Raw genomic sequence first — 57,671 nt, forward strand, 5'->3', positions numbered from 1 at the left:
GAATTCGTTTTTTGGGGTTTCAATAACAAATTTTGGGAGTCTGATTTCTCGTGCTTGTTTTGCTACGTTTTCACGCATTTTGTATTGTTTCACTTTTATTCCCACTTCTGTATATGTTTGTAAGGCGAAATCACTGTTTTCTTGATTTTTAATTTGTTGTTGAAATTCTTCGTTTTGGGCAATTGCTATTTCTTCAATCTCAAAAACGGTGGAGTTTGTGGCACTTATATCTTCTGGGTTGAATAGTATTTTTTTAGTGTCAAATCCGTTTTCGAAGGCGGTTGTTTCATTGTTTTGCTCTGGAAAAAGGAAACTGTCTAACGTTTTTTGTTCTACCTCTTCTTTTGCTAGTTGGGGCATTACATCTTTATCTCGGTAATCTTTTTCACTAAATCCAGATTGCTGTAGTCCCTTTATAATATTTTGTAGCGTATTTTGAAATTTGGCAGAAGCAGTGATTACATAAGATAGGTTTAACATCGTACTATCATGTTTCATTACATACGGCTGACGCAAAACACGACCCAATATTTGTGTCACATCAACCTCTGATGATTTGTCTGCTAATGATGCTAGGATATAAGCAAAAGGACAATCCCAACCTTCTTTCAAGGCGTTGATGGTAATGATATAGCGCACAGGACAATCGGGACTCATCAAATCAATACCTTTCAATTCATCTTTGTTTGCCGTTTTTATTTTGATATGATCATCAGGAATTCCAATAGAGATTAACTGTGCTTTTAGTCTGTCATAAGTAGTGTTGTCTTCCTTTCCTTTTGATTGTGCTTGAAACAAAACTATAGGACGAATGTATTTTCCGCCTTTACTTTCTAATATTTTAGCCTCGTTTTCTAGTTTGTGCTGCAAGTGCAATGCACTTTCAATTACGCTTTCTATATTTTGATGGTTGTACACAATCACAGGCAATTTGACCATGTGCTCTTTTTTGAGTTCAATGGCTGAAACCAAACTTACGATATTTGCATTTTGCTTGGGTGTGGCGGTCAAATCTAGAATGAAACTAGGATTGAGGTTGTTAAGCATTTCGACACTTAAATCACTTTCAGCATTATGGCTTTCGTCAACAACCAAAATAGGATTCAAACTTCGAATGACATTAATTAAAGCTTCTTTTTCAGTACCTTCAAGAATGTCTCTCTCGTCAATTTGAAAGTTTGCTAGGTTTGAGTTTTGTTCATTTATTTTACGGTCTTCCTTGTTTTTGGCTCGTATCGAAGCAAAATTCATAACCATAATGCTCAATTGTTCTTGGACTGACGATGGATTAAAACCTGCTCCTTGTAGTAGATCTCTTTTTTCAAAAATTTGCACTCTGTTGTTGAATAATGAATTCAACTTTTGGCAATAAGGATGGTCAGGATTAGACAAATTACGAACTGTTTGATCTAGCAGGTTGCTCCAAGGTACAAGCCAAACCACAGCTCTAGTTTTGTTATCGGGCATGGCGTCAAAAATAGTTTTGAGCGCATTACAAGCAATAAATGTTTTTCCTCCTGCTGTGGGAACTTTTATGCTCAAATGGACAGCGCCTGGAACAGTGTTTTGGTACGGTCTCATTCCCTCGCTGGTTAATGGATTGTAGTATCCTACTTTGTCCTGCCAAAAAGAATTAAAAGCGGTAGCTGCTTTTTTGTGATTTTGTAAGTACTCAAAATAGTTTGCTAAATCGTCAATGACTTGTTTTTGATAGCCTTTTAATTCCATGATTTTATTTGTTCTAAAAAAAATACTTTAAGAAGATTTTTTTACTCTTAAATTTTATATTTACTCTATTTAACTTAGATAAATTAACATTATGATTGAAAACGATATTTCATTTAAAATACGTGGGGCGATTTTTAGAGTTTATAATGTTTTAGGTCCGGGACTATTAGAGAGCGTATATGAAATTGCTTTAGCCCATGTTTTAACCGAAATGGGATTAGATGTTAAACGCCAAGTTGAGCTCCCTGTAATTTTTGAGGGAATCAAATTAGATAGCGCATTCAGAATAGATTTGCTAGTTAATGATTTGGTTATCATTGAACTTAAATCTGTTGAAGATTTGAGATCAGTGCACCATAAACAATTAATAACATATTTAAAACTTTCTAAACTAAAACTTGGCATACTTGTTAATTTTAATACTAATACTATTTTAGATTCAATTTTTAGGAAAGTAAATGGGTTGTAAATTTGTCCCGCAGATTCCGTAAATTTTGCAGATTGTAAATGCAACAATAAAAATCTGCTAAATCTGTTAGATCTGCGGGAAGCTTTCCTATCATCTAAAACCTTGTTATGTCTCTTGGTATTTTTTTGAATTCTATATTTTTTTCTCTTAAAAATGTTTCAGGCAATAGACAGTTGTCTGCATAGATGATGTATCGTTCTGCTTTTTGTTGTACATATGTGGCTAGGGAATCAAAGTCCAAAGTTGTTAGATTATCTTTGTCATAAATGAAATAATAACCAGTGTCGTTGTAGTTGCCTAGAAATACTTCTTTATCTTTTAGTAAACTTTCTGAAGAAGTTGAATAGGTTGTGCGTGTTTCTGTGTACCATACGTATTCTCGGATTTTATCAATAGCAATATTTTCATTTAGATTATTATTGTCGTCAAATAAGGGTTCGCCCAAAGTGTAATAATCGAAATTTCCTCCCGTGCCTTCGACTGCTTTTGAGTCTTCACCATAGCCTTTTATCACTCTTTTGACACGTTCAGCAGTGATGGTTTCGGCATAGTCCTCCATTTCAATCAAAATGAATTTTCTGTTACCGCCGTCTTGTTTGTTTAAATTCAAAACAGCATGCGCTGTTGTGCCTGAGCCAGCAAAGCTGTCTAGGATTATGGAGTTTTTATCCGTCGAAAGCTTTAAAACCTTGTCAATTAGTCTAGGTGGTTTAGGAGTGTCAAATGGAAACTCTGCATCCGAAAAGATGTTTTTCAGAATTTGTCGTGCTTCTTGATTGTCCCCGACTTCATCTCTAAGCCAAATTGTAACTGGAACTGTACCGTTTTGTACTTCTGTCAGGAATCTTTTTATGGAAGGAACGTTATTGCCCTTTTCACCAAACCAAATTCTGTTTTCTTTTAGTAAATCTGTGAAATTTTGTTTTGAAGTTCGCCAACATCTACCTTGTGGCGGTTTTACTAATCTACCCGACGGAGTAGTTATTTCATAATCATATTCTTTTGAATATGTTTTAACTGAAAAATCGCTAGATTTCCATGGACCTCGTATGTCATTGTCTAAGTTTTTATACCTACTATTTGCTTCATTACTTCTTGGAAGTAAATTCCTTACCCATCCTACTTCTTCATTATTGTTTTTGTTTTTTGCAAAACAGATTATAAAATCATGCATATCTGAAAAAAATCGTGCATCATTTTGAGGACTATATTTTTTTTGCCAAATAATATTTGCGACAAAATTACCTGCTCCAAAAATCTCATCCATCATTAATTTTAAATTGGCTTGTTCATTGTCATCGATCGAAATAAAAATTGCACCATCTTTCGCTAAAAGCTTGTGCAGCAGTTTTAATCTTGGGTACATCATACACAACCATTTGTCGTGGCGTGTTAAATCCTCACTTTCTTTACCAACAATTTTACCTAACCATTTCTTGATTTGTGGAGAGTTTACATTGTCATTGTAGACCCAGCTTTCATTTCCTGTGTTGTAAGGCGGATCAATGTAAATACAGTTCACTTTTCCTTCATATTTAGGCAATAATGATTTTAAAGCTTCGAGATTGTCACCATTGATAATGAGGTTGCCTGCATCGATTACAGTTTCGGTTTTTCCATTTTCTGAAAAACCATATTCATGATTCAGCACTTTGTATGGAACTTCTTGATGGTGATTGATGATTTTGTCTTTACCGATCCAGTGTAGTGTTGGCATTTTATGATTGATTTTTTCCAAATATAAATCTTTCGGACAAAACTCCGAACACTAAAATGAAATATTTTATTTGTGTTGGGTTTATTTGTTACGTGCAAAGCGAATTAGATAAAATAAAGGAAATCCTTACCGAAAGAATTCGTGTTCTCTTTATGGAACAACATAATGGGAATAAGCTTCAGTTTGCCAAAAAAGTTGGGTGTGATGAGAAAACTTTACGATTAATTTTTGATAGAAATCAAGGAATGACTATGAATTTGTTTTTTAAAATAGCTCATGCTCTCGATGTAGAACCCTCCGAACTCATTAAAGGATTAAAAATTGATTTAGAAAATGATATTTGATTTTTAGAAGTAGAAAATACTAAAAACCCAGACTTTGCTCTGGGTTTTTTTACTTGTGATTGAAATGTGATTATAATTTAACCTGGTGAGAGAGTTGTTCAAAACTATACTTTATTGTGAATAAGTTTGACTTTTTATTCTTGTAAAAAAAACACAAACTTTGTAAAAAAAGAAAATGGCAGGTATAGCAACCAATGTTGATAATCAGGTTTTAAAGCTTCAAGAACGTGGAATGATTTTCGACTTAGAAATTGAAAAAGTAAAAGAAATTTTACTCGATATTGGGTATTATAGGTTAGGATTTTATTGGAATCCATTTGAAATAAATTCAGACCATCAATTTCAAGAAGGCACATTGTTTTCTAACGCTGTTACTTTATATTATTTGGATGTGGATTTAAGAAATCTACTTCTTAAATATTTAAATAGAATTGAAATTAATTTTAGAACCAAACTGGTTTATTATGTATCTAATAAATACAAGTCTTCGCCTACTTGGTTTATAAATCCTAGAATAATAGATGTTCGGTACATTAATACGATTGGGAAGTATTATAATGAAGATTTTAAAAGAACAAACAAGACAATTAAATTGCATCATTTGAATAATATCAATGATTTATACGCTCCAGCATGGAAAACATTAGAATTTTTTACTTTTGGTGCTGTACTTAAAACTTTTAAATCTTTAAATGATACTGAGTTAAAGATGAGTATAGCAAATTTGTATGGTGTTTTAAATTTGTCAAAGTTTATTAATCTATTTGATACAATTGTGTATGTAAGGAATACTTGTGCACATGGTGGTGTCTTGTTTGATTTTAAAACCCCTAAAGGGATTGCTTCTTTACCAAATATTTGCTTTAATAATAACAATAGGCACTCTTTGGATTCTTCTATAAAAATAATTTCTTTCATTTTGAAATCGATATCTAATGAAAGGGCAAATGATTTGGATAGAGATTTGAATCAGTTATTTATGAAACATTCAGAAAATGAGATAATTAAAGATATTATTGCAAATAAAATTGGATTTAATTTTTGAATTAGTCATCTGATCTCCTTTCTTATGTTTTTACTTTAAAAAGTAAACTTTTCTTCGTATCTTTGTATGATAATAAGTGCCCTGCTTTTCTTTGCATTAGTGCTGCACTCTAAAAAAATAATATAAACCCAGACTTGCTCTGGGTTTTTTTGTTTAAAAGCTGTTTCTATTCTAGTCCTATGTATTTTTCTCTACAATTTTTAGTACCAGTTTGTCACGCTGAAAGCGTCTCAGTAAAGTTACTTAGCTATCTTGGTACTCTTTGAGTGTGACAAGTTGGAGGTTCTTGGATTGTGTGACGCTTTCAGCGTGACAAACTGTGAGGAACTGGTGTTGTTGTTTATACTAATCGTTTGGCTAATACGAATCCGCATGAGGGATAGAAGCAAGCTACCGAAGTAGCGCGGATAGCCCGACGGCAGTAGTAAAAGGGGCGACTACCAAGCTGCTGAGTTTAGCCCCTTTTTCTACTGGCGGCATGCCCAAATAAAGCAAAAATCCCGTTTCAACTTAATGAAACGGGATTTTCTATAAATAAACCTTTAGTAAACTAAGATGGATTACTCTTGTTTTGCCTCGCGAGGAGGTCTAGCGATAAGTGCTTTTCTTGACACTTTCTCTTTTCTAGTTTTAGGGTCAACACCTAAGTATTTTACTTGGAATACATCTCCCATGTTCACTACATCGGTTACGTTTTCAGTACGTTCCCAAGCCAATTCAGATACGTGTAATAAAACTTCGTTTCCTGGGGCTTCAGTATATTCTACTACTGCACCAAAATCTAACATTTTGATTACTTTCACTTCGTAAGCTTCTCCCATTTGTGGTTTGAAAGTGATTGACTTAATTTTAGCCAATACCGCTTCGATTCCAGCAGGATCCGTTCCTAAGATTTCGATAACCCCTTGCTCGTCTACTTCGTTGATTACGATGGTAGTACCGGTAGCTTTTTGTAATTCTTGAATTACTTTACCTCCAGGACCGATTAACGCTCCAATGAAGTTTCCAGGAATAGTTCTTGTAATGATTTTTGGAGAGTGTGCTTTAACATCAACTCTTGGAGTAGCAATAGTTTCAGTCAATTTACCTAAAATGTGTAAACGTCCCTCACGAGCTTGACTCAAGGCTTGTTCCATAATGTCATAACGCAATCCATCAATTTTGATGTCCATTTGACAAGCTGTAATTCCGTCGGCAGTTCCAGTTACTTTGAAGTCCATGTCTCCTAAATGATCTTCGTCTCCTAAGATATCTGAAAGTACAGCGAATTTTTCACCGTCAGTAATTAATCCCATAGCAATACCAGAAACTGGTTTTGTCATTTGAACTCCCGCATCCATCAAAGCCATAGTTCCTGCGCAAACAGTTGCCATAGATGAAGATCCGTTAGATTCTAATACTTCAGAAACAATTCTGATAGTGTAAGGACAATCAGCAGGAATCATATTTTTTAACGCTCTTTGCGCTAAGTTTCCGTGACCTACTTCTCTTCTTGAAGTTCCTCTAAGAGGTCTAGCTTCACCAGTTGAGAAAGGAGGGAAGTTGTAGTGTAAATAGAATTTCTCTTCACCTTGTTCAGATGGAGAGTCAATTTGGTTAGCTTCTCTAGAAGTTCCTAAAGTTACTGTTGCCAATGCTTGTGTTTCTCCACGTGTAAATAATGAAGATCCGTGTACAGATGGTAAATAATCTGTTTCACACCAAATTGGTCTGATTTCAGTTGTTTTTCTACCGTCCAAACGGATTCCTTGTTCAAGAATTACGTTACGAACCGCTTCTTTATTTGTTTTGTAGAAATATTTCCCTACTAATCCAGCTAAATCTGCATTTTCAGCATATTCTTCTTCTGTAAACAAAGCTTTTACTTCTTCTTTTACAGCAGCAAATTTTTCACTTCTTTCGCTTTTTCCAGATGCTTCGGCTGCAATAGCGTAACATTTGTCATAAGCAGCAGCTTTTACTTTTGCATAAACCGCTTCGTCTTCTACTTCGCCATCATACGTTCTGTATTCAGGAGAACCAACAGCCGCTCTTAAACGTTGTTGTGCTGCAATTTGTACTTTGATAGCCTCGTGAGCAAATTTAATTGCTTCAATCATTTCAGCTTCTGAGATTTCTTTCATCTCACCTTCAACCATGGCAACTGAGTCCATAGAAGCACCAATCATCATGTCAAGGTCAGACTTAGCTAACTCTTCTCTACTTGGATTGATTACTAATTTTCCGTCGATACGCGCTACACGTACTTCAGAAATTAAGTTGTAAAAAGGAATGTCAGAAACCGCAAGGGCTGCAGAGGCTGCTAAACCTGCTAATGCATCAGGCATTACTTCTTCGTCATGAGACATTAACTGAATCATAACTTGTGTTTCAGCGTGGTAATCGTCTGGGAAAAGTGGACGCAATACACGGTCTACTAAACGCATAGTCAATACTTCGCTATCGCTTGGACGCGCTTCTCTTTTGAAGAAACCTCCTGGGAAACGTCCTGCAGCTGCAAATTTTTCACGGTAATCTACCGTTAAAGGTAAAAAGTCAATACCAGGATTTGCTGTTCTTGCTGATACCGCAGTAGCTAGTATCATACAGTTTCCTAAACGCACCACTACAGATCCGTCAGCTTGTTTGGCTAATTTACCAGTCTCGATTGAGATGCTTCTTCCATCTCCTAAATCGATAATTTCTTGTTTTACTTGTGGAATCATAAAATTTTTCCTTTTTTGGTTAATAAAATGGGTAACTAGTTGTGTTGTAGTTGCTGCGCGTAGTTAATGCGTAAAACCCAATGAAAAACCAAAACTTTTTATATTACTGTTTCCCTTTTGAGAAAAGGGACTTAAAAAACAAAAAGAGGTACTTGCGCACCTCTTTTATATATTGATTATTTTCTGATATTCAATACTTTGATAATTTCACGATATCTGTTGATATCTTTCTTTTTCAAGTAGTCAAGTAAAGATCTTCTTTTACCTACTAATAATACTAATGAACGCTCTGTATTATAATCGTGACGATTTTTTTTCAAGTGCTCTGTTAAATGTGCAATTCTGTGAGTGAATAATGCAATTTGTCCTTCTGCTGAACCAGTGTTTGTTGCAGCTCCTCCGTGTTTAGCGAAGATCTCTTCTTTTACTTCTTTAGTTAAGTACATGCTAATATTAATTAATGATTATTATGTATGTCTATACAGTTGTTGTACGACGGGTGCAAAAGTAAAAAAAAAATATGAGTTATAAGATATAAGTTGTGAGTTATTTTATGGATTAGAATAATTTTGAAACTTCAACCGTTAATTCTTCTAGAAAACGTTCATCATCAGTAGTAAATGCATCGATTGTGTGGCTGTCAATATCGATTTGTCCAATGTTGATACCGTTGACAAATATGGGGATCACGATTTCAGATTTTACAGTGATGCTACAAGCAATGTAATTCTTTTGACTGCTAACATCTGGTACTATAAAATTAGTATTAGAGACGGCTACTTGTCCGCAAATTCCTTTCCCAAAGGGAATGATAGTGTGATCTGTTTCAGCTCCTACATATGGGCCTAGGTGTAGCGTTTGGGTTTGATGATTGGCAAAGTAAAATCCAACCCAATTGTAATGCGGAACGTTTTTATGTAATAACTGGCAAACGGCCAAAAGTTTTTCGTCTCGATTTGAAACTGAATTTGTTAGTATTTCCTGGGTTTGTGATTTTAAATCTTGAAAATTCATCTTTTTTAAATTAGTTTTACACAAAAGTAGCAACTGTTCTTTTGAAATTAATTGATTTGGAATCTAAAGTTTTATTTTGAAAAAATATTTTACCCTATACAAACCCTTTTTAATTTTTTTAGCCAAGTTTTTTTTGACGTATATTAGTATGACTTTTGTTTATCAAAGTTATTTGGGGAGTTTTGAGGAAGGTAATTTAGATTCGATAACCAAATTAGTGGCCCGAAATACAGAACAGTTTTTGAATATGTTTCAGGTTAATTTTCAAACTGAACTGGGAGATACGGGATTGTACATTAAGTTGATTTATAATCAAAAGTATGTCGCTCGAATGGTAGAGGGATGCAATGCCATCAGTATTATTATTTTGTTTGCTGCTTTTGTAGTTTCATTTTCTAAGAAACTATTGGTAACTTCACTATATGTATTTTTTGGTTCTATTGCAATATTTGTTTTGAATGTGGTACGTGTTGCTGTTTTATGTGGTTTGTTGTATTTTTTTCCAAACCAAGAAATCATTTTACATCGAGTGTTTTTTCCGCTATTTATATATGGTTTTGTCTTTTTGCTCTGGTTGATATGGATTAATAATTTCTTTTTGAATGCTAAAAAAACTACTGAAACATAAATTAAGAATAGTAATAGGAGGAATCTTTGTTTTTCTACTGGTTTTGGTTCGTGTTTTTGAAAGCGATTTATTTTACGACCCATTCCTGAGTTATTTTGAAGGGGACTTTATTAATGCGCCGTTGCCAGATTATAATGCTTTTTATCTGTTCTTGGGCTTGCTCTTTCGTTATTCCTTAAATACTATTATCTCGCTTGGACTTATCTTTGTTTTGTTTAGGAAAATAGAATTCGTAAAGTTTGCTTTTTTTCTGTATGTGTTGTTTTTTGTTTTGTTGGTTAGTTGTTTATTTGGACTAATCTATTTTTATGGAGCCAGTCACAATTGGTTGCTTTTTTATATACGCAGATTCTTGATTCAGCCCTTATTTGTATTGTTGTTTATTCCGGGCTTCTATTACCAACGAATTGTGAAGTAATTTTTAAATTATATCGAAAAAATCTGCCCTTTAAGAACCATCTCAAAATTAGAGTGATTTTTAAAAGAGCAGATTTATATTGGATGAACTTCAATTAGTTTTTAGCGGTCCAAAAATGCCTTAAATCTAAAGTATAAGGGTATTCAGGGTTGATGAGCTCTATAGGAGTATCGTGTTTTAAATCTGATTTGGATTCTACTAAAAATCGGGATGTTGCGGTGCTATTTGTAGCAGTTTCTGTTTCTGTTTCTTTTTCTTCTATTGTTGTTATAGGTGTGTGTCCAAAATCCCAAAAACGACTCATTTTTCTAGATTCGGCTTCAAAGCTATTTACAGGGTAAGTGTCAAAACTACGTCCTCCAGGATGGGTTACAAAATAAGTACAGCCTCCAATAACCTTGTTGTTCCAAGTGTCTACCAAGTCGAAAACGAGAGGAACGTCAATACCAATATTAGGATGTAAAGCAGATGGCGGATTCCATGATTTGTATCGAATACCAGCTACATATTCTCCTTTTATTCCGGTATTTCGTAACGGAATTCTACAGCCTTTGCAGAGTAAAATATGTCTTTCTGGAACAATTCCAGAAACTTTGACTTGTAAACGTTCTAATGAAGAATCTACAAATCGAGAAGTTCCTGAGCTTGTTAATTCTTCACCAAGTACATGCCAAGGTTCAATACCTAATCTGATTTCCAGCTGGATATTGTCTATTGTTACTGTTCCATGATGTGGGTATCTGAATTCAAAGAAGGGGTCAAACCATGAAATATCAAAGTTATATCCTGCGTCCTTTAAATCATTCACAACATCTATCATGTCTAGATAAGCAAAATGTGGTAATAAGAACTTGTCATGCAGTTCTGTTCCCCAACGAATGAGTTTTTTCTCGTAAGGATTTTTCCAAAATTTAGCAACCAAGGCACGAACCAATAAATTTTGAACCAAGTTCATGTGTTTGTGTGGAGGCATGTCAAAGGCACGAAGTTCTAAAATTCCTAGTCTTCCTGTGGAGGAGTCTGGTGAATAAAGTTTGTCGATGCAAAATTCGGTTCGATGAGTGTTTCCTGTAATATCCGTCAAAAGATTTCTGAAAATCCGATCCACCATCCAATACGGAACTTCTTTGTCTTTTGGAATTTGTTCAAATGCAATTTCCATTTCGTACAATTTCTCATCTCTTCCTTCGTCAATACGCGGGGCTTGGCTGGTTGGGCCTATAAATGGACCTGCAAATAGGTAACTCAATACAGGGTGGTGTTGCCAATATGTAATTAAACTACGCAGTAAGTCGGGTCTTCTTAATAACGGACTGTCTTCGGGTCTTTCGGCACCAAGAGTTACGTGATTTCCTCCGCCAGTTCCTGTGTGACGGCCGTCTACCATGAATTTGTCAGTGCCTAGTCGAGAAAGGAAAGCTTCTTCATACAAAGCTGTTGTATTGTCTACAATTTCTTGCCACGATTTGGCAGGATGCACGTTGACCTCAATTACGCCTGGGTCAGGAGTGACCATCATTTTTTCCATGCGATAGTCTGATTTAGGCTGGTAGCCTTCAATTCGAACAGGCATTTGTAATTTTTCAGCCGTATTTTCGATGGATGTTACTAAATCAACATAATCCTCTAAATAATCAGTAGGCGGAAGAAAGACGTAAATGATACCATCACGTTCCTCAATACACATAGCTGTGATGAAGGTGTCTACATCAAACAGCAATGGGTTTTTCTCTTTTTCTTTAGCTTCTTTTTTGGTTAAGATTCGTTTGGCAGCTTGGAAAATTTTCGATATTGTGCCGTAACGTTTTTGAACTTTTTCATTGTAATCGCCCAATGGAGGTAAGTCTTCAAAGGGGCTTCTATCAACTACCGTTTCTCTTTTGTTTTTGGATGTTTTTGGCAAAGAGTCTAGTGGTAAACGCAAGCCGATAGGAGAGTTTCCGGGAATTAGAAAGCAATTTCCTCTTCTGAATTCCCAAGCACAACTTTCCCAATTGTCTTCGGAATAGTTTTTTCGCAAGGGTAAAACAAAACCTGAAGGATTGTTTAAGCCTTTTTCAAGTGTTTTAGCCAAATTATGGCGTTGGATGGAATCTTTTAAATCTACAGCTAAGGGATCTAGATTGACTGGGAGTTTTCCTTCTTCTAATGCCCAATAAATGGGGTCTTCATAGGTTGGAGTAATATTTTGAGTGTCGATGCCGAGATACTTGGTGAGTTCTGTTGCAAATTTTTCGGCATCGTGAAAAGTAAAGTTTGTTTCGCCTTCTTTGGCTACTAAAGCGTCATTTTTCCATAAAGGCAGTCCATCTTTTCTCCAATATAATCCGTATTGCCAGCGTGGAAATAATTCTCCAGGATACCATTTTCCTTGACCAAAATGTAGTAAGCCCCCGTGAGCAAAGCGTTGTTTTAGTCGAAGCGCTAAATCGTAAGCTAATTTTCTTTTTAGTGGTCCGTCAGCTGTAGTGTTCCATTCAGCAGATTCATAATCGTCAATGGAGACAAATGTGGGTTCACCTCCCATAGTCAAACGTACGTCTCCAGCAATCAAATCTTGTTCGACAACATTCCCCACTTCCATGATGTTGTTCCATTGTTTTTCAGAATAGGGTTTGGTAACCCTTGGGTCTTCATGGATGCGAGTGACTTTGTTTTCAAAATCAAAACTTACCTCACATTTTCCAGTAGCACCAGTGACAGGAGCGGCACTTTCATAATGTGGTGTACAGCATAATGGAATATGTCCTTCACTTGCAAAAAGCCCGGATGTAGGGTCAAGTCCTATCCATCCTGCGCCAGGGAGATACACTTCTACCCAAGCATGTAAATCGGTAAAATCATTTTCTGGTCCCGATGGTCCGTCAAGAGATTTGATATCTGGAGCTAATTGTACAATGTATCCTGATACAAATCGAGCTGCCAGACCAAAATGGCGCAAAACATGAATGAGCAACCAAGCAAAATCTCTACAAGAACCACTTTTGATTCGTAATGTTTCTTCGGGTGTTTGCACACCAGCTTCCATGCGTACATTGTATTTGAGTGCTTTGTAGATAGATTGGTTGAGGTAAACTAAAAAATCATTGGTTTTTGTGCTCTTATTGAGTTTGATGTTTTCGATAAACTTCAAGAATATAGGGCTTTCTTCGCTTATTTTTAAGTAAGGGATTAATTCTTGTTCAAGGGTTTTGTCATATTTGAATGGGAATTCCTCTGCATATTCTTCAACAAAAAAATCAAATGGATTGATGACTTGTAGTTTGGCAATTACTTCTACCTCTACTTTAAGTTCTTGAATATTTTCAGGGAAGACTATTCGAGCTTGGTAATTTCCAAAGGGGTCTTGTTGCCAATTAATGAAATGATTGTCGGGGCTAATTTTAAAAGAATAACCCTCTATGGCGGTTCTAGAATGTGCGGCAGGGCGAAGTCTAAAAACGTGAGGGAATAATTTGACACTACGGTCAAATTTATAGGTTGTCTTGTGTGAAATGGCAACTTTAACAGACATAAATATCGAGTTTTTAGTTTCTAAAATTTTACTAAAAATACGAGATTAATATTGTTAACGTATAAAAAAAAGATGACTAAATTGATAAATGTCAGAATGATAATTTAGGTGCTGTAAAGTTGTAGATAATGTAAATTTAGCTAATTATAAATAGGAAATAAAAAATGTCTCGGAAGGAAAAGATTCGCTGTTTTCCTCATTTAGTAGCTCGCATTCTATATTCATTTGGGTACAAAAGGCATTTCCAAAGATGGTTGCTACTGCAATTTCGGAGCCGTCTTTACCGTCAGCAATTTTAACCAATTGATTTAAAGAGGCTAAACGAGTAGGGTCAAAAACAATCCAATTGTTGCCAAGATAAACTTCAAAACAGGCATGAATATCTGGCGGATAAATGTTGCTAGCATAGCAGGTAAAATAACGCGCTGGAATATTCAAGGCTCTACATAAAGCGATGCCTAAATGTGCAAAATCTTTGCAAACCCCTTCACGTTTATTAAGTGTGTCAAAGGCTGTGGTGTTGGCATCAGTCGACCCACTTACATATTGAATGTTGTTGAAAATCCATTCATTGATGGCTAAGGTTTTTTCTAAATCTGTTTGAATGTAGCCAAAAAGATTAAAGGCAAAATCCATTAGTTTATCTGAAGGACAATGTCTAGTAGGCGTGAGATAAGGGATTATTTCATTTTTCAGATCGAAAATAGGAGTGTTTGTTAAAAGTTTCTTTTTTGCAATCAACTTAGGTTTTACGGCTACTTTTGCTTGGTAATGAATGCTAAAAGGGACGTATTCAGTGGCTTGAATTTTGAAAAATCTTGCTTTGGAGTTCTTTAAGTTGAATTCTTTGAAAGCTAAACTAGGTTTGATTTGGAGAGATTCAGAAAGGATTTTTTGGTTTTTGGAAATATTTAAGGCCTGGATATTAAATACGAATGTTGAGGGAGTGTATACATCGTAATAAATAGCTGTTTTAAGTGTGAATTCCATAAAGTAAAAGTACTAATATTGAGGATAATCGAACGGCTTTTCTTAAAAAAAAATGTAGATTTGTTTCTACCTTTAAACACCCCAAATGAGCACCCCTTTATCTTTTTTAGAATCTTATCAGGAAGCGATTAAATCATACGATGAAGTTATTGATAAAAATGGCAAAGTAAAACCCTACTGGGAAACGTTATTTCAGACCCTAGAAGCCGTTGGGATGGAGGAGATAGCCATTCGAAATAAAGAGATTGTTCGTAAGCTTAAAGAAAATGGAGTTACTTATAATGTATATGATTCCGAAAATGAATTGGTTCGCCCATGGAAACTTGATCCAATCCCTTTTGTTATTCATCAATCAGAATGGGAGATTGTTGAGAAAGGATTAGTTCAGCGAGCAAAGTTATTGGATCTAATTTATAAGGATATTTATGGGGAACAACTTTTAATCAAAAATAATATCATTCCTGCAGAATTGGTTTATGATAATACGGGGTTTTTAAGGCCTTGTTTTGATATTGGTCAAAATGATTTACATCAGTTAACCATTTTAGCCTGTGATATAGCAAGAGGTCCTGATGGTAAGATGTGGTTGCTTGATAATCGGGTGCAATCTCCATCGGGTTCGGGATATGCATTGGAAAACCGTATTGTCATGGCAAATGTTTTTCCAAAACTGAATAAAAATATTCACCGCAGTAAATTAGGGCCGTATTTTAATGAATTGCAAAAAACGGTTGGGAAATTAGGTGGAAACACGGATAATCCTAATGTCGTGTTTTTGTCTCCTGGTGAAGGAAATGAAACTTATTTTGAGCATGTTTATCTTTCGTCATATTTAGGATATACCCTAGTCGAAGGTAGCGATTTGTTAGTGCGAGAAGGCTATGTTTGGCTAAAAACTATTGATCAACTAGAACGTGTAGATGTGATTATTAAGCGTGTCGACGATGTTTGGTGCGATCCTTTGGAGCTCAATAGTAATTCACTTTTGGGGATTCCAGGTTTGTTACAAGTCATGCGTTTGGGCAATGTAACGGTGATTAATCCTCCAGGAATAGCAGTTTTAGAAAATCATGGGCTAATGGCATTTATTCAAAACGCTTGTAAATTTTTGCTAAAAGAACCTTTGCTAATGAATTCAACCGCTACCTGGTGGTGTGGGCAAACGAAAGAATTGAATTATGTTTTGAATAATTTACCAAAACTGATCATCAAGAAAACCAATCGAAATTTGGGTGTAAAGTCAGTTTATGGACGAAAGCTAAATGAAAAAGAATTAGCCGAATTGAAAGCGGCCATCATTAAAAATCCAAAAGAATATGTCGCTCAAGAAGAAGTAAGTCTTTCTACGACGCCGTCTTTGATTGATGGTGAAATTGTTCCTAGATTGGCGGTAATCAGAGCTTTTTTAATTTCTGATGGTAAGAATTACAAAGTCATGCAAGGTGGATTGACTCGTAGTTCTGTAGTGGAAGATAAATTTCAAATATCCAATCAATTTGGAGGGATTTCTAAAGATACTTGGGTCATCACTGATACTTTGCCTGAAATTAAAGAACAAACCTCATTTCAAGAGCAATTAATTGATGTTAAAAAATCAAGTCAAATTTCTCGTAGTACAGCATTGACCAGTAGAAATGCTGAGAATTTGTTTTGGGTAGGAAGGCTATCTGAAAGAACGATGGCATTGACCAGTTTCCTGAAAATCATTTTTAGCAGATTAAATGAAAACGTGAACAGTCATGGAAAAAAACAACCAGAATTTTTGATTGTGTTGTTAAAGGCCGTGACGCATTTGACGCAATCTTATCCTGGATTTGTAGGTGAGGATGGAGAAGAGGACGAAACTGTTTTTGAAAAACCATTGGCCGAGTTGATTTCATTGATTAATGACCCTAAGAAGGAAGGTTCTGTTACTTACAATGTGCAGTCATGGTTGTATTCGATTAATCATATTAGCGAAAAATGGAATCAGGATACTAAGAGAATTATCGGACTTATAGAAGATAGTTTGACAGGGTTGAAAGAGTCTAATGTGGTTAATATCAATCAAACTACACATGGATTAGATAAATTGTATATTAGACTGATGGCTTTTTATGGGAATACGTATGAGACTTTGCCAAGAGAAAATGGTTTCTTTCTTTTTGAAGCGGGAAAAAATATTGAGCGATTTTTGTCGCTGATTTCGGTGATACAAACTTTATTTTGTTTCAAACGGAGCGAAGATGTCGAGCAGTTGTTATTAGAATCCGTTCTTGAAAATCATAATCTATTAGCGCAGTATAGGAGCGTTTATAAGTCCCAAATAAATCTAGTGACAGTTATAAATATGTTGTTTTTAGAGAAAAAATCGCCCTATACGCTAGCTTATATTTTAGATACACTTTCCTATAATATTGGGCAACTGCCTAAAAAATCCGAATTCAATCAATTGAGTATAGCTGAGAAGAAGGTGTTGGAAGCCAGTACCATAATAAAATTAATTGACCCTGAAGAATTGGTTCAGGCTGATGGTGCAAATTATAGAGAGTTGCTTGATGAGACCATTAATTCGGTTTCAGGGCTTATATCATCTGTTACTAATGCATTGTCAAGCTTGTACTTTAACCACTCGGTAATGCAACTTTCATTTTTAGAAACTGAAAAAATTGATTCAGATGAAGTATAAATTAATTCATAAAACTACCTATACTTATGTAAATGCTGTTCATAATTACCAGTGTATTGTGTGTTTACATCCTGTAAATTCAGACAAACAAGTATGTGAAGATTTTAAATTAACGATAGAACCAAAACCACAAAATTTATACCCAAGAACAGACTATTTTGGAAATATCAAGTATTATTTTTCTATTCTAAAACCTCATAAAATACTTCAAGTAGTAACGACAAGTATTGTAGAAGTATTTCCTCCAGAATTATTATTTGTCAATTCCATTACCTGTTCGGAAACCTTAGAGTTATTTAGTTCCAAATTGCATTTAAAAAATGAATTACTTCAATTTCAACTTCCTAGTCCTTTTATATTTTGGGATGATGAAATCAAGGCATTTGCAGAAAGCTGTTTGGTTCCTGATTGCTCCTATTATGAAGCAGTATCTAATTTATCATCAAAAATATTTACAGAATTCGAATTCAAATCAGGTGCTACCAATTTGAATACCCCTTTGAAAACGGTATTGAAAGAACGCAAAGGAGTTTGTCAAGACTTTACCCATTTGATGATTGCTTGTTTACGAAGTATGGGCTTTGCTGCCCGATATGTAAGCGGTTATTTGGAGACTTTGCCGCCAAAAGGGAAAGTGAAATTACAAGGTTCTGATGCTTCTCACGCTTGGGTCTCTGTATACGTTCCTGGCATGGGTTGGTGTGAATTTGACCCTACGAATAATATGATTCCTGGAGAACGTCATATCGTGACCGCTTATGGTCGTGATTATGCAGATATTTCCCCGCTTAAAGGAATTATTTTCAGTTCGGGTGAGCATCGCGTTAAAGTTGAAGTTGATGTGATTCCTTTATTGTAATAGTTTCGATTTCATTTCTTTGTACCATTAATATTTTAAATGGCTAGCGGATAAGCACTTTTTTTCCTATCTTTAAGAGAACGTTTTTTTTCAAGAATCAAAATAATGGTGATATGAAAGTAAAAAGTCAAACTGGAGATAGTGTCGATTTTGACCCCGAAAAATTAAGGCGATCTCTTTTGAGTTCAGGCGCAAGCATGTCTGTTGTGGATGATATTTTGCAAAGATTAACAGAGGAGGTTTATGAAGGTATAACGACTCGTAATATCTATAAAAAAGCATATAGCTTACTAAAGAAAAATGCAAACTTCCATGCGGCGAGATACAATTTAAAAACAGCGATTCATTTGCTTGGACCTACAGGTTTTTATTTTGAACAATACATTGCTAAGATATTTGAATCTGAAAAATATGAGGTCAAAATGAATGTAACATTACAAGGAAGATGTGTTTCTCATGAAGTGGATGTATTGGTCAAAAAAAATGATCGCATCGCTATGATTGAATGTAAATTTCATGTTAGTCAAGAGGCTGCTTCTGATGTAAAGGTACCAATGTATATTCTCTCCCGATACAATGATCTCAACCAAGTGAATCATAAAGTCTTTTCGCAAAAAGACGAAATCTCAGAATGTTGGATTGCCACCAACAATAGATTTACTACAGATGCTATAGACTTTGCTGCTTGCTCTGGAATAAAATTGCTCAGTTGGGATTATCCTAAAGACAACAGTATTAAAGTGAAGAACTACAGAGATTGTCTGTATCCTGTGACATGTTTGACCACTATTACTTTGGCAGAAAAAGAAAAATTATTAGCACTAGGTGTAATTCTGGCCAGAGATTTAACAACCAGTCCAGAACGGTTAGCGCAGATAAAAATAAGTCCCAAACGTGTAAAAAACATTGTTAAAGAGGTTACAGAACTTTGTAAATGTTTTTGAATTATAATTATTGTTTCATCTAAGTTTAAGCAAATGAAAGTAAAATTTATAGGAGGTGCGGGTACTGTAACAGGATCTAAAACCTTAATTGAGACTGGTACGATGTCCATTTTAATAGATTGTGGACTTTTTCAAGGGATTAAGCCTTTGCGGGAACTTAATTGGGAACCAATACCTGTTTTGCCTTCGTTAATTGATGTGGTTTTGCTAACGCATGGTCATTTAGATCATTGTGGTTGGTTGCCAAGGTTAGTAAATCAGGGTTTTCAAGGAAAAATATATTGTACTAGTCCTACTGCAGATGTTGCAAAACTAATTATTTTGGATAGTGCCAAGATACAGGAGGAAGAAGCTGAAAAAGCACTTAAGGAGAATTATTCCATTCACGAAATTCCAGAACCATTATATACTGTAGAACAAGCCAAGAAAGTATTGCCTTTGTTTAGAATTGTCAAACCAGGAGAGCCATTAATTTTGGAGGATGGGAGTGAGGTAGTTTTTAATCCTGTAGGGCATATAATTGGGGCTTGTAGCATTAGTTTAAATGCTGAAGGTAAAACATTGGTTTTTTCGGGTGATGTAGGTCGAGAAAACGACTTTTTGTTGTATCCACCTATCAAACCAAAAAAAGCAGATTATATTTTCCTTGAAAGTACGTACGGCGATAGATTACACCCCGATACAGATGTAAAGTTTGAGTTAGAAACCTATATCAATACTACTTTTCACAATGGTGGTACGGTAATCATTCCAAGTTTTGCAGTCGAAAGGGCACAAACAGTGATGTATTTGATATGGCAATTAAAGAAAGAAGGTCGCATTCCTGATATTCCATATATTATTGATTCTCCGATGGGAGCAAGTGCCTTTGAAGTTTTTTTGCAAAATAGCAAATGGCATAAATTAACACCAGAAATATGTCAATCGATGGGTAATATGTTTACTATAAATGCTGACTACGAAGAAACCTTGAGTGCCATCTATGATAAAGGTCCCAAAGTGGTAATAGCAGCCAGCGGAATGGTAACGGGAGGTCGTGTCTTAAGTTATTTAGAGTATTATATTGGGATTCCAGAGACTACGATTGTTATTGTAGGCTATCAAGCAGAAGGAACTCGAGGCAGGAAATTGTTAGAAGGAGCCAAATCGATAAAAATTTATGGTAATTATTACAATGTAAAGGCCAAGATATTACAAATTCAAGGATTATCTGCACATGGTGATCAACAGGATTTGCTGGATTGGCTTTCTGACTTAGAGGAAAGACCAACAAAGATTTTCTTAGTACACGGCGAAAATGAGCCTGCTGATGCACTTAGAATCAAAATCAAAGAAGTATATGGTTATGACTGTACAATTCCGCTTATGGGACAAGAGCGAAAGTTGTAAGTTGTTTTTATACGTTAATAATGTTTTAAAAAGTAATAATAAATTGTTGTTGAACTAAATTATACTTACTTTCACGGCAAATTATAGTTTTAAAATAAACAGACAATGAACAGCTTTGATTGGAAGAATTTAGTAGATCCACTTTTTTATATTCATTTTGATATAAACGGAATAAAACTAGGAATTTATATTGTATTGTTTATTGTTTTTGCTGAAACAGGTTTGTTTGCAGGTTTCTTTTTACCAGGAGATAGTTTGTTGTTTTTGGCAGGGATTTATAATAGAGAATTAGTTGAAAACATACTTTTTCTTGAAAGTGATTTTCTCAATGTTTTTATCTTGGCAACACTTATTGGAATAGCTGGGATATTAGGAAACATAGTAGGTTATTGGTTTGGTGCTAAAAGTGGTTATTATTTGTATAACAAAGAAGATAGCTTTTGGTTTAAGAAAAGCTACTTAATTCAATCCAAAGATTTTTTTGAAAGGCATGGTGGGCGTGCTATAATTTTTGCTCGTTTTTTGCCTATTTTTAGAACATTTGCTCCTATAGTTGCAGGGATTGTAACTATGGACAAAAAGAAATTTATGTTTTATAATGTGGTAAGTTCTTTCCTTTGGACCTATACTTTAATTTTTGCGGGTCATTATTTGTACGGTTTTTTATTAGAAAAATTTCAAATTGATTTGAAAGACCATATTGAATTTATTGTAATTGGTTTAGTTGTGATCACGCTTTCTCCTGTGATTTTAAAATTAACCAAAAAGAAAAAGACCAACTTTGAAGAATAGAGTACAATTGCCTTTTATATTTTTAAATTTCTTGTAAAAAAGTCATTTAGAGAGGTAATTAAAAATATCTATTTTTTTAATTCAACAATCACCTATGAAAAAAACAATCCTCTTTCTCTGTTTGGGAACACTTGCTCTTGTTCAAAATAATTTTGCACAACAAAAAACAGGGACTAACAATGTATGGCTTCAGCTATGTAGGGAAAAACATGTTGACAACCAAAACCTCTTTCACTTTTGAAGGCTCCATGCGTTATGCTGACGGTTTTAATCAAAAACAACAATGGTTTGTTAGGCCAAGTATCGATTATCAATTCGCTAAGAAATTTGTAGGTAGTATTGGTTTTACGCAGTATAAAACTTATGTGTATGGCGAAGTTCCATTGAATAAAATTGATTCACCAGAATCACATGTTTGGATTCAGGGAACATATACGCATACAAGCGGCAATTTTAAATTTGTCCACCGTTTGCGTGATGAAAACCGATTTGTGGGGATTGCGATCAAAGATCCTGTTACTAATGAATATGAAATCGATCGATATGATTACAGGAATAGAGTGCGTTATATGTTTCTGGCGAATTATGCAATCACTAAAGAAAACGAGAAGACCAAGCTTTTTGGAGTGGTAGGTGATGAAGCCTTTTTGAATATTGGTGCTAATGCAGGAAAAACTTTGTTTAACCAAAATAGAATTATTGCAGGACTTGGTTATAACTTTAATCCACATCATCAAGTACAATTAAATTACATACACCAACAGATTTGGAATTTTGGGAATACCATTCAAGAAACAAATCCAACAGTTAGATTGACTTATGTGACCAACTTGGATTTTTATAAAAAGTAAAAGTAAGGTTGTGTTAAATTAAAATCCCGATTAAATGCTATTTGTTTAATCGGGATTTTAGTTTGGTATATTTTATTCTTGTACCGTAATTGTTTGGTATATTTTATTCTTGTACCGTAATTGTTTGGTATTCAGAAATTAATTGACCATCATCTGTAAACCCTTCAATGAGTACTTTGATTTCCTTTTGGCCAACTTTAGGAATTTTAAGCTCGTAATTTGGGTTGTCTTTGATAGTTAAATTAGGAGTCCAATTAAGTGTTCCAAATTGAAAGAATTCTTTTTGAGTTTCGAAAGCAGCGTTTTTAAAGTTAATATCTTTCGTGAACCCAGTGGTTACAATCAATGAAGTGTGCTTTGCTCGGAAATAATCATTTTTACTTCCTCCTTTTTTAAGGAAAATTAGAATAGAGCTACCTGCATTTACAGATATATTTGAAGAGCCTGTTTTATCAATATAGATTTCATCTACTTCCGAAATATCCATGCTAAATAGAAGATTAAGGTCAAACAGTTGGATATTGTCAATAAGAACTGCTGGGGATTCGTTTGAAAAAGAATCTCTCGAACCTCGAATGTAGACTGTGTTTTCCTCAGGATCTACTCCAGTTCTAAATCCTTGTCGTGAAAGGAAATCTAGTACTGAGCCAAAATCTGAATCTTCAATTTTAAAACCATTAGCCATAAGTCCTACTTCTTTAGCATGAGTTAAAACCTCTTTTTTGAAAGTGTTTTGGATTGTTACCCCGGCCAGGTTTACGATGTCTTCTTCAAAAGGAGATTTAGCAAATGTGAAATTGTTTTCTGGTTTCTTTTCAATAGGACATACATTCTTCTCAAATTGAAGAGGTAGCATAAATTGGCTCTCATTAGGTTTTACACGAGCTTGCATTTTGGTGTATTTTACAATATTCTTTTGGTTGACCATTTGCAAAATGAAAACTGTAGAGTCTTGAGCAAAAAAGTTTTCGAATTTAAAATCTCCATTAGGCTCAATAGTTGTGTCTTCAAAAACATTGTCTTTTAATGAAATGAGTGAAATTTTATATTCCGACTTTGTTCCGACTTCTTTTTCTACTTTGCCACTTATGGTAACTCCTTTGTTGTACGTAAAGTTTATTTTAGGGGGTTTGTTTTTTAAGTTGTCCCATGAAAATTTACTTCTAACTTGGTTTAACATTAGTGCTTCCATGTCTTGTTTTCTATTTTCGTTGGTTGGGTCAAAATAGAAGTAATTGTCCTTTATAGGTTTTTCTAAGTAGGCATCAAGATAAAATGTTCCTTGAATCGATTTTTTCTGTTGAACACAATTGTTGTTTCCTGGAAGTATACTAATGCTTAAATTGGCCTGTTTTAAATTTGTTTTTCCTGATAAAACAATACTGTCATTTGCAATGGCTTTGGCTTCAAGTGTAGTGATTGGTTTTTCATTACCATAATGGTATACGAGTCTTTCGGTTATTTCATTAAGGTTTTCGTCGATAAGGCGGATGCTGTTTACACCGTTTGCCAAATATTTTTTGTCAAATAACAAAACTTGTTCCGTTTCGTTATTTTTGAAAGTGAATTCTTTTTGAACGGATTGAGCATTTTGGTGAATCATTAAGATAAACTTTTTGTTATTGTACGATTCTAATCCTTTTTCATTGGTTTTTACAGCTACAGCCAGAATGTTTTTTGGTAGGTTATTATTGTAGCTCAATGTAATTCCTGTGTCCTTTGTAATAGGCAAAGGTTGGGAAATTTTGAGCTTGTCGTTTGTAATTTTTAGTGTGTAGGTTTCGTTTGTGTCTGGGATGAAATAAAAAATTCCATTCCCCATTTTGTTTGTATTAAAACGAGAAATCTCATTGGATTTAGAATCTAATATGAGTATATCTTGTAATTCGATACCTTTTTGATTGCAATCTACTATTTTGACACCTACAGTATTACTTATCTGGCCGATAATATTGCCTCCTTCAGGGAAGATTGATACTGTTGCAGTTTTCCAATTAGGTTCATTAGATTTTAGGTTGTAAGGTTCGTCTTTGTTAATGATTTCAACAGCTTGAGTAAAGGAGTCGTCTTCATTAAAATTATTCATCCAGTTTGTGTAAAAGTGAAAGTGGTAAGTTCCAGATTTGAATTTGTTATTCAAATGGATTCCGCCCGAAAAAGTACCTTTAGTGGTGTAGAGTAATTGTTTTTGAATTATTTGGTCTTGATCATCATAGATTACTAATTGTACATTGGTAGTATTTGCATCAGGGGCATCGTAATTTTTATTTAAAACATAACCTTTAAAAGCGATGTCTTCATTGGTTACATATACGTCCTTGTTGAACTGTACATGGATGTTTTCTCTGTCGTATTTGAAATACGTTTCTAAAATGCTTTTAATTTTCTCATGAGTATTTGAGGTGGTCTTGGTTTGAGAGTATGATTGTGCAAACAGTAGCATGCAAAATAAGCTAATATTTAATTTCATAAGGTATAAATGGGTATAGTTTATATTGGTAGTTTTTTTATTTTCAGAGTAAATTTAAATTGATTTAATCGGTTTTCTTGTTAATGTAATCTTAATATGATTTATAGTGCTAAAAACTAATAAGGTAAGATGTGTAAAATGATAAAAGGTTTAAATTTAAAGTCGTTGTTTTTAGGATAAAAAAAATCCGTTCAATTAGTAAAATTGAACGGATTCTATTATTTAGAAAGAGATGTTATTACATCATTCCTGGCATGCCACCACCGTGAGCATGACCAGCTGGTCCTTCTTCTTTAATGTCAATTAAAGCACATTCAGTTGTTAGGATCATTCCAGAAACCGAAGCCGCATTTTCAAGAGCAACACGAGTTACTTTTTTAGGGTCAATGATACCTGCTTTCAACATATCAACATATTCGTTAGTTTTAGCATTGTATCCAAAATCTCCTGAACCTTCAGCAACTTTTGCTACCACTACAGATCCTTCAAGACCCGCATTTTCAACAATAGTACGTAATGGAGCTTCGATAGCACGTGAGATAATTTGGATTCCAGTAGCTTCATCAGCGTTCTCAGCAGTAATGTCTTTCAATACATTTTTAGCTCTTAATAACGCTACACCACCACCAGCAACAATTCCTTCTTCAACAGCTGCACGAGTAGCATGCAATGCATCGTCTACACGGTCTTTTTTCTCTTTCATTTCAACTTCAGAAGCAGCACCAACATAAAGAACAGCAACTCCACCAGCTAATTTAGCCAAACGCTCTTGTAATTTTTCTTTGTCATAATCAGAAGTAGTTACTTCCATTTGACCTTTGATTTGGTTCACACGGTTTTTAATCATTTCCGCTTCACCAGCACCGCTTACAATAGTTGTGTTGTCTTTGTCGATAGTTACTTTACTTGCAGAACCTAACATCTCAAGAGTTGTGTTTTCTAATGTGTATCCTCTTTCTTCAGAGATTACAGTTCCGCCAGTTAAGATAGCGATATCTTCTAACATTGCTTTTCTTCTGTCACCAAAACCAGGTGCTTTTACAGCAGCAATTTTCAAAGCTCCACGCAATTTGTTTACAACCAATGTAGAAAGTGCTTCACCGTCAACATCTTCAGCAATAATCAATAATGGTTTTCCTGATTGAGCTACTGGCTCTAAAACAGGTAATAATTCTTTTAATGAAGAAACTTTTTTGTCATATAAAAGGATGTATGGGCTTTCTAGGTCTACTTCCATTTTTTCAGAATTCGTTACGAAGTAAGGAGAAAGGTATCCTCGGTCAAACTGCATTCCTTCAACAACATCTACAAAAGTTTCTGTTCCTTTAGCTTCTTCTACAGTAATAACGCCTTCTTTACCTACTTTTGCGAAAGCAGTAGCAATTAATTCACCAATTACTTCGTCATTGTTAGCAGAAATAGAAGCAATCTGTTTGATTTTGTCTGAATCGCTTCCTACAACTTGAGTTTGAGTAGCTAAATTAGCAACAATAGCTTCAACAGCTTTATCGATTCCTCTTTTTAAATCCATTGGGTTAGCACCTGCAGCTACGTTTTTCAAGCCTTCTTTTACTATAGCTTGAGCCAATACCGTTGCAGTTGTTGTTCCGTCTCCAGCTAAATCATTAGTTTTTGAAGCTACTTCTTTAACCATTTGAGCTCCCATGTTTTCAAGAGCATCTTTTAATTCGATTTCTTTAGCAACTGAAACACCATCTTTAGTCACTGTAGGACCTCCAAATGATTTTCCAATAATTACGTTACGACCTTTTGGCCCTAAAGTTACTTTTACTGCATTTGCTAATGCATCAACTCCACGTTTTAGTCCGTCACGTGCTTCAATATCAAATTTTATATCTTTTGCCATCTTAAATTTTGTTTAATGTTAAAGTTCTTTGTTTAAAGTTTCGCGTCAGGTTTACAACTTGGAACCTGAAACTTGAAACAAATTTTAGATTATCGCAAGAATATCATCTTCTCTCATAATCAAATAATCTGTGCCTTCTAGTTTTAGTTCGGTACCTGCATACTTGCCGTAAAGAACAGTGTCTCCAATTTTTACGGTCATTTCATGATCTTTTGTGCCATTTCCTACGGCTACAACGGTTCCTTTTTGTGGTTTTTCTTTGGCAGTATCTGGAATAAAAATCCCTGACGCTGTCTTGGTTTCAGCTGCAACTGGTTCAATCAGAACACGGTCTGAAAGTGGTTTGATGTTTAATGTCATGATTTTTTATTTTAAATTAATTATTGTTTGCCTTTCGCTATTCAGAAATTATGCCAGTCCATTTTGACTGACAATTTTTCTTAAAAAAAATGCCAGCTTTGACAGGCTGGCATTTTCTATATTTTTTTGTTGTTGCAAATGGATTATTTTGCAGGGCTTGCTGGTGCACTTTGAATTGGAGCAGGTGCAGCTGTTGCTGGCGTATTGTCAATGATTTTAGAATCGGTATCACTTAGGCTTCCAGTAAAACTCAAACTAGATAACAAGATTAATGCAATCAAAATTGTAGCTAGTGTCCAAGTAGACTTGTCTAAAAAGTCAGTAGTTTTTTGCACACCACCTAGCATTTGGGATCCGCCAACAGTAGAAGATAATCCACCTCCTTTAGGGTTTTGAACCATGATTACTACTACCAATAGAAAACAAACTATTGTGATTAAAACTAAAAAAATTGAAAATGTGCTCATTGTATGTTTAATTATTTTGTTGTAAAATTTTAATATCCGAAATACGGTCTGCAAAGAAACTACTTTTTTCTGGATATTTCAAAATTAATATTTCATAAGCTTGTATGGCTTTTTGATATTTTTTTTGCTCCAGATAAACTCTTGCCAACGTCTCTGTCATCAGGTATGTATGGTCTTCCTTATTAATGTCAATTTGAACATTAGGACTGCTTCCTGATTTTACCGGAGATATTTTAGGGCTGGCTTCAATAAACTTATCAATTAAAGCTGCTTTTTTCTTCTTTTCAGGAGAAATTTCAGTGGACTTTGGCACGTCTTTTTCTTCTTTTTCTCGGGCAATAGGTTGAATTCGTGATAATTGAAGCCATTCTTGAAAGGAGTGTTTCTCTGACTTTGAAAAATCTAATGGCGCTCCAATGGAAAGCTTTTCTTCTACCGAAGTTGTTACAGTGTCAGTTTCTTTTGGAGACGCTTCTTTAATAGAAGTTATTATAGAGTCTTCAATTGTATTTGTAGAAATAGCATTCTCTGTTTCTACTGTTTCGAAATCAACAACGGTCATGTTTAGCAATTCTGCTGTTTTTTTGTCAAATAACTCTCGTTGTATTGATGTAAACGAATCTGAAGTGATAAAGTCAAACAAAACAGCTCGGTCCGTGGTATGGGCAGCTGTTACTTTCAAGGCATAATTATACTTAAAGCTATTTTGGTTGTAGAGTCCTTTTAATCGAAGGGCGCGGGCACTTTGAAAATAAGGAAACTCATCCAAGACATTTTCCAAAGCAGAGGTGTGTTTCTCTGAAATGGAATTGGGCTTGTTTAGTAAGTAAGTATAATCAGTGATGTTCATAGGTTGTTTTTCTGTCTCTTTTTTTAGCTAGATAAAAAAATCAGCTATCATTTTACCATTTGGCTAATGATTCATTAAATATGTCTTGTGTAATTCTTTCAAATATATCTTTTAAGGCATTGTCCAAAGTAGAACCCGTTAATTGTTGGGTTGCTGGATAATCGTAGAAAAATTCAAATGTTTTTTCAAAATTATCTTTTTCTTTCTTCTTATTGAAAAAGCGAACGTTAACTCTTATTTTTAATCGGTTTTGTGAGGCCTGTTGATCGGCAGTTGCAGTCATTGGACTGATGCGGTAATCTACAATCTCTCCTTCATAAGTGAGATCGCCACCATTTTTTACCAAATTTAAGTTGGTTTGATTCATAATAAGATCCTGCAATGCTAGCGTAAATCTACGATCAATTCCAGGTTCTACTAAATCAGCATTGTTAGGAAAAAAGTTGACTTGATAAGTTTTAGCGTCAATTTTTCCGGTGCCCGTAAAGTTGTAAACAGAACAGCTACTGAAACTAAATAAAATAAAAAGAAGGGATATCAGTTGTGTTTTTTTCATTAGAACGGCAAAAATGTTTTTTTTAAAATGAGATTTCAAATATATGAATTTAGGTTTTGGGAATCACAATTAGTTTTAAAGATCAAATTGTTTGATTTTTCGGTACAAAGTTCGTTCTGAAATCCCAAGTTCTTCCGCAGCAGCTTTGCGTTTTCCTTTGTTCTTTTCTAATGATTTTTTGATCATTTCAATTTCTTTTTGTTCTAATTTAAGAACTTCCTCTTCTTCTATTGTTTCGGCAAATAAATAATTGTCTTCAGGCTCTTGATACTGATTTTCCTTATTTGTTGTTGTAATTAATGAGGTATTAGGACGTTCTTCGAAATCAATTTCACTTTCATTTTCCTGTGAGCCATATATTTTCTGAATCAAATTAGGGTTAATGTCTTGGGCTTTAGCAGTGCCACTTTTCATTAATTCTAAAGTGAGTTTTTTCAAATCATTTAAGTCACTTTTCATGTCAAAAAGCACTTTGTATAAAATGTCTCTTTCGGTACTGAAATCGCTTTCTGCTTTTTTATCACTAATTACTGATGGTAAATTGCTTCCTTCAGTAGGTAGATACGATTGTAAAGTCAAAGCATTGATATCTCTATTTGTTTCTAGAACGGATATTTGCTCGGCTACATTTCGCAATTGACGAACGTTACCGCTCCAACGAAATTTTTGTAAAACATCAACGGCGCCTTCATCTAATTTTATAGGAGGCATTTTGTATTTGTGAGCAAAGTCGGCTGCAAATTTCCTGAAAAGTAAATGAATATCGTCTTTTCGTTCGCGTAAAGGAGGTAGAGTGATATCGACAGTACTTAAACGATAGTACAAGTCTTCACGAAATTTCCCTTTCCCGATAGCATCAAATAAATTGACATTGGTTGCCGCTACAATACGAACATCTGTTTTTTGGACTTGAGACGAACCTACTTTTAAAAATTCTCCGTTTTCAAGAATTCTAAGTAAACGTACTTGGGTGGTAAGGGGTAATTCGCCTACTTCATCTAAGAAGATAGTTCCGCCATTGGCTACTTCAAAATAGCCTTCACGGGTGCTGGTAGCCCCTGTAAAAGCCCCTTTTTCGTGACCAAAAAGTTCACTGTCAATTGTCCCTTCAGGTATTGCGCCACAGTTTACAGCAATGTATTTGCCGTGTTTGCGATGGGATAGGGTATGTATGATTTTTGGGATACTTTCCTTACCTACACCGCTTTCTCCCACAACTAAAACGGTAATGTCTGTTGGGGCAACTTGTATTGCTTTCTCTATCGCACGATTGAGTTTTGGTTCGTTACCAATAATCTCAAATCGTTGTTTTATATTTTGAACTGATTCCATTAAAATAATTGTTTAAAGTTTTTTAGTTTAAGGTTTAAAAGTTCTCCTGATAACATTAACCTTAATATTTAAACTTTTTTAATTCATCTCTGAATATCCTATTGCTTCACCTTTCAATGTTCCACTAGTACAGGCAGTGATTTTTACATTTACAAAGTCTCCGATTTTATAATTTTCTTTTGGGAAAACAACCGTGATGCTTTGTGAATTTCTTCCAGAGAATTCTTCTTTTGATTTTTTAGAAATTTTTTCAATTAATACTTCAACGGTCTTGCCAATGAATTCTTCAGAGCGAAACCAAGCATGTTTTTGTTGCAAATCCACGATTTCTTGTAAACGTCGGGCTTTGGTTGGTTCTTCTACATCGTCTTTCATTTTTCTTCCTGCCAAAGTTCCTGGGCGCTCAGAGTAAGAGTACATGTATCCAAAGTTGTATTTTACATATTCCATTAAGCTCATCGTGTCTTGATGGTCTTCTTCAGTTTCTGTTGGGAAACCTGCGATCATGTCTTGAGAAATAGCGCAATCTGGAATAATAGTTCTGATTTTATCTATCAAGTTCATGTATTCTTCTCGGGTATGCAAACGATTCATTTCTTTCAGAATGCGATTGCTTCCTGATTGCACTGGTAAGTGTATGTGTTTGCAGATATTAGGGTACTTTGCAATGACGTGTAAAACACTTTCATGCATGTCTTGTGGATTCGAAGTCGAAAAGCGAATACGCATTTTTGGAAAGCTTACCGCTACCATTTCTAATAATTGGTCAAAATCCACCGCAGTAGCTTTTTGCATTTCGGAGGCATTCTCAAAATCTTTTTTCAGTCCGCCGCCATACCATAAATAACTATCTACATTTTGGCCTAACAAAGTGATTTCTTTAAAACCTTTGTCCCATAAATCTTGGATTTCGGCCATAATGCTTTGTGGCTCACGGCTGCGTTCACGACCCCTAGTGAATGGCACTACGCAAAACGTACACATATTATCACAACCACGAGTGATAGAAACTAGGGCAGTAATACCGTTGCTCATCAAACGAACGGGGGAAATATCCCCATAAGTTTCGTCTTTCGATAAAACTACATTGATGGCGTCACGACCTTCTTCGACTTCGCTTAATAAATTAGGTAAATCTTTGTAAGCATCAGGTCCTACAACCAGGTCAACAATTTTTTCTTCTTCTAGAAATTGACTTTTCAATCGCTCCGCCATACAGCCTAAAACGCCTACTTTCATTTTAGAATTGACACGCTTAACTGCATTGTATTTTTCTAAACGTTTGCGAATAGTTTGTTCTGCTTTGTCTCTAATAGAACAAGTGTTTACCAAGACAAGATCAGCTTCTTCAAGGATTTGAGTGGTGTTGTATCCGTTAGTAGATAATATAGAAGCCACAATTTCACTATCCGAAAAGTTCATGGCACAACCATAACTTTCTATAAATAATTTTTTTGTGTTTTCGGGTTTATTTTCAAGAACAAGACTTTCGCCTTGTTTGTTTTCATCTATAATCTTTTCCATAAGTCACTTTCAAAAGTGTGTTTTAATAAGACTGCAAATGTACAATTATTTGGGGGAATATGACAAGATGTCATATTGAGAATTAACAGTATTTTTTGATTTCTTAGAAAGCTGATGCTGCTTTTAGATTTAAAAAGAATATATGAATGATTTATTAAAGTTTTGAAATGAAATTTTTGATGTTATTTAAGGAGGTTTTTTAAAATTTTAGACAGAATCTTTAAGTTTTTTTACAATCAAAAATATGTAATTTCTTTGATTTTAGTATAGAAGAATGGAGTAGAAGAGCAATGGTTATGATGTTGAAAATCAGTACTATATATTTAAAAAAGCTAGTTGGGGAAAAATCCAGTTTTGTTAAGGTTATTAATTTGAAGACTAAAGGAATAGGATAAATTGGTAAGAATAGTGTCGTAGTTAAATAAAGTATGAGTCTTTCTAAGTAATTGAAATCTTTAGAATCGCTTTATGAGTTAGGTTTTTAATTTGGTAGAGTTGAAGAGGTATTTGTTAAGTTGAATTCTTGGGGTTGCAGTATTATCTGTGATGAAATTGTTAACTTGTTTGAGATTTAATATTTTATGGGTTAGTGTTTTGTACTCTATTTTGTCTTAGACTCTTTGTGTTGCTAATTGGGAAATAATTATAACAGGCTTTTATTCTTAAATTATAATTCACCAAAAAATAATTGTAAATTAAAGTCTTAGTGTTGCTAAGATGAACTCAATATTGGATATATATATAATTAAGGTAGTTGCCAAATCACTCAAAAAATATATCAAAAGCCCTTCTATTTAAAAAAATCTTCTACTTTTGCCTTAGAAAAATAGAGCAATGGCAAAGAATTTAGTTATAGTAGAGTCCCCTGCAAAGGCGAAAACAATCGAGAAATTTTTAGGAAGTGATTTTCAAGTGGAGTCAAGTTATGGGCATATTGCCGACTTGCCTTCTAAGGAAATTGGGGTAGATGTAGAGAATGGTTTCAAGCCTAAATACGAGGTTTCCCCAGATAAAAAGGCCTTGGTGACTAAACTTAAATCGTTGTCTAAAAAAGCTGAAATGGTTTGGTTAGCTAGTGATGAGGACCGCGAGGGAGAGGCTATTTCTTGGCACTTAGCGGAAGAATTAAAATTAGATTCAAAAAAAACAAAACGTATTGTTTTTCATGAGATTACCAAGAACGCTATTTTAAAGGCGATAGATAACCCTCGCGAAATTGACTATAATTTAGTTAATGCACAGCAAGCACGTCGTGTCTTGGATCGATTGGTAGGTTACGAATTGTCACCTGTTTTATGGAGAAAAATTAAAGGCGGTCTTTCAGCGGGACGTGTACAGTCAGTTTCTGTGCGTTTGATTGTAGAAAGAGAACGTGATATTCAGGAGTTTAAAGCTGTGGCAACCTATTCAATTGTAGCTGAGTTTACCAATGAAGCTGGAAAAACGTTTAAAGCTAAATTGCCAAAGAATTTCAATACTAAAAAAGAAGCTGAAGATTTTTTAAATAAAAATATCGGTTCTACTTATAAAGTTTCTGATTTAGAAACAAAACCAACCAAAAAAACACCAGCAGCACCATTTACAACTTCGACATTACAACAAGAAGCAGCTCGCAAATTGTATTTGCCTGTTGGAATCACAATGCAGTTAGCGCAACGTCTCTATGAGGCGGGATTGATTACGTATATGAGAACGGATAGTGTGAACTTGTCTAAAGAGGCGATGGACGCAGCACAAGCTGAGATTGTTAATTCTTATGGTAAGGAATTCTCTTTTCCTCGAACGTTTACTAATAAAAGTAAAGGTGCTCAAGAAGCACACGAAGCTATTCGTCCTACTGATATGTCACGTCATACGGTAAATATTGATAGAGATCAAGCCCGTTTGTATGATTTGATTTGGAAACGAACTTTAGCTTCGCAAATGAGTGATGCAAAGTTAGAACGTACCAATGTGAAGATAGAAGCTAATAATCACAGTGAATTATTTACGGCTTCAGGAGAAGTGTTGTTATTTGAAGGGTTTTTAAAGGTCTACTTAGAAGGACACGATGACGATGAGGAAGAGCAAGAAGGGATGTTGCCAGTTTTGAAAGTGAATGAAAAATTAGCAAACAACTTTATAACAGCAACGGAACGTTATTCAAGACCGCCAGCTCGTTATACCGAGGCGTCACTAGTTAAAAAATTAGAAGAATTAGGAATTGGACGTCCCTCAACTTATGCGCCAACGATTTCTACAATTATCAACAGAAACTATGTTGAAAAAGGAAATTTAGAAGGGCAGGAACGCAATTACACCCAATTGACTTTGCAATCTGGTAAAGTAGTTGAAAAGGGATTGAAAGAAAATACAGGTTCAGATAAAGGGAAGTTAGTGCCAACAGATATAGGAACCATTGTAACAGACTTCTTAGTTAAGAACTTCGGGAATATCTTAGATTATAATTTTACTGCCAAAGTAGAACAGGATTTCGATGAAATTGCAGAAGGAAACATAGAGTGGGAAGCGATGATGAAGGAGTTTTATGATAAATTCCATCCCAATGTAAAAGATGTTGAAGCAAATGCTGATAGAGAAAGTGGAGAGCGTATTTTAGGTACCGATCCAGCAACAGGAAAGCCAGTTTCTGTTCGTTTAGGAAAATTTGGTCCTATGGCTCAAATTGGAGATGCTGAGGACGAAGAAAAGAAGTTTGCGAGCTTAATGAAAGAACAAAACATTGGAAATATTACTCTTGAAGAAGCTTTAAATTTATTTTTGTTACCAAAAGATTTAGGGACTTATAAAGGAGAAGAAGTAGAGGTGAATAATGGTCGTTTTGGCCCTTATGTACGTCACGGAAGCGTTTTTATTTCGTTGCCAAGAGGTGAAGATCCTTTAGCGGTTTCTAAAGAAAGAGCGCAAGAATTAATTGATGAAAAAATCAAGGCCGATGCGCCTATTGCGACCTACAAAGGTGAAGGTGTGCAAAAAGGGACAGGACGTTTTGGTCCATTCATAAAATGGAATGGTATTTTTATCAATGTAAGTAAGAAATATGACTTTGATAATTTATCACAAGCGGATATTGAAGCTTTGATTGAAGATAAGTTGCAAAAAAATATTGATAAAGTACTCCATAATTGGGAAGAAGAAGGGATAAGGGTTGAAAAGGCAAGATGGGGACGATCCGTTATTTTGAAAGGAAAAATCAAAATTGAATTAGGTAAAGAAGTAGATGCAGCTAAATTAACTTTGGCAGAAGTTCAAGAGATTATTGAACAGAAAGCACCAGCAAAAAAGACTGCAGCCAAAAAAACAACAGCTAAGAAAGCGCCAACTAAAAAAGCCGCTCCAAAAAAGAAATAAGAAAGTATGGAATTTGAGTTTTTAACCCCTTTGAATAAGAATTTTGCTGCTCAAGTAAAAGAATTTTCGGCTCAACAATTAGGGAGTAAAGTCGTTTTTCATACTAAAGATCAGTTTCCTGATATTGAAAAAGTTGACATTGCAATTCTTGGCGTGTTAGAAAATAGAGGCGATAGGGTAGCGTTTTCTAATATAGATTTAGAGCCACTTAGAAAACAGTTGTATTCCATGTTTCCAGGGAATTGGCATGCTTCGATAGCTGATTTAGGTGATATTGTTGCAGGAAATAGTCTTGAAGATACGTACTTTGCTTTACGTAAAGTTGCAGCTTTATTAATCAAAAATAAAGTGATTCCAATTGTTATTGGTGGATCGCAAGATTTGACTTATGCGATGTATCGTGCCTATGATGATCTAGAGCAAATGGTAAATTTGGTGTCTATAGACAGCAAGTTTGATTTTGGGAAAGAAGAAGAATCTGCTTTGGTCTCGTCGTATTTGACAAAAATTATTATTGATGAACCTAATAATCTCTTCAACTATTGTAATATTGGATATCAGACCTATTACAATGCTCAAGAAGAGATTGATCTAATTGAGAAACTTTTTTTTGATGCCTATCGTTTAGGAGAGATTTCAAATAATATTGCATTAGCGGAGCCCGTTTTTAGAGATGCTGATATTGTAAGTTTGGATTTAAATGCTGTCAAGTCTTCCGATTCAGGTAATTTTGTTTCTTTTGAACCTAATGGATTTAATGGAAAAGAAATTTGTTCGTTGTCTAGATATGCTGGAATAAGTGATAAAGTTTCTATGTTCGGACTGTTTAATCATAGCAGCTCTATACAAGAGTCAACTCTTATGGCTCAGATTGTCTGGTATTTTATTGAAGGGTATCATTATCGTTCGAACGAATACCCTTTTGGAAGTAGAGAAAGTTATATTAAGTTCATCGTTCCGATTGATGAGGAAACTTTAGTTTTTTATAAAAGTAACAAGACTGATAGGTGGTGGATAGAGATACCTTTTGTTACCAATGGAGGCAATAAACTAAAAAGAAATACGTTATTACCTTGTTCTTACGAAGAGTATTTGGGAGCTTGTAATCAAGAATTGCCAGAAAGATGGTGGAAAGCGCAACGGAAAAATATTATTTAATCTTAGTTTTGGTAGTTTGATTTTTGTATTTTTAAAAAAAATATTTGTTTTCGTAAAATAATTGTTTTTTAAAAAAATAATAAATACGTTTACACATTGAAAAATAATGAATATATAACCCTATTTTATATGAAGAATTTCATTGCATTTATGGCAATTGTGACGCTATTAATTGGCTGTGGTAAATCTAGCGATAAAGGTGAGTTGGTGGGTGTTAAAGGATCTAAGTGGCATCCAGAGAAACCTTATGGTATGACTTTAGTGCCTGGAGGTTCTTTTATCATGGGTAAATCAGATGATGATGTAGCGGGAATTCAAGATGCACCAACTAAAACAGTAACTGTTCGGTCTTTTTATATGGATGAAACAGAAATTACAAATAGTGAATACAGACAGTTTGTAGAATGGGTTAAGGATTCAACTATGAGAGTTCGTTTAGCTATTTTAGCAGATGAAATGGGAATTAAACCTGGTTCTGGTAAAAATAGCAAAACAGGAAGTATTGGTGATTTTGCTTTTAACGATTCAGATCCTGCTAAAATGACGGCATACGACAAGTATATGTATGATAACTATTACAGTATTGGTACAGATGACGATCCTTATGCTGGAAGAAGACTCAATAGAAAAGTAAAGTTGATTAAAGATCCTAAAAAATATCCAGATGAATATTATGTTGAGGTAATGGACTCGATGTATTTACCTATAGAAGCTTCTTATAACGGATTAAGAACGATCGACGTAAATAAATTGAAATTTCGTTATTCTTGGATGGATATTCAAGCTGCAGCTAAGGCTAAAGTAGGAAAACGTCAAGATTTTATTAAAACGGAAGAAGTAAAAGTATACCCAGACACAACAGTTTGGATTAAGGATTTCTCTTATTCTTATAATGAGCCAATGCATAATGATTATTTTTGGCACAAAGCTTATGGTGATTACCCAGTAGTTGGAGTGAAATGGACTCAAGCCAAAGCTTTTTGCGCTTGGAGAACTTTAAATAAAAACACTTACATCAAATCAAAAGCAAAAGGTCGTGATTTGATTAACTCTTTCCGTTTACCAACGGAAGCTGAGTGGGAATATTCAGCTAGGGGAGGTTTGCAGTCTGCTACTTATCCTTGGGGAGGGCCTTATACGAAAAATGATAGAGGTTGTTTCTTGGCGAACTTCAAACCAAGCAGAGGGGATTATGCGGCTGATCAAGCTTTGTATACTGTTGAGGCTAAATCATACGAGCCAAATGCTTATAATCTATACAATATGGCAGGAAATGTTTCTGAATGGACTGATTCATCTTACGATCCTAATGCCTATGAATATGTGTCCTCAATGAATCCAAACGTTTTAGATTTGTCTAACAAACGTAAAGTTGTGCGCGGTGGTTCTTGGAAAGATGTAGCATACTTTTTACAAGTAAGCACAAGAGATTATGAATATGCTGATTCAGCAAGAAGTTATATAGGATTCCGTACCGTTCAAGATTATATGGGATTGCAAACAACTGGAAATACATCAACCAGAAGAAGATAATAAAAACCAAAACCTACTAAATTAATAAAAATCAAAAATTATGGCATTACTAAGTAAAAAAGCAATGAATTTTGCATACGGAATGGGAGCTGCGGTAGTAATCGTGGGAGCATTGTTTAAAATTACTCATATCGAGTTAGGACCTATTACTGGTAACTTGATGTTGACTATTGGATTGTTAGTGGAAGCTTTGATTTTTGCTTTGTCAGCTTTTGAGCCAGTAGATGATGAATTAGACTGGACACTTGTATATCCTGAATTAGCCAATGGTAAAGCTCAAAAAAGAGAAGTAAAACCAAAACAAGAGTCTCCAACAGAAGCTCAAGGTTTGTTATCTCAAAAATTAGATGCAATGTTGAAAGACGCGAAAATTGATGGTGAGTTAATGTCTAGTTTAGGGAATAGCATTAAAAACTTTGAATCAGCAGCAAAAGGAATTGCTCCTACAGTAGATTCAATTGCGTCAACAAAAAAATACAGCGAAGAATTAACTTTGGCAGCTGCACAAATGGAATCACTAAACAGCTTGTACAAGGTGCAATTGCAAAGTGCTTCTAGAAATGCACAAATAAATGAAGAAGTTCTTGAAAATAATGTGAAATTGAAAGAACAAATGCAATCCTTAACTGCTAACTTATCATCTTTGAACAATGTTTATGGTGGAATGCTTACTGCAATGAGTCATAAAGGATAATTAGTTTCAAACTATTAATAAAAAGAATTAATTCAAACTAATTAGAAAATTACCACTATGGCAGGAGGAAAACTAACCCCTAGACAGAAAATGATTAACCTAATGTACTTGGTTTTCATTGCGATGTTAGCATTAAATATGTCCAAAGAAGTATTATCTGCTTTTGGAATTTTAAATTTAAAAATTGTAGAATCAAACCTTATTTCAGATACGCGTAATGAGTCTTCCTTTCAACAATTAGCTCAAAAAGCAGTTGACCAACCAGGTCAATTTGGTGAGAAAAAAGTAAAAGTTGAGAAAATTAGAGCTGTCTCTAAAGAATTTAATGATTACATAGAAAGCATAAAAGTTTCCGTAACAAAAAACTTTGAAAGAGACGAAGAAGGAAATCTTCCTTATGAGCAAATGGATAAAGGAGATTTGATTGATAATATGTTCTTTACAGGAGATAAAGCTTCTGCTAAAGGAAAAGAGTTTTTAGCTAAAATTAATGGTTATGCAGCTCAAATTAAGCAAATTGGAGGGAGTTCAATTGCGGAGTCTGAAATCAAAAAAATAGAAAATAGATTTGCAACTAAACCTGTTTATTCAAAAAAAGCGGGTGCAAATTTACCTTGGTTAGATTACAACTATAGAGGATTTCCGGTAATTGCAACCATAACTAAATTGTCTCAAATTCAGGCAGATATTAAAACTACTGAAAGTGATGTAATGACGGGAATGTTTCAATCTGATTTAGTTGCTGCAGCTTCACTTACGGCTTACCAGCCAATTGTAGTTTTAGATAAATCGGTTTTCTTTCAAGGAGAAGCTGTGTCTGGTAAAATTATCTTAGGAAAATTTGATCCATCATTGAAAGCAAAATCTGTGGTTGTTAATGGTTCAAGTATCCAAGCGATGGCAGGTCAAGCTAAATTTTCTTTTGGAGCTGGAAATATAGGAGAGCACGCTATTTCTGGTTCTTTCAATTTTGATGAAAATGGAAAAGTCGTTAGTTTGCCTATTAAAGATAAGTATGTAGTAGTGGCAAGACCAAAATCAGCTACAATCTCTGCTGATAAGATGAATGTAGTGTATAGAGGTGTTGTGAATCCAATGACAATTTCATTTGCTGGTATTCCTGCGGATAAAGTGTCAGCTTCTGCTCCAGGTTTAAGTTCTGCTGGAGGTGGTAAATTTAATATGAGTCCTTCAAGTGGTAGCCAAGTTGTGATTAATGTGACTGGAACATTACCAGATGGTTCTAAAGTTTCAGATAGTAAAACTTTTAGAATTAAAGGAATTCCTGGCCCAACAGGTACAATACGTGGAGAAACTGGTGTTGTAAAAGGACCAAAATCAAATTTAGAGATTGCTACAATTGGAGCTAAATTAGAAGATTTTGATTTTGAAGTTGGTTTAGATGTAGTTGGATTTAATATGAAATTAACCGGACAACCTACTGTTGTAGTTCAAGGTGATAAATTAAATGCACAATGTAAATCAGTGCTTTCAAAAGCAGTGAGAGGTGATCAAGTAACTATTTCTGAAATTAAAACAAAATTAGTAGGAGCAGGTAGTTATTTATTGCCAAGAACATCTCCTGTTATTTTTGAAATTCAATAATAATTAGTAAAAGGAGTTCATTAAAATTATATAATGACATCATGAAGAATGTAAAAAAAGGTTTATTGGTAATGTGTTCAGTACTTTTGGCTGTGTCATCTTTTGCGCAATCAAATTTACTTAATGCAAAAACGCCATCGCAAATAGGACTTAAAACCGCAGCTCAATTAATTTCTGATAATGATAAACCATTAGCTTATGGCTATGTGCACGATAGAGATATCTTAATGGGTAAAACGGTTTGGGAAGTTATTGATTTGAGTGAAAGAATTAATTTTCCGTTGTATTTTCCAATAGACGAAAACATTGGTTCAGATAGAAGATCATTGTATACAGTTTTAACGACTGCTATCAAAAATGGTAAAATTACTGAGGTTTATTCTGATAGCTATTTCAATACAAAGAAGACATATAGAGATATTGAAGCTTCTTTGTCTAGAATCGATACCACTGATGCAGGTAGAGAACAAATTAACGCTGGTATGAAGCGTGTTTCGCCTGAATATATTTTACGTTCTGATTTAACAGCGCAAGATGTTACTCAATATAAGATAAAAGGTTTTTGGTATTTTGATAAACGTCAAAGTGAATTAAAGTATCGTTTGTTAGGTATTTGTCCAGTTACACCAGATGTATATACGATGAATAGTGATGAGAAAGATTATATCGAATTATTCTGGATCTTCTTTCCTTCGGCTAGAAATGTGTTGCATGAAGCGAAAGCTTTTAATGATAAAAACTCTTCAATGCCTATATCTTTTGATCAAATTTTGAATTCAAGACGTTTTAATAGTGTGATTTATAAAGAAGAAAATGTATATGGAGATCGTGAGATTAAAGAATACATGAAGGATAACGCACAAAAACAGTTGATTGAATCTGATAGAATTAAAGAGAAAATTAGAAATTTTGAGTCTGATATGTGGAATTATTAATAGCTAATTCTTTGTTGAAAATATAATAAAAAGAACTCTTACTTTTAAAGTAAGAGTTTTTTGTTTGAATGTGTTTTAGTTAAATATGGTATTATGGTAGATTTTTTGATTATTGGTTCTGGCTTAGCAGGTATTTCCTTTGCGGAAACCGCTTTATTAAACGATAAAACAATTTTCGTAATGGATGACGACTCTCAGAATTCATCTAAAATAGCTGGAGGTCTATATAATCCTGTAATCTTAAAGCGTTTTAGTGAGGTCTGGCACGCTAAAGAACAATTAGATTTAATGGAGAGTTTTTATCCTAGATTAGAGGCTAAATTAAATGTACACTTTGATTTTAAGAAACCCATTTTAAGAAAGTTTTTTTCGATTGAAGAGCAAAATAATTGGTTCGCAGCCTCAGATAAGCCTAATCTTGCTTCCTTTTTATCTTTAGATTTGGTGACTAAGAAATATTCGGGTATTAATTCTCCTTATGATTATGGAGAAGTATTGAGAACGGGTTTTGTGGATACTGCAATTTTGGTTTCCTCTTACAGGGCTTATTTAAAAAAAAATCAATGGTTTGTTAATGAATCTTTTGACTATGCTAAGTTGATTATTAATGATGATTGTGTTGTTTATAAAGATATTCAAGCGAGGCATATCGTTTTTGCCGAAGGCTTTGGTATTCATTTGAATCCTTACTTTAAACATTTGCCTTTGGACGGGACAAAAGGAGAATTATTTATAATTAAAGCACCTGATTTGGATTTAGATGTAATAGTTAATACAAGTGTATTTATTTTACCCTTAGGTGATGGCTTATTTAAAGTAGGTGCTACTTACAACTGGAAAGACAAAACTGCTGAGCCCACTGAAGATGGTAAGGCGGAATTAATTGAACGAATTAATGAAATCCTTAATTGTGAATTTGAGATTGTTTCTCATTTTGCTGGAATTCGACCTACTGTTCGTGACAGGCGACCTTTAGTAGGGACACACCCTGAACATGAGAGATTGCACCTTTTAAATGGTTTGGGCACCAGAGGTGTAATGTTAGGGCCTGAAATGGCTAAAGCGTTATATGATTCTGTTGAAAATAGAATTCCATTGGATAAGGAAATTGATTTTAACCGTATAAAGCCTAAAAATTTTAGAGAAAATAATTAGTCTATTGCTGCTTCTTTTTTTGTGTTTTTGGATCGTAAGAAATAAACATATTGATGTATATATTTCTAGACCATCTTAATACAAATGGAAACAAGAAAATTAATGCTGCAATGATAGCGATAAAGGAAGTCTTTACAGAACTATCGAAGATCACATAGGATATAATAAATGTGGCGATGCCCACGGCAACATTTAATCCATAACTCACATACATAGCGCCGTAAAAAAAGGAAGGCTCAATTTGGTATCTAAGTCCACAATGACTGCAAACTTCATTCATTTTTAGAATCGAGGTCAAATGAAGTGGGTTTTTATCCACATACATGCTTTCATTTTGGCATTTAGGACAACTTCCTGTTAAAATACTATTTAGTTTGGATCCTTTTTTTAACATTTGCAAAAAATTTTAGCAAAGGTACAATTTTAGGATTGTTGCCTCTGTAACTATAGTCACAAAATATGCTTAATATACACAATTTATCCGTTTCATTCGGAGGGACTTATTTATTTGAAGAAGTAACTTTTAGATTAGGAGCTGGAGATAGAGTAGGTCTTGTAGGGAAAAATGGTGCTGGAAAATCGACCATGCTTAAAATGTTAGCAGGTGATTTCAAACCCGATTCAGGTGTGATATCACAAGAAAAAGACATCCGTTTGGGATTTCTGCGTCAAGATATTGATTTTGAACGAGGAAGAACAGTGCTTGAGGAAGCTTATGAAGCTTTTACGGATATTAAGATAGTTGAGAAAAAACTTGAGGAAATCAACCATCTTTTGGTAACTCGTACGGATTATGAAAGTGAAGCCTACAGCCAAATTATTGAAGATTTATCTGATTATACCCATCGTTTTGAACTTTTAGGAGGTTACAACTATGTTGGGGATACCGAAAAAATTCTGTTAGGTTTAGGTTTTAAAAGAGAAGTGTTTAATAATCAAACAGAAACATTTTCTGGAGGTTGGAGGATGCGTATTGAATTAGCAAAGTTATTATTACAATCTAATGATGTGTTGCTTTTAGATGAGCCTACTAACCACTTAGATATCGAAAGTATTATTTGGTTGGAAAGCTTTTTACGTAATTATCCTGGAGTAGTAGTTATTGTATCGCACGATAAGATGTTTTTGGATAATGTTACAAATAGAACTATTGAGATTTCATTAGGGAAAGCATACGATTTCAATAAACCTTATTCGCAGTATTTAGAATTACGTCATGAGATTCGGGAAAAGCAATTGGCAACGCAAAAAAACCAAGCTAAGAAAATTGAGGAAACAGAAAAACTGATTGAGAAATTCCGTGCCAAAGCATCCAAAGCTTCTATGGCGCAGTCCTTAATTAAGAAATTGGATAAAGTAGAACGTATTGAAGTCGATGAAGATGACAATTCAGTAATGAATATTAGCTTTCCAGTGTCTAAAGAACCAGGAAGAGTCGTAATAGAAGCCGAGCATGTTACGAAAAGTTATGGTGATAAAACCATTTTGAAAGATATTAACTTATTGGTTGAGAGAGGGAGTAAAATTGCCTTTGTTGGGCAGAATGGTCAAGGTAAATCGACATTTATTAAAGCAATAGTAGATGAATTTGAATACGAAGGCAGTATCAAATTAGGACACAATGTTCAATTAGGTTATTTTGCTCAAAATCAAGCCGAATATCTTGATGGAGAAATTACTTTACTTCAGACGATGGAAGATGCAGCCATGGATACCAACAGGAGCAAAGTTCGCGATATGTTGGGGTCTTTCTTGTTTCGTGGTGATGATGTCGAAAAAAAGGTAAAAGTGCTTTCTGGAGGGGAACGCAATCGTTTGGCACTTTGTAAGTTATTGTTACAGCCTATCAATGTTTTGTTGATGGATGAGCCTACCAATCACTTGGATATTAAATCTAAGAATGTCCTAAAAGCTGCTCTACAAAAATTTGGGGGCACCTTACTTTTGGTTTCTCACGATAGGGATTTCTTGCAAGGGATGTCAAATATTGTTTACGAATTCAAAGACCAAAAAATCAAGGAATATCTTGGAGATATCAATTACTTCTTAGAGCAACGCAACCTTGAAAACATGCGAGAAGTAGAAAAAAAAGACGCACAAAAAACGGCTGCACCTAAGGAAAGTAATAAGGCCTCCTATGAGGATCAAAAGAAAAGTAAAGCCCTAAATAACAAATTGAGTAAAATTGAAAGTCAAATCAAGCAATTAGAAAAAGACATTCAAAATGACGATAAAATGCTTACTTCAAATTATGATAAACATATAGAAGATGCCTCTTTTTTTAAGGCCTACAACAAGAAAAAAGCCGATTTAGATCAATTGTTACTAGATTGGGAAATTGTTCAAGAGGAGATTGACAACTTGTAGCTATTCCAGCGCTTCGTTTCAATCTTTTACTCAAAACACTTTTTTTGTAAACTACTGTCAGGAGCTTCCTTCGGTCGCTCTGCCAGTAGCACAAAAAAATAGTGTTTTTCATAAAAGGATTTTCACTACGATCTGGGCTAATGTCATTAAGCAATCATCCCAATTGCCTTAGAGTGTTCAATCGCTTCGGAACTATCTTTAAAATAGCATACTTCTACATTTAAAGTATTAATGTTATTTAGAATTTTAGTCACATACTCTTTTTGAGTACTTCCAGTTTGACGAATGTAAACTGCTTTAATACTCAAAGGGAAAATTTTGCATATAGCCTCGTATAAACGAGCGTCTTCTTGTGTGTCATCACCTAATAAAACATATTTTAGATGCGGATAAAATTCTAAAACATGTTTTATTTTTTCAAATTTATGGTTATGTTTTTCGGGCTTAAACGACCAGAAGAACTGTCGCAAGTTGGTTTTAATGTCTTTAAGTAATAGTACGGCTTTGGGTAATTGATGTATCTCAGTAAACTTTATGATAAAGCGGTATAAATTCCACTCACTACTGGAAACATAAAAGAAGGTATTGCGTTCTTTTTGGTTTTCTCTTCCTGCTAAGCTCAGTGCTTGGTAGTGTAGCACCACATCTTCAAATATCTTTCTGTTAGTTACATTTTTAAATAATAGGTGGTATATTTTTTTTATCGGATTCTTAGTGTAAGAAACCAAAAAGGTATCGTCAATATCGGATATGATTCCCAAATCCCCCTGCTTTGGTCTGTTATAACTTTCCTGTGTTTCTATTTTTTGATTTTTATATACGATACTAACTTTGTAGTTTATCCAGCCATATTCATTTTGCATTAAAGGGATACAAAACTTAAAATAACCATCGTCTAGGGTTTTCGTATGTATTTTGGTATTATTATGTTCAAGGTACACATCAGCATTGGCTTGTGTTTTGATGCGAAACATGTTGATGGTTGCTGTTGCATTTTTGAACTTCTTGGATAAAAAATCGTAATCTTTTTTATTTGTAGGTTTAAAAACGTGTCCCATGACAATCAATTCTTGTTCATTGGCGTAACCACGGTATAGTTTTAAAATTGGCTTCATGATAGGGAATATTTTTGAAGTACAATGAAATTTAGTTATTTTTAAGCAATTATAGAAATGAAATAGTGAAAAAGAATGTATTATTGGTGGTGAATCCAGTTTCAGGTGGAGTAGATAAGGAGGAGTTTATTGAGGCGGTAAATGATTTTGCTTCTCATAAAGCGATTCAAGTAATTGTATATTTGACCACTGGGGTCGAAGATAAAATAAGAATTAAAGCCTTATTTACCGAATTTCAACCGGAACGAGTTATTGTTGCAGGAGGGGATGGCACCATAAAAATGGCTGGAGAAGCCTTGGCATATGAAAATGTTATTTTTGGAATCTTGCCTTTAGGTTCTTCCAATGGATTGGCAGTGGAATTGGATTTACTCAAAACCTTAGAAGAAAATATCCAAATTGCCTTTTGTAACGACTATGTTGAAATTGATATGGTCGTTATTAATGGGAGGAAAAGTCTTCACTTGAGTGATATAGGATTGAATGCGGTATTGATTAAGAATTACAAGAATAGCAAGATTCATGGGAAATGGGGTTATGCACTCCAAATCTTGAATACACTCCTACGTTCAAAAGGAAAATTTATAGCAACGATTTCAACCGAAAGAAAAACAATGGAATGTGAGGCTAATATGATTGTTATAGCCAATGCACAAAAGTATGGGACGGGAGTTGTTATCAATCCGCTAGGAGTGATTAACGATGGTAAATTTGAATTAGTAGTATTGAAAAACTTGAGTCTTTCTGTTTTTATTAAAATTGTTCTTGGAAATATGCCTATTAATTTCAAAGATGTTGAAATTATTTCTACAAAGTCAGCTAAGATTCTAGTTAATAAACCCATAAGTTTTCAGATAGATGGGGAGTATGTTGGTGAATTAACAGATTTAGAAATGGCAATTTCAAAAGAAAAAATGAGAGTTGCAGTAGGTTGATTTATTGGAATGGATTACGTTCTTGCCATGCTATTTTAGGTTCAAAGTAAGCAAAACTTTTTGCCATTAATTGATTTAAAAAGTAGTTTTCATGTTTAATCAGTCCAATCATCTCAATGGGCTTAGCTCCAACAGAGCTCTTGATTTCTAATGCTGTACGCGCAAAAATAATTCGTTTGTATTTTTTATTAATAGAATAGCCTATCATATCATACAGCATATTCAGATAGAGCATTTTATTTCGTTGGTGTTTTTCATCATATCCTAAGAAGTAAGTGTCAATATCTTCATGGTTTTTGATTAACGTATTGAATCCTATCAGTTCTTCATCAATAAAGTATCCGTAGAATAAAAAGTTATCTTTGAGTGTGGATTTAAATTCTTCGAAATGATTTTCAGCTAAATAAAAGGTATTGAAAGGGGCATTCTGAGCAACATTTAAGTATAATTGATTAATTTGTTTGTGGTATTTTTCAATTTCTGAAAGGGGTAATTTTCTTTTCGTTATCGCATCCGCTTTTTTACGGGCTCGTTTGTATTGATCTCGGTATTTCTTTGTCAAATCACTAATGTAATCATCAATAGTATGCCAAGAATCCTTAATAGGGAATACCATGTTCGGTTGGGTGTTGAAGCGGTAGTACGATTTGAAATTAGGAGTTTCGAATAAATTTGCTTTGGTTTTCAAGAAATCTTTGAAAACAGTCAAATGAATTTTGTGGTTCTGTTTTCTTAATTGAATTTTGAGCTCTTTTGCGGCTTCATTTAACGCAAGGATTCCATCGGTAACTTTTATTTGGGAACTAAATTGATAGCAATTTTGCCCCGTAAGCATGTTGTTTCCAATGATTAGAACATTTGAAATAAGTCGTTTAAAGATGAAATTCTTCAACATCGTTTTAAAACAATGATCTCGATCTCCTAATGAATTGACATTAGTCAAATTAATATACTGTGCTAATGAAACGCCTACCAATTTTTCTTTTTCAAAAATTCCTATAAAAAAGCAGACCATATTAATAGGAGCCGATTTCTCCAATATACTCAAGTAATCTTGGCTCAGAAAAATATTATTTGAAGCAATTAAGTCCCAATCAGTTGGGAAATTTTTTGTAGAAGAATAGGTTTGAAAAGTTAAGTTTGGTTTCAAGAAGTACATCTTTTATTAATGGTCTAAATTACTATTTAAAGTTAATATAGCATTCAGCTGGCTAAATTTTAACTAATTTTATAGTAATAAATATTTAAGCAATGGAAACATATAATGAGAATACCGCGAAACCTTTATTGGAAAAATTAAAAGACTGGGAATTCCACAATAACGGAATAGAGAAGAAATTTGTTTTTAAAAATTTTAATCGAGCACTAGGGTTCATAGTCCAAGTAGGTTTATTAGCTGAAAAAGCAAATCATCATCCAGAGTTATATAATGTTTACAATAAAGTGAATATAAGATTGTCTACGCATGATGCAAATGGACTAACAGATAAGGATTTTAATTTAGCGCAAGCTATTGAAGGAGTTTTGTGAAAGTAACTCGTTACCAGTTGGGTAACGAGTATAAAATTTGAAGATAGTTTATGCCCATGCACAAATAATCCCCCCCATTAACATAAAACTGACAATCCAATATCCTGCAGTTACGAGAGTATATTTCCAACTTTTTCTTTCGTACAATGCATTTGTTCCTACAATTGGCAATGCCATGAATATTCCTGTTATTGTTCCATGAAATACTCCATGTTTAAAAGTTCGGTATGTGGTTCCGTAATCTGCCATAAAAGCTTCATAGGATGGCTTGGCAATTGCTGGATCACCTCCTACCATACTAACAGCTCCCCATTGATGAATGGTAAGCATTTGAAGAACCATGGCAATTAGAAAAGCATAAAATACAGATAAAATAAATATAAGGGGCATATTAGCACCTTTCATTTTTTCTTCTGTCATTCCCGATTCTTGCATCCAGATGGTTCCAAATACTTTTGGATTGTACCAAATGAATCCAATGACTAAGGTAGAGGCCGCTGCAACTACTAAAGCAATGAAATTAATTTCCATATTGATTTGATTTAAAGGTTAGTATATCAAATATAGTTTTTTTTTAATAAGTTTGAATAGTAAGTTATTATTGAAAGGTAAGGATTACATAATTGGTTAAGTTATGCATTTCATCGATTTTTTTAGCGCATTATCTTTGTTTGTTTCTATATTTGAATATAATTAAAAAGTAAAATTGATTTGCCATGAGAAACTTATTTACATTTATTTTGACCGCTTTTGCTTCCTTATTGATGGTTGCTGAAGTTTCCTCTTCAGATAAAGCGACTTTGGTAAAATTGTATCATGCAACTAATGGAGCCAATTGGAATACTAAATGGGATATAACTACCCCAGTAAGCACTTGGTTTGGTGTAAAATTAGAAGGTGATAAAATTGTTGCAATCAATTTAAAAAACAATAATTTAGTAGGTGAGATTCCATCTGAAATTGTGACTCTTGCCGATTTACAAGTTTTAAATTTACACAAAAATAAAATTTCAGGTAAAATTCCTTCTGAATTAGGAAATCTAAAGAAACTACAAGTTCTTGATTTGTCTTTCAATAAACTTACAGGTGCAATTCCCGTCTCAATAGGAGAGAATGTGAATTTAGTAAATATTAGTTTGTTTATGAATAGACTATCTGGGGAGTTGCCTTCGCAAATTGGGAATTTAAAAAAATTAGAAGTCCTATCTCTTTTTAATAATGAAATCGAAGGGCAAATTCCAGCATCTTTATATAGTGTTAAAACTTTGAAAACTTTGCTTTTAAATAGTAATCAAATGACTGGAAATTTAAGCCCTAAAATTGCTGACCTAGTCGCACTTGAGAATTTAAGTTTGTTTGAAAATAACTTTGTTGGTCAAATACCATTTGAATTAGAAAAATTGAATAAACTGAAAGAAATGAATATTTCATACAATAAGTTTAGTGGTTTGACATCAAGAAAATTAGCAGTATTGGATACCTTGAATATGACAATGATGAATGAAAAGGGAGTGGCAGTGTTGTTAAATGTATCAATGGATATGAATAAAAGTGTAGCTGCAGAAGATTAAAAAATGTTTTTTCATAATGTTAGTAAATAAATTAGTTGAAAAAGCTGTCTTTTTAAGGCAGCTTTTTTTTTGCTTTTACCTGAGTTTTAAAAAACGGAAAAATAATCTGATAAAGTATTGTTCAAGTATTTTTGCCTGTAATTGATTTCAAATCTATTTTTTTAAAGAGGAATTCGTAGGTTTTATATAATAGGAACTTTTTTGTTTTATTATTGGTTTCATTAAAAATATGTCTAATAAATTTGTATAACCAATATTTAACCATATATTTGTGCAATCGATTACATTTTTGAATTTATTTATCATTTAAGATAATTGATGCTACTTTTTGAAAATATATAATTAATTAACTATGAACCAGGGTACTAAAAAGATTGGTAACTATCGTTGGACAATCTGTTCTTTATTGTTTTTTGCAACAACTATAAACTATTTGGACAGGCAAGTTCTTTCGTTAACATGGAAAGACTTCATCGCTCCAGAATTCCATTGGACAAATAATGATTACGGTAATATTACTGCTTTATTTTCAATATTTTATGCTGTTTCATTGTTGTTTGCAGGTCGATTTGTAGACTGGCTAGATACTAAAAAAGGTTTTTTATGGGCTATTGGGATTTGGTCTGTTGGAGCATGTTTACATGCTTTTTGCGGAATTGCTACTTCTGGAATTATTACAGGGAATTGGTTTGTAGGTTTTGAAGGTGCGAAAGAAACTTTAGAGACTGTTAATGATACTGGAATGGTGATTTCAGTGAGTGTTACCTTGTTTATTTTTGCTCGTTTTGTGTTGGCATTAGGAGAGGCAGGGAATTTTCCGGCAGCCATTAAAACAACAGCAGAGTATTTTCCTAAAAAAGACCGAGCATTTTCAACTAGTATTTTTAATGCGGGAGCAACAGTTGGTGCTTTGGCGGCTCCAATTACAATCCCTTTTATTGCTAAATGGTACGGTTGGGAGATGGCTTTTATCATTATTGGTGCTTTAGGATTTGTTTGGATGGGTTTTTGGGTTTTTATGTATGATAAACCAGAGAAGCATTCAAAAGTAAGTGCAGCTGAATTAGAATACATCCAACAAGATATTATCGCAGATAGCAAGATTGAAGGATATGTTCCCGAGAATACGGATAAAGTGTCATTAAAAGACTGTTTTAGATACAAACAAACATGGGCCTTTGCTTTTGGTAAGTTCATGACTGACGGTGTTTGGTGGTTTTTCCTATTCTGGACGCCAGCGTATTTAAGTTCGGTCTACGGAATGGATTCTGCTGAAGCTGCATTGCCACTGTTTGTACTGTACATGATTACTTTGCTATCTATTATTGGTGGATGGTTGCCAACTTATTTTGTAGAGAAGCAAGGAATGAACCCATACGAAGGTAGAATGCGATCGATGTTGATATTTGCATTTTTTCCATTGTTGGCTTTAGTAGCACAGCCTCTAGGTCATATTACTTATTGGTTGCCTGTAATCATTATTGGAATTGCAGGAGCTGCACACCAAGCTTGGTCTGCTAATATATTTACTACTGTGGGGGATATGTTTCCAAAAAAAGCCATTGCAACCATCACAGGTATCGGTGGATTAGCCGGAGGTGTTGGGTCTACTGTAATTAATAAGGGATCAGGGATGTTGTTTGACTACAGTAAAGAAACGAATATGTCTTTTATGGGATTTGAAGGAATAGAATCTGGTTACTTTATTATTTTTTCGATCTGTGCTGTTTGTTATTTAATAGGCTGGACTGTGATGAAATTGCTAGTTCCAGTATATCGTCCTATCACAGATTTATAAATAGTAAAAAAGGAGTAAGATCAATTCTGTCAAAATAGGAGCTGTAATTTTTGTTAATTTTTAACTTAGATAAAGAATTATAGTGATTTAATGTTATTTGTTTCTCTTTTGCTTTGTTTATGTAATCGATTGCTTTAATCTGATGGATTGTTTTTATATTGTTTTTGAAAGTATGTAATATGTAATTAGTGCTGTATGTTAAAGTACCAAATGAAAGTTGAACGAGAAAAATTATCTGATTGCAGAAAGGACATGCCTATTCTAATTAATAAACTAAAATAGTTGACTTAATGAATTTATTTAATTTAAAAGGAAAAACAGCGCTTATAACTGGAGGTACTCATGGGCTTGGATTAGCCATGGCCGAAGGTTTAGCTATAGCTGGAGCACAGCTTGTTATCACGGGGACAACTCCGTCTAAAATGGAGGAAGCTATTGCGTATTACAAGAGCAAAGGTTATCAAGCATCGGGTTATCTGTTTGATGTTACAGATGAAACAGCTGCAGCAAAGAATATGGTGTTAATTGCTCAGGAGGTTGGAGATATCCATATTCTTGTAAATAACGCTGGTATTATCAAGAGAGAATTAGCGATTACAATGCCTGTCAATGACTTTCGTAAAGTGATCGATGTTGATTTAGTTGGGCCATTTATTATGTCTCAATTAGTTGCAAAGCAAATGATTGAAAGAAGAGAAGGGAAGATTATTAATATTTGCTCTATGATGAGTGAGTTGGGGCGCAATAGTGTTTCCGCTTATGCCGCTGCAAAAGGAGGATTGAAGATGTTAACTCGAAATTTAGCCACAGAGTGGGCTAAGCACAATATTCAGGTCAATGGTATTGGTCCAGGCTATTTTGCAACTACTCAAACAGAGCCTATACGTGTTGATGGTCATCCATTTAATGAATTTATTGTAAATAGAACTCCTGCCGCACGATGGGGTAATCCCGAGGATTTAGCAGGTACAGCAGTTTTTTTGGCGTCAAAAGCAAGTGATTTTGTTAATGGTCAAATAGTTTATGTGGACGGAGGTATTCTAGCCACTATTGGGAAACCTTCAAATGAGAATTAATTTTTAAGAATTTTAAAATGAGTACAAAATTTATCAATGACAATTTTTTATTGGAAAATAAGTATGCTGAGGAGTTGTATCATAATTACTCTAAAAACCAGCCTATAATAGATTATCATAACCATTTATCTCCTAAGCATATTGCTGAGAATACAATTTTTAACAATATTACTAATGTGTGGATTGAAGGCGATCACTACAAATGGAGAGCGATGCGTACTTTGGGTATCAATGAGCAGTTTATTACTGGAAATGGATCTGATAAAGATAAATTCTTAAATTGGGCTAAGACTGTTCCGTATACAATGCGTAACCCTTTATACCATTGGACACATTTGGAATTGGCCCGTTACTTTGATATTTATGATTTGTTAAACGAAAAGTCGGCGGAGAAGATTTATACTGAAACTTCTCAAAAAGTCAACTCTCCAGCTTACAGTACTCAAAATTTACTTCGAAAGGTCAATGCCGAATTTGTTTGTACTACTGAAGATCCTATTGATACTTTAGAATACCATCAACAAATTGCCAAAAGTGATTTTGAAATTAAAGTAAGTACTGCATTTAGACCAGATAAAGCTATCTTAATTTCAAATGATGGGTATAATGAATATGTTGATACATTAGGGCAAATAGCAGGAGTGTCTATCAATACGTATGCAGATTTATGTACCGCATTACGCAACAGAATTACGTATTTTGATGAGAATGGTTGTAAACTTTGTGACCATGGATTAGACCAAGTTTATTTTGAAAACTATACAGAAAGTGAAGTAAATGCTATTTTCAAAAAGAAAAGAGCGCATCAAGAATTAAGCAATGAGGAAGCATTAAAATTCCAATCGGCTATTTTATTCTTCTTATTTGAAACGTATCATGAATTTGGATGGGTACAACAACTTCATCTGGGGGCCTTAAGAAATAATAATGCACGGATGCACCGTATTTTAGGGCCTGACACAGGTTGGGATTCTATTGGGGATTATCCACAAGCACAGAAACTTTCTGGTTTTTTGAATGCCTTAGATAGTAAAGACAAATTAACAAAAACAATTATATATAATTTAAATCCAGCTGATAATGAGGTGATGGCCACTATGATTGGAAATTTCAATGATGGTAGCGTGAAAGGAAAGGTTCAGTTTGGATCAGGATGGTGGTTTTTAGACCAAAAAGACGGAATGACTAAGCAATTGAATGCTCTTTCAAATATGGGGCTAATCAGCTGTTTTGTGGGAATGTTGACTGATTCAAGAAGCTTTTTGTCTTTTCCAAGACACGAATATTTTAGACGAATTCTTTGTAATCTTTTAGGTGATGAAATTAAAAGAGGAGAGCTGCCTAATGATATGGAGTGGATAGGAAAAATGGTGTCGGATATCAGTTATAATAACGCTAAAGAATATTTTAAATTTTAATTCATCGTATGAATAATGAAAAAGTTAAATAGAAAAAATACAGGGTTGGAGCAATTAAATCCAATAAAGGTAGTACAATTTGGTGAAGGGAACTTCTTAAGAGCTTTTGTTGATTATGCTTTTCAAAGATTAAATAATGAAGTTGATTTCAATGCTGGTATTGCAATGGTTCAACCATTGGCCGGTGGTATGGTAAACATGATTAACGATCAGGATGGTCTTTATACATTGTTTATGAATGGGATAAAAAAAGGCGAAAAAATACAAGATATTCAATTGATTACTAATGTTGTAAAAGGGGTCAATCCTTATACGGAATTTGCAAATTATTTAGCATTAGCCAAAGAAGAAGAATTGCAATTTATTGTTTCTAATACTACTGAAGCTGGAATTGAATACGTTGATACTGACACTCCAGATATGCAGCCACCAAGTTCATTTCCTGCAAAGTTAACGCTTTTATTATACGAAAGATTCAAACATTTCAATGGAGATGCTTCCAAAGGATTGACTATCATTCCTTGTGAATTAATTGATTATAATTCAGAAGCTTTGAAAAAATGCATCTTGCAATATTGCGAATTATGGAAGTTGGAAGAAGTATTTGTGACTTGGGTTTCAGATGCTTGTACATATCACAGTACTTTGGTTGATAGAATTGTTCCTGGATATCCAAGAGCTGAAATTGATGAATACAACAGTAAGTTAGATTATCAGGATAATTTAATTGTTGCTGCTGAGCCATTTTTCCTTTGGGCAATTGAAGGTGGGGATGATTTAAAACAAAAGTTACCATTCCATAAAACAAATTTGAATGTGAAAATTGTTGAAGATATCCGTCCTTTCAAAATGATTAAAGTGCGTATTTTGAACGGAGCGCATACAGCAATGGTTCCTGTTTCTCTTTTGTTTGGCAACAAATTAGTAATGGAAACGGTTAATGGAAGTTTTACTGGGCCGTTTGTAGACAATGTTATCAGTGAAATTAGCGAAACACTCCCTATGGATAAAAACGAAATTACTGCTTATGCTGAAGAAGTAATGGATCGTTTTAAAAATCCATTTATCAAACATGCATTGGCTGATATTGCTTTAAATTCAATTTCAAAATTCAAAGTACGAGTTTTACCAAGTTTATTAGGTTATTACAATACTAATAAAAAATTACCAACTAGTTTGACTTTTTCATTAGCTTGTTTAATTCAATTCTACAAAGGAACTTGGAAAAATGAAGTGCTACCAGTAAAAGACACACCAGAATTAGTTGAAGCGTTCAAAAATGCTTGGCAATTAGGAACTTTAGATTCAGTTGTAGCTGCTGTTTTAGCTAATGCGGAATTCTGGGGAGATGATTTAACAAAAATTAAAGGTTTGTCTGAAGCTTTAGTGGTAGCTTTAAATGAAATTGAAACCAATGGAATTGAAAATGGCTATGCTAATTTCGCTAAATCAGTACTAGTCTAGAACTTCAAAAATAAATATCATGCAAAAAAAATTAATAAAAGTAAATCCATCTGATAATGTTGCTGTAGCATTAGTGAATCTAGTTGCAGGTGAAGTTATCAGCTTCGAAGGTGAGGAAATCACTATCGAATCGGATGTAAAAATGAAACATAAAATTGCGATGTATCCTTTTGAAACGGGAGAACGCATTATTATGTATGGTGTTTTAGTTGGAAAAGCAAGTGCTCCTATTGCAAAAGGTGGATTGCTTTCTACTGCAAATGTGAAGCATGAGAGCGCAAAAGTATCTGGAAAAACAGATACTATTGGTTGGGAAGTGCCTAATGTTGACAAATGGAAAGACAAAACTTTTATGGGATACCATAGAGAAGACGGACAAGTTGGTACTGAAAATGTTTGGTTGTTCTTCCCATTGGTATTTTGTGAAAATAGAAATATCGAAATCTTAAAAGGAATTTTCGAAAAGGAATTAAAAAAACCAAAAGAAAACGATTACCAATTGTTATTACGTTCTTTAGTAAATTCTGAAAAAGGTGCTGATGAAGTTGTTGAAAAATCAACAGAAGTAGATTTGTTTGAAAATATTGAAGTAAAATTCATCCAGCATCAAGGGGGTTGTGGTGGAATTCGTCAGGATTCGCATAGTTTGGCTAAATTATTAGCTGGTTATGTCAACAATCCTAATGTGGCTGGTGCAACTGTTTTGAGTTTAGGTTGCCAAAACTTACAAATATCGATCTTCCAAGACGCTATGAAAGCGATTAATCCAGACTATAGCAAGCCTGTTTTAATTTATGACCAACAACAAATCGGAACTATCGAAGAAATGTTGAGTACAGTTGTAAAAGATTCTTTTGCTGCTATCAAGGAAGCTAATAAAATAGTTAGAAAACCAGCTCCATTATCTAAATTAAGAATTGGTTTGGAATGTGGTGGTTCTGATGGATTTTCAGGTATTTCTGCTAACCCAACATTAGGAGTGTTATCAGATAAATTAGTAGCTCTTGGTGGAACTACAATTCTTTCTGAATTTCCAGAATTATGTGGAGTTGAGCAAGAATTAGTTAACCGTTGTGTAGATGACAAAGACGGAAAACGTTTCTTAGAATTAATGCAATGGTATGAAAAAACTGTTATTGATGCCGGTTCTGGATTTGATATGAATCCATCCCCAGGAAATATCAAAGATGGCTTGATTACAGATGCAATGAAATCAGCTGGTGCTGCTAAAAAAGGTGGAACTTCACCAATTGTAGGTGTTTATGATTATGGAGAATATATCACTGAACCAGGTTTTACCTTGTTGTGTACGCCTGGAAATGATGTAGAATGTACTACTGCAATGGTAGGTTCAGGAGCAAATATGGTATTGTTTACAACAGGTTTAGGAACTCCTACAGGAAATCCAATTGCACCAGTTGTAAAAGTATCTTCTAATACTCAACTGGCTCAAAAAATGTCTGATATTATCGATTTTAACACTGGTGAAATCATCACAGGTGAAAAAACCATTAATGAAACGGCTGATGAAATGCTAGATTTTATTATTAAAGTCGCTAGTGGTGAGATTAAAACCAAAGCGGCTATCTTGAATCAGAATGATTTTATTCCTTGGAAAAGAGGGGTTTCATTATAATAATCTCGAACTAAAAAAAAACGTGAAATTTAAAATTTCACGTTTTTTTTTTAGTTTTTATTTTATTCTGGTGCTAGACTTCCTAATGTGTAATATGGGATTTAAAACAATTTTTTTCTCAATTTTAATGTCCTCTTTATTGTTGATTTGCTCCAAAAATACTTTTGCGGCCATTTTTCCCATTTCAAGAGGTGATTGATCAATTGTTGTAATGGATAGCTCCATAAATTTAGTAAAAGGCTCATTTCCAAATCCCATTACGCAAATATCTTCGGGTATTTTTAATCCTGCTTTTTTGATAAATTTGATAGCTCCTAAAGCAGCAAAATCACTGGCAGAAAATATTGCATCTGGTGGATTGGGGAGTTTTAATAATTTTTTTGCAACCGTAGCGCCATCCTCTTGATTACTTCTTGCACGAAGCACATATTCTTCGTTAAAATCTAATCCGTTATCTTCTAGTGCTTGTTTATATCCCTTAAAACGATTTTCATAGATTTCTAATGCTTGATCTCCGCACATATGTGCAATTCGGGTGCAACCTTGTTCTATTAAATGTTGTGTAGCAATATATCCAGCATTAAAATCATCTATAGAAACAGAGCTTACTCCATCTATGTTTTTTTTCCTATCGAAGAAAATTAAAGGTACTTTTTTTCGAAGAACTTGCTGAATAATCTTTTCATTTTTCTTAGACTCATTAGTGATTGAAATCATAATTCCATCCACTTGAGCATCAAGTAGCGTGTTGATGTTTTCAATTTCTCTGTTTTCGTCCTCATGAGTTTGACAAATAATAACATTGTATTTGTTAGGATGCAATTCTTCC

47 protein-coding genes (2 of these 47 cut by a window edge) are annotated in these 57,671 nt (G+C 34.2%); 27 read left to right on the forward strand and 20 right to left on the reverse strand.

Annotated elements, in window-relative coordinates:
* On the reverse strand, nt 1-1,728 hold the 5' portion of the coding sequence (locus tag ACNH59_RS08450; protein ID WP_418262110.1) for a DEAD/DEAH box helicase. Its footprint begins 906 nt before the window's first position; only the first 1,728 of its 2,634 coding nucleotides appear in the window; its start codon is at nt 1,726-1,728; its stop codon lies off the left edge, out of view.
* Between the two features lie 91 nt (nt 1,729-1,819).
* Here ACNH59_RS08450 and ACNH59_RS08455 point away from each other — a divergent pair, with 91 nt between their 5' ends.
* Complete coding sequence (locus ACNH59_RS08455; RefSeq protein WP_418262111.1) at nt 1,820-2,197, forward strand: GxxExxY protein; 378 nt, start codon at nt 1,820-1,822, stop codon at nt 2,195-2,197.
* Nucleotides 2,198-2,291: 94 nt separating this feature from the next.
* Here ACNH59_RS08455 and ACNH59_RS08460 read toward each other — a convergent pair whose 3' ends face one another.
* Nucleotides 2,292-3,914: a site-specific DNA-methyltransferase gene (locus ACNH59_RS08460; RefSeq protein WP_418262112.1), complete on the reverse strand. Its 1,623-nt coding sequence runs from the start codon at nt 3,912-3,914 to the stop codon at nt 2,292-2,294.
* Between the two features lie 56 nt (nt 3,915-3,970).
* Here ACNH59_RS08460 and ACNH59_RS08465 point away from each other — a divergent pair, with 56 nt between their 5' ends.
* Nucleotides 3,971-4,258, forward strand: a complete 288-nt coding sequence (locus ACNH59_RS08465; protein ID WP_418262113.1) for a hypothetical protein — start codon at nt 3,971-3,973, stop codon at nt 4,256-4,258.
* 175 nt (nt 4,259-4,433) lie between these two features.
* On the forward strand, nt 4,434-5,303 hold the full coding sequence (locus ACNH59_RS08470; RefSeq protein WP_418262114.1) for an Abi family protein: 870 nt from the start codon (nt 4,434-4,436) through the stop codon (nt 5,301-5,303).
* A gap of 560 nt (nt 5,304-5,863) precedes the next feature.
* Here the strand turns inward: ACNH59_RS08470 and ACNH59_RS08475 are convergent.
* The 3 genes from ACNH59_RS08475 to ACNH59_RS08485 form a co-directional block, all read right to left on the reverse strand.
* The gene (locus ACNH59_RS08475) at nt 5,864-8,008 is read right to left on the reverse strand and encodes a polyribonucleotide nucleotidyltransferase (protein WP_418262115.1); all 2,145 of its coding nucleotides are present in this window, start codon (nt 8,006-8,008) and stop codon (nt 5,864-5,866) included.
* 176 nt (nt 8,009-8,184) lie between these two features.
* Nucleotides 8,185-8,454, reverse strand: a complete 270-nt coding sequence (gene rpsO, locus ACNH59_RS08480; protein WP_418262116.1) for a 30S ribosomal protein S15 — start codon at nt 8,452-8,454, stop codon at nt 8,185-8,187.
* Nucleotides 8,455-8,566: 112 nt separating this feature from the next.
* Entirely contained in the window at nt 8,567-9,022 is a 456-nt protein-coding gene (locus tag ACNH59_RS08485) for a GAF domain-containing protein (RefSeq protein WP_418262117.1), read from the reverse strand.
* Between the two features lie 76 nt (nt 9,023-9,098).
* Between ACNH59_RS08485 and xrtF the strand changes: the two genes are divergently transcribed.
* Complete coding sequence (xrtF, locus tag ACNH59_RS08490; RefSeq protein WP_418262118.1) at nt 9,099-9,650, forward strand: exosortase family protein XrtF; 552 nt, start codon at nt 9,099-9,101, stop codon at nt 9,648-9,650.
* Nucleotides 9,625-10,068, forward strand: coding sequence for an exosortase F system-associated membrane protein (locus tag ACNH59_RS08495; RefSeq protein ID WP_418262119.1), 444 nt, complete (start codon nt 9,625-9,627; stop codon nt 10,066-10,068). The genes xrtF and ACNH59_RS08495 overlap by 26 nt, the downstream gene beginning before the upstream one ends.
* A 94-nt stretch (nt 10,069-10,162) precedes the next feature.
* Here ACNH59_RS08495 and ACNH59_RS08500 read toward each other — a convergent pair whose 3' ends face one another.
* Entirely contained in the window at nt 10,163-13,582 is a 3,420-nt protein-coding gene (locus ACNH59_RS08500; protein WP_418262120.1) for a DUF2126 domain-containing protein, read from the reverse strand.
* Nucleotides 13,583-13,726: 144 nt separating this feature from the next.
* Nucleotides 13,727-14,572: a transglutaminase-like domain-containing protein gene (locus tag ACNH59_RS08505; RefSeq protein ID WP_418262121.1), complete on the reverse strand. Its 846-nt coding sequence runs from the start codon at nt 14,570-14,572 to the stop codon at nt 13,727-13,729.
* Between the two features lie 85 nt (nt 14,573-14,657).
* On the opposite strand from ACNH59_RS08505, the gene ACNH59_RS08510 reads away from it, so the two are divergent.
* From ACNH59_RS08510 to ACNH59_RS08535, 6 genes are all read left to right on the forward strand, one after another.
* On the forward strand, nt 14,658-17,240 hold the full coding sequence (locus tag ACNH59_RS08510) for a circularly permuted type 2 ATP-grasp protein (RefSeq protein WP_418262122.1): 2,583 nt from the start codon (nt 14,658-14,660) through the stop codon (nt 17,238-17,240).
* The gene (locus tag ACNH59_RS08515; RefSeq protein WP_418262123.1) at nt 17,230-18,099 is read left to right on the forward strand and encodes a transglutaminase family protein; all 870 of its coding nucleotides are present in this window, start codon (nt 17,230-17,232) and stop codon (nt 18,097-18,099) included. The genes ACNH59_RS08510 and ACNH59_RS08515 overlap by 11 nt, the downstream gene beginning before the upstream one ends.
* A 113-nt stretch (nt 18,100-18,212) precedes the next feature.
* Entirely contained in the window at nt 18,213-19,043 is an 831-nt protein-coding gene (locus tag ACNH59_RS08520; RefSeq protein WP_418262124.1) for a restriction endonuclease, read from the forward strand.
* A 33-nt stretch (nt 19,044-19,076) separates the two neighbouring features.
* Complete coding sequence (locus tag ACNH59_RS08525; protein ID WP_418262125.1) at nt 19,077-20,432, forward strand: MBL fold metallo-hydrolase RNA specificity domain-containing protein; 1,356 nt, start codon at nt 19,077-19,079, stop codon at nt 20,430-20,432.
* A 105-nt stretch (nt 20,433-20,537) separates the two neighbouring features.
* Entirely contained in the window at nt 20,538-21,224 is a 687-nt protein-coding gene (locus ACNH59_RS08530) for a DedA family protein (RefSeq protein ID WP_418262126.1), read from the forward strand.
* A gap of 179 nt (nt 21,225-21,403) precedes the next feature.
* Nucleotides 21,404-22,075 carry a DUF2490 domain-containing protein gene (locus ACNH59_RS08535; RefSeq protein ID WP_418262127.1) on the forward strand — a complete coding sequence of 224 codons (672 nt, stop codon included), beginning with the start codon at nt 21,404-21,406 and terminating at the stop codon, nt 22,073-22,075.
* A gap of 103 nt (nt 22,076-22,178) precedes the next feature.
* On the opposite strand, the gene ACNH59_RS08540 is transcribed toward ACNH59_RS08535, so the two are convergent.
* The 8 genes from ACNH59_RS08540 to miaB form a co-directional block, all read right to left on the reverse strand.
* Complete coding sequence (locus ACNH59_RS08540) at nt 22,179-24,518, reverse strand: hypothetical protein (protein ID WP_418262128.1); 2,340 nt, start codon at nt 24,516-24,518, stop codon at nt 22,179-22,181.
* A gap of 265 nt (nt 24,519-24,783) precedes the next feature.
* Complete coding sequence (gene groL / locus ACNH59_RS08545; protein WP_418262129.1) at nt 24,784-26,412, reverse strand: chaperonin GroEL; 1,629 nt, start codon at nt 26,410-26,412, stop codon at nt 24,784-24,786.
* An 84-nt stretch (nt 26,413-26,496) separates the two neighbouring features.
* On the reverse strand, nt 26,497-26,772 hold the full coding sequence (locus ACNH59_RS08550; protein ID WP_071184975.1) for a co-chaperone GroES: 276 nt from the start codon (nt 26,770-26,772) through the stop codon (nt 26,497-26,499).
* A gap of 143 nt (nt 26,773-26,915) precedes the next feature.
* Nucleotides 26,916-27,239: a preprotein translocase subunit SecG gene (gene secG / locus ACNH59_RS08555; protein WP_418262130.1), complete on the reverse strand. Its 324-nt coding sequence runs from the start codon at nt 27,237-27,239 to the stop codon at nt 26,916-26,918.
* A gap of 7 nt (nt 27,240-27,246) precedes the next feature.
* On the reverse strand, nt 27,247-28,089 hold the full coding sequence (locus tag ACNH59_RS08560) for a tetratricopeptide repeat protein (RefSeq protein ID WP_418262131.1): 843 nt from the start codon (nt 28,087-28,089) through the stop codon (nt 27,247-27,249).
* A 52-nt stretch (nt 28,090-28,141) separates the two neighbouring features.
* Complete coding sequence (locus tag ACNH59_RS08565) at nt 28,142-28,645, reverse strand: LptE family protein (protein WP_418262132.1); 504 nt, start codon at nt 28,643-28,645, stop codon at nt 28,142-28,144.
* 75 nt (nt 28,646-28,720) lie between these two features.
* Nucleotides 28,721-29,977 carry a sigma 54-interacting transcriptional regulator gene (locus ACNH59_RS08570; protein WP_418262133.1) on the reverse strand — a complete coding sequence of 419 codons (1,257 nt, stop codon included), beginning with the start codon at nt 29,975-29,977 and terminating at the stop codon, nt 28,721-28,723.
* Nucleotides 29,978-30,055: 78 nt separating this feature from the next.
* Nucleotides 30,056-31,501 (reverse strand): tRNA (N6-isopentenyl adenosine(37)-C2)-methylthiotransferase MiaB, encoded by a 1,446-nt coding sequence (miaB, locus tag ACNH59_RS08575; protein WP_418262134.1) that lies wholly within the window; start codon nt 31,499-31,501, stop codon nt 30,056-30,058.
* 834 nt (nt 31,502-32,335) lie between these two features.
* Between miaB and topA the strand changes: the two genes are divergently transcribed.
* The 7 genes from topA (at nt 32,336) to ACNH59_RS08610 (ending at nt 41,932) form a co-directional block, all read left to right on the forward strand.
* Nucleotides 32,336-34,852, forward strand: a complete 2,517-nt coding sequence (topA, locus tag ACNH59_RS08580; RefSeq protein WP_418262135.1) for a type I DNA topoisomerase — start codon at nt 32,336-32,338, stop codon at nt 34,850-34,852.
* Nucleotides 34,853-34,858: 6 nt separating this feature from the next.
* On the forward strand, nt 34,859-36,010 hold the full coding sequence (locus ACNH59_RS08585) for a formimidoylglutamase (RefSeq protein WP_418262136.1): 1,152 nt from the start codon (nt 34,859-34,861) through the stop codon (nt 36,008-36,010).
* Nucleotides 36,011-36,139: 129 nt separating this feature from the next.
* Nucleotides 36,140-37,543, forward strand: a complete 1,404-nt coding sequence (gldK, locus tag ACNH59_RS08590) for a gliding motility lipoprotein GldK (RefSeq protein WP_418262137.1) — start codon at nt 36,140-36,142, stop codon at nt 37,541-37,543.
* Nucleotides 37,544-37,583: 40 nt separating this feature from the next.
* Nucleotides 37,584-38,237 (forward strand): gliding motility protein GldL, encoded by a 654-nt coding sequence (gene gldL / locus ACNH59_RS08595; RefSeq protein WP_418262138.1) that lies wholly within the window; start codon nt 37,584-37,586, stop codon nt 38,235-38,237.
* 57 nt (nt 38,238-38,294) lie between these two features.
* Nucleotides 38,295-39,842 (forward strand): gliding motility protein GldM, encoded by a 1,548-nt coding sequence (gene gldM / locus ACNH59_RS08600; protein WP_418262139.1) that lies wholly within the window; start codon nt 38,295-38,297, stop codon nt 39,840-39,842.
* A gap of 41 nt (nt 39,843-39,883) precedes the next feature.
* Nucleotides 39,884-40,777, forward strand: a complete 894-nt coding sequence (gldN, locus tag ACNH59_RS08605) for a gliding motility protein GldN (RefSeq protein WP_418262140.1) — start codon at nt 39,884-39,886, stop codon at nt 40,775-40,777.
* Between the two features lie 93 nt (nt 40,778-40,870).
* A complete protein-coding gene (locus ACNH59_RS08610; protein WP_418262141.1) occupies nt 40,871-41,932 on the forward strand; it encodes an NAD(P)/FAD-dependent oxidoreductase in 1,062 nt (353 codons plus the stop codon).
* A gap of 1 nt (nt 41,933) precedes the next feature.
* Here the strand turns inward: ACNH59_RS08610 and ACNH59_RS08615 are convergent, their stop codons facing one another.
* A complete protein-coding gene (locus ACNH59_RS08615; RefSeq protein ID WP_418262142.1) occupies nt 41,934-42,326 on the reverse strand; it encodes a DUF983 domain-containing protein in 393 nt (130 codons plus the stop codon).
* Nucleotides 42,327-42,391: 65 nt separating this feature from the next.
* On the opposite strand from ACNH59_RS08615, the gene ACNH59_RS08620 reads away from it, so the two are divergent.
* On the forward strand, nt 42,392-44,299 hold the full coding sequence (locus ACNH59_RS08620; protein WP_418262143.1) for an ABC-F family ATP-binding cassette domain-containing protein: 1,908 nt from the start codon (nt 42,392-42,394) through the stop codon (nt 44,297-44,299).
* Between the two features lie 146 nt (nt 44,300-44,445).
* Here the strand turns inward: ACNH59_RS08620 and ACNH59_RS08625 are convergent, their stop codons facing one another.
* Nucleotides 44,446-45,414 (reverse strand): App1 family protein, encoded by a 969-nt coding sequence (locus ACNH59_RS08625; RefSeq protein WP_418262144.1) that lies wholly within the window; start codon nt 45,412-45,414, stop codon nt 44,446-44,448.
* A gap of 65 nt (nt 45,415-45,479) precedes the next feature.
* On the opposite strand from ACNH59_RS08625, the gene ACNH59_RS08630 reads away from it, so the two are divergent.
* A complete protein-coding gene (locus ACNH59_RS08630; RefSeq protein WP_418262145.1) occupies nt 45,480-46,349 on the forward strand; it encodes a diacylglycerol/lipid kinase family protein in 870 nt (289 codons plus the stop codon).
* A 1-nt stretch (nt 46,350) separates the two neighbouring features.
* Here the strand turns inward: ACNH59_RS08630 and ACNH59_RS08635 are convergent, their stop codons facing one another.
* On the reverse strand, nt 46,351-47,508 hold the full coding sequence (locus tag ACNH59_RS08635; RefSeq protein WP_418262146.1) for an 8-amino-7-oxononanoate synthase: 1,158 nt from the start codon (nt 47,506-47,508) through the stop codon (nt 46,351-46,353).
* Nucleotides 47,509-47,600: 92 nt separating this feature from the next.
* Between ACNH59_RS08635 and ACNH59_RS08640 the strand changes: the two genes are divergently transcribed.
* The gene (locus ACNH59_RS08640) at nt 47,601-47,879 is read left to right on the forward strand and encodes a 4a-hydroxytetrahydrobiopterin dehydratase (RefSeq protein WP_418262147.1); all 279 of its coding nucleotides are present in this window, start codon (nt 47,601-47,603) and stop codon (nt 47,877-47,879) included.
* A 48-nt stretch (nt 47,880-47,927) separates the two neighbouring features.
* Here the strand turns inward: ACNH59_RS08640 and ACNH59_RS08645 are convergent, their stop codons facing one another.
* Nucleotides 47,928-48,410 (reverse strand): DUF1761 domain-containing protein, encoded by a 483-nt coding sequence (locus ACNH59_RS08645; RefSeq protein ID WP_418262148.1) that lies wholly within the window; start codon nt 48,408-48,410, stop codon nt 47,928-47,930.
* A 185-nt stretch (nt 48,411-48,595) separates the two neighbouring features.
* Here ACNH59_RS08645 and ACNH59_RS08650 point away from each other — a divergent pair, with 185 nt between their 5' ends.
* The 6 genes from ACNH59_RS08650 to ACNH59_RS08675 all read left to right on the forward strand — a co-directional run bounded on the left by ACNH59_RS08650 (nt 48,596) and on the right by ACNH59_RS08675 (nt 56,842).
* Entirely contained in the window at nt 48,596-49,450 is an 855-nt protein-coding gene (locus ACNH59_RS08650) for a leucine-rich repeat domain-containing protein (protein ID WP_418262149.1), read from the forward strand.
* Nucleotides 49,451-49,802: 352 nt separating this feature from the next.
* The gene (locus ACNH59_RS08655) at nt 49,803-51,248 is read left to right on the forward strand and encodes an MFS transporter (protein WP_418262150.1); all 1,446 of its coding nucleotides are present in this window, start codon (nt 49,803-49,805) and stop codon (nt 51,246-51,248) included.
* 290 nt (nt 51,249-51,538) lie between these two features.
* A complete protein-coding gene (locus tag ACNH59_RS08660; RefSeq protein ID WP_418262151.1) occupies nt 51,539-52,324 on the forward strand; it encodes a gluconate 5-dehydrogenase in 786 nt (261 codons plus the stop codon).
* Nucleotides 52,325-52,341: 17 nt separating this feature from the next.
* Entirely contained in the window at nt 52,342-53,742 is a 1,401-nt protein-coding gene (gene uxaC / locus ACNH59_RS08665; RefSeq protein ID WP_418262152.1) for a glucuronate isomerase, read from the forward strand.
* Nucleotides 53,743-53,757: 15 nt separating this feature from the next.
* Entirely contained in the window at nt 53,758-55,206 is a 1,449-nt protein-coding gene (locus ACNH59_RS08670) for a tagaturonate reductase (protein WP_418262153.1), read from the forward strand.
* 19 nt (nt 55,207-55,225) lie between these two features.
* On the forward strand, nt 55,226-56,842 hold the full coding sequence (locus ACNH59_RS08675) for a UxaA family hydrolase (RefSeq protein WP_418262154.1): 1,617 nt from the start codon (nt 55,226-55,228) through the stop codon (nt 56,840-56,842).
* A 57-nt stretch (nt 56,843-56,899) separates the two neighbouring features.
* Here the strand turns inward: ACNH59_RS08675 and ACNH59_RS08680 are convergent, their stop codons facing one another.
* On the reverse strand, nt 56,900-57,671 hold the 3' portion of the coding sequence (locus ACNH59_RS08680; RefSeq protein ID WP_418262155.1) for a LacI family DNA-binding transcriptional regulator. Its footprint extends 254 nt past the window's final position; only the last 772 of its 1,026 coding nucleotides appear in the window; its start codon lies off the right edge, out of view; its stop codon occupies nt 56,900-56,902.

The organism is Flavobacterium faecale, from assembly GCF_048320115.1.
In the GTDB taxonomy this organism is placed as follows: domain Bacteria; phylum Bacteroidota; class Bacteroidia; order Flavobacteriales; family Flavobacteriaceae; genus Flavobacterium; species Flavobacterium faecale_A.

Excerpts from the sequence above, each read along its gene's own strand:
- ACNH59_RS08470 (WP_418262114.1), top strand. The coding sequence starts at position 4,434 with ATGGCAGGTATAGCAACCAATGTTGATAATCAGGTTTTAAAGCTTCAA.
- miaB (WP_418262134.1), bottom strand. The coding sequence starts at position 31,501 with ATGGAAAAGATTATAGATGAAAACAAACAAGGCGAAAGTCTTGTTCTT.
- ACNH59_RS08585 (WP_418262136.1), top strand. The coding sequence starts at position 34,859 with ATGGAATTTGAGTTTTTAACCCCTTTGAATAAGAATTTTGCTGCTCAA.
- ACNH59_RS08570 (WP_418262133.1), bottom strand. The coding sequence starts at position 29,977 with ATGGAATCAGTTCAAAATATAAAACAACGATTTGAGATTATTGGTAAC.
- ACNH59_RS08670 (WP_418262153.1), top strand. The coding sequence starts at position 53,758 with ATGAAAAAGTTAAATAGAAAAAATACAGGGTTGGAGCAATTAAATCCA.
- ACNH59_RS08540 (WP_418262128.1), bottom strand. The coding sequence starts at position 24,518 with ATGCTACTGTTTGCACAATCATACTCTCAAACCAAGACCACCTCAAAT.
- ACNH59_RS08565 (WP_418262132.1), bottom strand. The coding sequence starts at position 28,645 with ATGAAAAAAACACAACTGATATCCCTTCTTTTTATTTTATTTAGTTTC.
- ACNH59_RS08640 (WP_418262147.1), top strand. The coding sequence starts at position 47,601 with ATGGAAACATATAATGAGAATACCGCGAAACCTTTATTGGAAAAATTA.
- ACNH59_RS08560 (WP_418262131.1), bottom strand. The coding sequence starts at position 28,089 with ATGAACATCACTGATTATACTTACTTACTAAACAAGCCCAATTCCATT.
- ACNH59_RS08645 (WP_418262148.1), bottom strand. The coding sequence starts at position 48,410 with ATGGAAATTAATTTCATTGCTTTAGTAGTTGCAGCGGCCTCTACCTTA.
- ACNH59_RS08660 (WP_418262151.1), top strand. The coding sequence starts at position 51,539 with ATGAATTTATTTAATTTAAAAGGAAAAACAGCGCTTATAACTGGAGGT.
- ACNH59_RS08635 (WP_418262146.1), bottom strand. The coding sequence starts at position 47,508 with ATGTACTTCTTGAAACCAAACTTAACTTTTCAAACCTATTCTTCTACA.
- ACNH59_RS08485 (WP_418262117.1), bottom strand. The coding sequence starts at position 9,022 with ATGAATTTTCAAGATTTAAAATCACAAACCCAGGAAATACTAACAAAT.
- ACNH59_RS08625 (WP_418262144.1), bottom strand. The coding sequence starts at position 45,414 with ATGAAGCCAATTTTAAAACTATACCGTGGTTACGCCAATGAACAAGAA.
- secG (WP_418262130.1), bottom strand. The coding sequence starts at position 27,239 with ATGAGCACATTTTCAATTTTTTTAGTTTTAATCACAATAGTTTGTTTT.
- ACNH59_RS08505 (WP_418262121.1), bottom strand. The coding sequence starts at position 14,572 with ATGGAATTCACACTTAAAACAGCTATTTATTACGATGTATACACTCCC.
- ACNH59_RS08520 (WP_418262124.1), top strand. The coding sequence starts at position 18,213 with ATGAAAGTAAAAAGTCAAACTGGAGATAGTGTCGATTTTGACCCCGAA.
- gldN (WP_418262140.1), top strand. The coding sequence starts at position 39,884 with ATGAAGAATGTAAAAAAAGGTTTATTGGTAATGTGTTCAGTACTTTTG.
- ACNH59_RS08525 (WP_418262125.1), top strand. The coding sequence starts at position 19,077 with ATGAAAGTAAAATTTATAGGAGGTGCGGGTACTGTAACAGGATCTAAA.
- ACNH59_RS08500 (WP_418262120.1), bottom strand. The coding sequence starts at position 13,582 with ATGTCTGTTAAAGTTGCCATTTCACACAAGACAACCTATAAATTTGAC.
- ACNH59_RS08510 (WP_418262122.1), top strand. The coding sequence starts at position 14,658 with ATGAGCACCCCTTTATCTTTTTTAGAATCTTATCAGGAAGCGATTAAA.
- topA (WP_418262135.1), top strand. The coding sequence starts at position 32,336 with ATGGCAAAGAATTTAGTTATAGTAGAGTCCCCTGCAAAGGCGAAAACA.
- ACNH59_RS08610 (WP_418262141.1), top strand. The coding sequence starts at position 40,871 with ATGGTAGATTTTTTGATTATTGGTTCTGGCTTAGCAGGTATTTCCTTT.
- ACNH59_RS08515 (WP_418262123.1), top strand. The coding sequence starts at position 17,230 with ATGAAGTATAAATTAATTCATAAAACTACCTATACTTATGTAAATGCT.
- ACNH59_RS08650 (WP_418262149.1), top strand. The coding sequence starts at position 48,596 with ATGAGAAACTTATTTACATTTATTTTGACCGCTTTTGCTTCCTTATTG.
- gldK (WP_418262137.1), top strand. The coding sequence starts at position 36,140 with ATGAAGAATTTCATTGCATTTATGGCAATTGTGACGCTATTAATTGGC.
- ACNH59_RS08655 (WP_418262150.1), top strand. The coding sequence starts at position 49,803 with ATGAACCAGGGTACTAAAAAGATTGGTAACTATCGTTGGACAATCTGT.
- ACNH59_RS08475 (WP_418262115.1), bottom strand. The coding sequence starts at position 8,008 with ATGATTCCACAAGTAAAACAAGAAATTATCGATTTAGGAGATGGAAGA.
- uxaC (WP_418262152.1), top strand. The coding sequence starts at position 52,342 with ATGAGTACAAAATTTATCAATGACAATTTTTTATTGGAAAATAAGTAT.
- ACNH59_RS08465 (WP_418262113.1), top strand. The coding sequence starts at position 3,971 with ATGAAATATTTTATTTGTGTTGGGTTTATTTGTTACGTGCAAAGCGAA.
- ACNH59_RS08535 (WP_418262127.1), top strand. The coding sequence starts at position 21,404 with ATGTATGGCTTCAGCTATGTAGGGAAAAACATGTTGACAACCAAAACC.
- rpsO (WP_418262116.1), bottom strand. The coding sequence starts at position 8,454 with ATGTACTTAACTAAAGAAGTAAAAGAAGAGATCTTCGCTAAACACGGA.
- ACNH59_RS08675 (WP_418262154.1), top strand. The coding sequence starts at position 55,226 with ATGCAAAAAAAATTAATAAAAGTAAATCCATCTGATAATGTTGCTGTA.
- ACNH59_RS08495 (WP_418262119.1), top strand. The coding sequence starts at position 9,625 with ATGCTAAAAAAACTACTGAAACATAAATTAAGAATAGTAATAGGAGGA.
- gldM (WP_418262139.1), top strand. The coding sequence starts at position 38,295 with ATGGCAGGAGGAAAACTAACCCCTAGACAGAAAATGATTAACCTAATG.
- ACNH59_RS08615 (WP_418262142.1), bottom strand. The coding sequence starts at position 42,326 with ATGTTAAAAAAAGGATCCAAACTAAATAGTATTTTAACAGGAAGTTGT.
- ACNH59_RS08530 (WP_418262126.1), top strand. The coding sequence starts at position 20,538 with ATGAACAGCTTTGATTGGAAGAATTTAGTAGATCCACTTTTTTATATT.
- gldL (WP_418262138.1), top strand. The coding sequence starts at position 37,584 with ATGGCATTACTAAGTAAAAAAGCAATGAATTTTGCATACGGAATGGGA.
- ACNH59_RS08460 (WP_418262112.1), bottom strand. The coding sequence starts at position 3,914 with ATGCCAACACTACACTGGATCGGTAAAGACAAAATCATCAATCACCAT.
- ACNH59_RS08455 (WP_418262111.1), top strand. The coding sequence starts at position 1,820 with ATGATTGAAAACGATATTTCATTTAAAATACGTGGGGCGATTTTTAGA.
- groL (WP_418262129.1), bottom strand. The coding sequence starts at position 26,412 with ATGGCAAAAGATATAAAATTTGATATTGAAGCACGTGACGGACTAAAA.
- ACNH59_RS08620 (WP_418262143.1), top strand. The coding sequence starts at position 42,392 with ATGCTTAATATACACAATTTATCCGTTTCATTCGGAGGGACTTATTTA.
- ACNH59_RS08550 (WP_071184975.1), bottom strand. The coding sequence starts at position 26,772 with ATGACATTAAACATCAAACCACTTTCAGACCGTGTTCTGATTGAACCA.